The sequence below is a fragment of the Pseudomonas sp. S3_A09 genome, assembly GCF_054668065.1.
The window spans coordinates 5,762,797-5,817,700 of sequence record NZ_CP162752.1 but is presented as its reverse complement, the minus strand read 5'-3'; the positions used below and the strand labels follow the sequence as shown (position 1 = coordinate 5,817,700).

Annotated in this window: 61 protein-coding genes, 1 tRNA gene and 1 pseudogene (2 of these 63 running past the window's edge); 24 read left to right on the top strand and 39 right to left on the bottom strand. The window is 60.0% G+C overall.

What is annotated here, in order from left to right; all coding sequences use genetic code 11:
- Positions 1-1,017 carry the 3' portion of an ATP-dependent nuclease gene (locus AB4N92_RS27050; RefSeq protein WP_236267075.1) on the top strand. Its footprint begins 633 nt before the window's first position, so the window shows 1,017 of its 1,650 coding nt (coding positions 634-1,650); its start codon lies beyond the left edge, outside the window; the stop codon is at positions 1,015-1,017.
- A gap of 323 nt (positions 1,018-1,340) precedes the next feature.
- Here the strand turns inward: AB4N92_RS27050 and AB4N92_RS27045 are convergent, their stop codons facing one another.
- From AB4N92_RS27045 to gcvA, 7 genes are all read right to left on the bottom strand, one after another.
- Positions 1,341-2,414: an NAD(P)/FAD-dependent oxidoreductase gene (locus AB4N92_RS27045; protein WP_236298091.1), complete on the bottom strand. Its 1,074-nt coding sequence runs from the start codon at positions 2,412-2,414 to the stop codon at positions 1,341-1,343.
- Positions 2,415-2,713: 299 nt separating this feature from the next.
- Complete coding sequence (locus tag AB4N92_RS27040; RefSeq protein ID WP_198832003.1) at positions 2,714-2,947, bottom strand: helix-hairpin-helix domain-containing protein; 234 nt, start codon at positions 2,945-2,947, stop codon at positions 2,714-2,716.
- A gap of 38 nt (positions 2,948-2,985) precedes the next feature.
- Positions 2,986-3,240: a hypothetical protein gene (locus AB4N92_RS27035; protein WP_010210256.1), complete on the bottom strand. Its 255-nt coding sequence runs from the start codon at positions 3,238-3,240 to the stop codon at positions 2,986-2,988.
- A gap of 34 nt (positions 3,241-3,274) precedes the next feature.
- Positions 3,275-3,817 carry a hypothetical protein gene (locus AB4N92_RS27030; protein ID WP_010210259.1) on the bottom strand — a complete coding sequence of 181 codons (543 nt, stop codon included), beginning with the start codon at positions 3,815-3,817 and terminating at the stop codon, positions 3,275-3,277.
- Positions 3,818-3,917: 100 nt separating this feature from the next.
- Complete coding sequence (locus AB4N92_RS27025; protein ID WP_010210261.1) at positions 3,918-4,679, bottom strand: SDR family oxidoreductase; 762 nt, start codon at positions 4,677-4,679, stop codon at positions 3,918-3,920.
- A 30-nt stretch (positions 4,680-4,709) separates the two neighbouring features.
- The gene (locus tag AB4N92_RS27020) at positions 4,710-5,537 is read right to left on the bottom strand and encodes a DMT family transporter (protein ID WP_044287241.1); all 828 of its coding nucleotides are present in this window, start codon (positions 5,535-5,537) and stop codon (positions 4,710-4,712) included.
- 75 nt (positions 5,538-5,612) lie between these two features.
- A complete protein-coding gene (gene gcvA / locus AB4N92_RS27015; protein ID WP_460128754.1) occupies positions 5,613-6,545 on the bottom strand; it encodes a transcriptional regulator GcvA in 933 nt (310 codons plus the stop codon).
- 637 nt (positions 6,546-7,182) lie between these two features.
- Here gcvA and AB4N92_RS27010 point away from each other — a divergent pair.
- Complete coding sequence (locus AB4N92_RS27010; RefSeq protein WP_010210272.1) at positions 7,183-7,791, top strand: LysE family translocator; 609 nt, start codon at positions 7,183-7,185, stop codon at positions 7,789-7,791.
- Between the two features lie 314 nt (positions 7,792-8,105).
- On the top strand, positions 8,106-9,113 hold the full coding sequence (locus AB4N92_RS27005) for a GlxA family transcriptional regulator (RefSeq protein ID WP_074900581.1): 1,008 nt from the start codon (positions 8,106-8,108) through the stop codon (positions 9,111-9,113).
- A gap of 20 nt (positions 9,114-9,133) precedes the next feature.
- Here the strand turns inward: AB4N92_RS27005 and AB4N92_RS27000 are convergent, their stop codons facing one another.
- The 5 genes and pseudogenes from AB4N92_RS27000 to AB4N92_RS26980 all read right to left on the bottom strand — a co-directional run bounded on the left by AB4N92_RS27000 (position 9,134) and on the right by AB4N92_RS26980 (position 15,558).
- Complete coding sequence (locus tag AB4N92_RS27000) at positions 9,134-10,372, bottom strand: NAD(P)/FAD-dependent oxidoreductase (RefSeq protein WP_236267329.1); 1,239 nt, start codon at positions 10,370-10,372, stop codon at positions 9,134-9,136.
- A gap of 3 nt (positions 10,373-10,375) precedes the next feature.
- On the bottom strand, positions 10,376-11,947 hold the full coding sequence (locus tag AB4N92_RS26995; RefSeq protein ID WP_021493083.1) for an aldehyde dehydrogenase (NADP(+)): 1,572 nt from the start codon (positions 11,945-11,947) through the stop codon (positions 10,376-10,378).
- Positions 11,948-12,008: 61 nt separating this feature from the next.
- The gene (locus AB4N92_RS26990) at positions 12,009-12,956 is read right to left on the bottom strand and encodes a dihydrodipicolinate synthase family protein (protein ID WP_045792072.1); all 948 of its coding nucleotides are present in this window, start codon (positions 12,954-12,956) and stop codon (positions 12,009-12,011) included.
- A gap of 42 nt (positions 12,957-12,998) precedes the next feature.
- Positions 12,999-13,925, bottom strand: a complete 927-nt coding sequence (locus AB4N92_RS26985) for a 4-hydroxyproline epimerase (protein ID WP_044287237.1) — start codon at positions 13,923-13,925, stop codon at positions 12,999-13,001.
- Positions 13,926-13,939: 14 nt separating this feature from the next.
- Positions 13,940-15,558, bottom strand: a pseudogene (locus tag AB4N92_RS26980) (APC family permease).
- 187 nt (positions 15,559-15,745) lie between these two features.
- Here AB4N92_RS26980 and AB4N92_RS26975 point away from each other — a divergent pair.
- The 4 genes from AB4N92_RS26975 (at position 15,746) to AB4N92_RS26960 (ending at position 20,838) form a co-directional block, all read left to right on the top strand.
- On the top strand, positions 15,746-16,504 hold the full coding sequence (locus AB4N92_RS26975) for an AraC family transcriptional regulator (protein ID WP_010210281.1): 759 nt from the start codon (positions 15,746-15,748) through the stop codon (positions 16,502-16,504).
- 214 nt (positions 16,505-16,718) lie between these two features.
- Complete coding sequence (treS, locus tag AB4N92_RS26970; RefSeq protein ID WP_042572372.1) at positions 16,719-18,782, top strand: maltose alpha-D-glucosyltransferase; 2,064 nt, start codon at positions 16,719-16,721, stop codon at positions 18,780-18,782.
- Positions 18,783-18,930: 148 nt separating this feature from the next.
- Positions 18,931-19,707, top strand: a complete 777-nt coding sequence (locus AB4N92_RS26965; protein WP_021493085.1) for a GNAT family N-acetyltransferase — start codon at positions 18,931-18,933, stop codon at positions 19,705-19,707.
- 63 nt (positions 19,708-19,770) lie between these two features.
- On the top strand, positions 19,771-20,838 hold the full coding sequence (locus AB4N92_RS26960; RefSeq protein WP_152609447.1) for an acyl-CoA dehydrogenase family protein: 1,068 nt from the start codon (positions 19,771-19,773) through the stop codon (positions 20,836-20,838).
- On the opposite strand, the gene ppk2 is transcribed toward AB4N92_RS26960, so the two are convergent.
- Positions 20,835-21,752 (bottom strand): polyphosphate kinase 2, encoded by a 918-nt coding sequence (gene ppk2 / locus AB4N92_RS26955; protein WP_010210290.1) that lies wholly within the window; start codon positions 21,750-21,752, stop codon positions 20,835-20,837. The two genes, AB4N92_RS26960 and ppk2, sit on opposite strands and share 4 nt — an antisense overlap.
- A 186-nt stretch (positions 21,753-21,938) precedes the next feature.
- On the opposite strand from ppk2, the gene pstS reads away from it, so the two are divergent.
- The 6 genes from pstS to AB4N92_RS26925 all read left to right on the top strand — a co-directional run bounded on the left by pstS (position 21,939) and on the right by AB4N92_RS26925 (position 27,052).
- Positions 21,939-22,967, top strand: coding sequence for a phosphate ABC transporter substrate-binding protein PstS (gene pstS, locus AB4N92_RS26950; RefSeq protein ID WP_010210291.1), 1,029 nt, complete (start codon positions 21,939-21,941; stop codon positions 22,965-22,967).
- Positions 22,968-23,039: 72 nt separating this feature from the next.
- The gene (pstC, locus tag AB4N92_RS26945) at positions 23,040-24,005 is read left to right on the top strand and encodes a phosphate ABC transporter permease subunit PstC (protein WP_010210292.1); all 966 of its coding nucleotides are present in this window, start codon (positions 23,040-23,042) and stop codon (positions 24,003-24,005) included.
- Positions 24,005-24,898 (top strand): phosphate ABC transporter permease PstA, encoded by an 894-nt coding sequence (pstA, locus tag AB4N92_RS26940; RefSeq protein WP_010210293.1) that lies wholly within the window; start codon positions 24,005-24,007, stop codon positions 24,896-24,898. The genes pstC and pstA overlap by 1 nt, the downstream gene beginning before the upstream one ends.
- A 76-nt stretch (positions 24,899-24,974) precedes the next feature.
- Entirely contained in the window at positions 24,975-25,736 is a 762-nt protein-coding gene (gene pstB / locus AB4N92_RS26935) for a phosphate ABC transporter ATP-binding protein PstB (protein WP_010210300.1), read from the top strand.
- 27 nt (positions 25,737-25,763) lie between these two features.
- Complete coding sequence (locus AB4N92_RS26930) at positions 25,764-26,462, top strand: hypothetical protein (protein WP_010210302.1); 699 nt, start codon at positions 25,764-25,766, stop codon at positions 26,460-26,462.
- Positions 26,462-27,052, top strand: a complete 591-nt coding sequence (locus tag AB4N92_RS26925; RefSeq protein WP_021493089.1) for a hypothetical protein — start codon at positions 26,462-26,464, stop codon at positions 27,050-27,052. The genes AB4N92_RS26930 and AB4N92_RS26925 overlap by 1 nt, the downstream gene beginning before the upstream one ends.
- A 39-nt stretch (positions 27,053-27,091) precedes the next feature.
- Here the strand turns inward: AB4N92_RS26925 and AB4N92_RS26920 are convergent, their stop codons facing one another.
- Positions 27,092-27,697: a cysteine hydrolase family protein gene (locus AB4N92_RS26920; RefSeq protein ID WP_010210309.1), complete on the bottom strand. Its 606-nt coding sequence runs from the start codon at positions 27,695-27,697 to the stop codon at positions 27,092-27,094.
- A 254-nt stretch (positions 27,698-27,951) separates the two neighbouring features.
- Between AB4N92_RS26920 and AB4N92_RS26915 the strand changes: the two genes are divergently transcribed.
- Positions 27,952-28,149, top strand: coding sequence for a hypothetical protein (locus AB4N92_RS26915; protein WP_021493090.1), 198 nt, complete (start codon positions 27,952-27,954; stop codon positions 28,147-28,149).
- A gap of 248 nt (positions 28,150-28,397) precedes the next feature.
- A tRNA-Leu gene (locus AB4N92_RS26910) sits at positions 28,398-28,484 on the top strand.
- 180 nt (positions 28,485-28,664) lie between these two features.
- Here AB4N92_RS26910 and AB4N92_RS26905 read toward each other — a convergent pair.
- Positions 28,665-28,946 (bottom strand): hypothetical protein, encoded by a 282-nt coding sequence (locus AB4N92_RS26905; RefSeq protein ID WP_010210311.1) that lies wholly within the window; start codon positions 28,944-28,946, stop codon positions 28,665-28,667.
- A gap of 196 nt (positions 28,947-29,142) precedes the next feature.
- Here AB4N92_RS26905 and AB4N92_RS26900 point away from each other — a divergent pair, with 196 nt between their 5' ends.
- A complete protein-coding gene (locus AB4N92_RS26900) occupies positions 29,143-29,616 on the top strand; it encodes a GFA family protein (RefSeq protein WP_044287234.1) in 474 nt (157 codons plus the stop codon).
- Here the strand turns inward: AB4N92_RS26900 and AB4N92_RS26895 are convergent.
- Positions 29,588-30,115 carry a DinB family protein gene (locus AB4N92_RS26895; protein ID WP_047541952.1) on the bottom strand — a complete coding sequence of 176 codons (528 nt, stop codon included), beginning with the start codon at positions 30,113-30,115 and terminating at the stop codon, positions 29,588-29,590. The two genes, AB4N92_RS26900 and AB4N92_RS26895, sit on opposite strands and share 29 nt — an antisense overlap.
- Before the next feature lie 125 nt (positions 30,116-30,240).
- Here AB4N92_RS26895 and AB4N92_RS26890 point away from each other — a divergent pair, with 125 nt between their 5' ends.
- The gene (locus AB4N92_RS26890) at positions 30,241-30,930 is read left to right on the top strand and encodes a tellurite resistance TerB family protein (RefSeq protein ID WP_044287233.1); all 690 of its coding nucleotides are present in this window, start codon (positions 30,241-30,243) and stop codon (positions 30,928-30,930) included.
- On the opposite strand, the gene AB4N92_RS26885 is transcribed toward AB4N92_RS26890, so the two are convergent.
- From AB4N92_RS26885 to AB4N92_RS26840, 10 genes are all read right to left on the bottom strand, one after another.
- Entirely contained in the window at positions 30,927-31,748 is an 822-nt protein-coding gene (locus AB4N92_RS26885; RefSeq protein ID WP_236267325.1) for a hypothetical protein, read from the bottom strand. The genes AB4N92_RS26890 and AB4N92_RS26885 overlap by 4 nt on opposite strands.
- Before the next feature lie 18 nt (positions 31,749-31,766).
- A complete protein-coding gene (locus tag AB4N92_RS26880) occupies positions 31,767-32,114 on the bottom strand; it encodes a DUF2493 domain-containing protein (RefSeq protein WP_047541958.1) in 348 nt (115 codons plus the stop codon).
- Positions 32,115-32,179: 65 nt separating this feature from the next.
- Positions 32,180-34,894 carry a magnesium-translocating P-type ATPase gene (gene mgtA, locus AB4N92_RS26875; protein ID WP_198832008.1) on the bottom strand — a complete coding sequence of 905 codons (2,715 nt, stop codon included), beginning with the start codon at positions 34,892-34,894 and terminating at the stop codon, positions 32,180-32,182.
- A 235-nt stretch (positions 34,895-35,129) separates the two neighbouring features.
- Complete coding sequence (locus AB4N92_RS26870; RefSeq protein ID WP_080923208.1) at positions 35,130-35,423, bottom strand: hypothetical protein; 294 nt, start codon at positions 35,421-35,423, stop codon at positions 35,130-35,132.
- A 317-nt stretch (positions 35,424-35,740) separates the two neighbouring features.
- A complete protein-coding gene (locus AB4N92_RS26865; protein WP_021493096.1) occupies positions 35,741-36,352 on the bottom strand; it encodes a LysE family transporter in 612 nt (203 codons plus the stop codon).
- A 74-nt stretch (positions 36,353-36,426) separates the two neighbouring features.
- Positions 36,427-37,218, bottom strand: coding sequence for an AraC family transcriptional regulator (locus AB4N92_RS26860; RefSeq protein ID WP_010210322.1), 792 nt, complete (start codon positions 37,216-37,218; stop codon positions 36,427-36,429).
- Between the two features lie 50 nt (positions 37,219-37,268).
- A complete protein-coding gene (arsH, locus tag AB4N92_RS26855; protein WP_044287231.1) occupies positions 37,269-37,955 on the bottom strand; it encodes an arsenical resistance protein ArsH in 687 nt (228 codons plus the stop codon).
- Positions 37,952-38,437, bottom strand: coding sequence for an arsenate reductase ArsC (locus tag AB4N92_RS26850; protein WP_010210324.1), 486 nt, complete (start codon positions 38,435-38,437; stop codon positions 37,952-37,954). Before AB4N92_RS26850 ends, arsH begins: the two co-directional genes overlap by 4 nt.
- A gap of 13 nt (positions 38,438-38,450) precedes the next feature.
- On the bottom strand, positions 38,451-39,734 hold the full coding sequence (locus AB4N92_RS26845) for an arsenic transporter (protein ID WP_038453268.1): 1,284 nt from the start codon (positions 39,732-39,734) through the stop codon (positions 38,451-38,453).
- 19 nt (positions 39,735-39,753) lie between these two features.
- Positions 39,754-40,128 carry a metalloregulator ArsR/SmtB family transcription factor gene (locus AB4N92_RS26840; protein WP_205518041.1) on the bottom strand — a complete coding sequence of 125 codons (375 nt, stop codon included), beginning with the start codon at positions 40,126-40,128 and terminating at the stop codon, positions 39,754-39,756.
- 157 nt (positions 40,129-40,285) lie between these two features.
- On the opposite strand from AB4N92_RS26840, the gene AB4N92_RS26835 reads away from it, so the two are divergent.
- The 4 genes from AB4N92_RS26835 (at position 40,286) to AB4N92_RS26820 (ending at position 42,100) form a co-directional block, all read left to right on the top strand.
- Positions 40,286-40,501, top strand: a complete 216-nt coding sequence (locus AB4N92_RS26835; RefSeq protein WP_010210327.1) for a hypothetical protein — start codon at positions 40,286-40,288, stop codon at positions 40,499-40,501.
- A 71-nt stretch (positions 40,502-40,572) separates the two neighbouring features.
- Positions 40,573-41,268, top strand: coding sequence for an AzlC family ABC transporter permease (locus AB4N92_RS26830; protein WP_021493102.1), 696 nt, complete (start codon positions 40,573-40,575; stop codon positions 41,266-41,268).
- Positions 41,265-41,576: an AzlD domain-containing protein gene (locus AB4N92_RS26825; RefSeq protein WP_010210330.1), complete on the top strand. Its 312-nt coding sequence runs from the start codon at positions 41,265-41,267 to the stop codon at positions 41,574-41,576. Before AB4N92_RS26830 ends, AB4N92_RS26825 begins: the two co-directional genes overlap by 4 nt.
- A 170-nt stretch (positions 41,577-41,746) precedes the next feature.
- The gene (locus tag AB4N92_RS26820) at positions 41,747-42,100 is read left to right on the top strand and encodes a hypothetical protein (protein WP_010210332.1); all 354 of its coding nucleotides are present in this window, start codon (positions 41,747-41,749) and stop codon (positions 42,098-42,100) included.
- 146 nt (positions 42,101-42,246) lie between these two features.
- On the opposite strand, the gene AB4N92_RS26815 is transcribed toward AB4N92_RS26820, so the two are convergent.
- From AB4N92_RS26815 to AB4N92_RS26765, 11 genes are all read right to left on the bottom strand, one after another.
- Positions 42,247-42,951: a YoaK family protein gene (locus AB4N92_RS26815; RefSeq protein ID WP_236267324.1), complete on the bottom strand. Its 705-nt coding sequence runs from the start codon at positions 42,949-42,951 to the stop codon at positions 42,247-42,249.
- A 69-nt stretch (positions 42,952-43,020) separates the two neighbouring features.
- Positions 43,021-44,643, bottom strand: a complete 1,623-nt coding sequence (locus AB4N92_RS26810; protein WP_198730209.1) for an ABC-F family ATP-binding cassette domain-containing protein — start codon at positions 44,641-44,643, stop codon at positions 43,021-43,023.
- A 124-nt stretch (positions 44,644-44,767) separates the two neighbouring features.
- Positions 44,768-45,805, bottom strand: coding sequence for a DNA topoisomerase IB (locus AB4N92_RS26805; protein WP_021493104.1), 1,038 nt, complete (start codon positions 45,803-45,805; stop codon positions 44,768-44,770).
- Positions 45,806-45,882: 77 nt separating this feature from the next.
- Positions 45,883-46,962 (bottom strand): molybdenum ABC transporter ATP-binding protein, encoded by a 1,080-nt coding sequence (gene modC / locus AB4N92_RS26800; protein ID WP_032883058.1) that lies wholly within the window; start codon positions 46,960-46,962, stop codon positions 45,883-45,885.
- A 5-nt stretch (positions 46,963-46,967) separates the two neighbouring features.
- The gene (gene modB / locus AB4N92_RS26795; protein WP_044287229.1) at positions 46,968-47,648 is read right to left on the bottom strand and encodes a molybdate ABC transporter permease subunit; all 681 of its coding nucleotides are present in this window, start codon (positions 47,646-47,648) and stop codon (positions 46,968-46,970) included.
- Complete coding sequence (gene modA / locus AB4N92_RS26790) at positions 47,649-48,407, bottom strand: molybdate ABC transporter substrate-binding protein (protein WP_044287228.1); 759 nt, start codon at positions 48,405-48,407, stop codon at positions 47,649-47,651.
- 119 nt (positions 48,408-48,526) lie between these two features.
- Complete coding sequence (locus AB4N92_RS26785) at positions 48,527-49,588, bottom strand: NAD(P)H-dependent flavin oxidoreductase (RefSeq protein ID WP_236267323.1); 1,062 nt, start codon at positions 49,586-49,588, stop codon at positions 48,527-48,529.
- A 189-nt stretch (positions 49,589-49,777) separates the two neighbouring features.
- Positions 49,778-50,830, bottom strand: a complete 1,053-nt coding sequence (gene ada / locus AB4N92_RS26780) for a bifunctional DNA-binding transcriptional regulator/O6-methylguanine-DNA methyltransferase Ada (protein WP_010210342.1) — start codon at positions 50,828-50,830, stop codon at positions 49,778-49,780.
- A 77-nt stretch (positions 50,831-50,907) separates the two neighbouring features.
- Positions 50,908-51,573 carry a DNA oxidative demethylase AlkB gene (gene alkB, locus AB4N92_RS26775; protein ID WP_236267322.1) on the bottom strand — a complete coding sequence of 222 codons (666 nt, stop codon included), beginning with the start codon at positions 51,571-51,573 and terminating at the stop codon, positions 50,908-50,910.
- Positions 51,574-51,577: 4 nt separating this feature from the next.
- Complete coding sequence (locus AB4N92_RS26770; protein WP_010210344.1) at positions 51,578-51,742, bottom strand: hypothetical protein; 165 nt, start codon at positions 51,740-51,742, stop codon at positions 51,578-51,580.
- 25 nt (positions 51,743-51,767) lie between these two features.
- A complete protein-coding gene (locus AB4N92_RS26765) occupies positions 51,768-52,070 on the bottom strand; it encodes a DUF1883 domain-containing protein (protein ID WP_003191319.1) in 303 nt (100 codons plus the stop codon).
- 214 nt (positions 52,071-52,284) lie between these two features.
- Between AB4N92_RS26765 and AB4N92_RS26760 the strand changes: the two genes are divergently transcribed.
- Together AB4N92_RS26760 and AB4N92_RS26755 are read left to right on the top strand one after the other, a co-directional pair.
- Positions 52,285-52,638: a hypothetical protein gene (locus AB4N92_RS26760; protein ID WP_010210349.1), complete on the top strand. Its 354-nt coding sequence runs from the start codon at positions 52,285-52,287 to the stop codon at positions 52,636-52,638.
- Positions 52,639-52,811: 173 nt separating this feature from the next.
- The gene (locus AB4N92_RS26755) at positions 52,812-53,093 is read left to right on the top strand and encodes a hypothetical protein (RefSeq protein ID WP_010210350.1); all 282 of its coding nucleotides are present in this window, start codon (positions 52,812-52,814) and stop codon (positions 53,091-53,093) included.
- A gap of 9 nt (positions 53,094-53,102) precedes the next feature.
- On the opposite strand, the gene AB4N92_RS26750 is transcribed toward AB4N92_RS26755, so the two are convergent.
- On the bottom strand, positions 53,103-53,333 hold the full coding sequence (locus AB4N92_RS26750) for a hypothetical protein (RefSeq protein ID WP_010210351.1): 231 nt from the start codon (positions 53,331-53,333) through the stop codon (positions 53,103-53,105).
- Positions 53,334-54,334: 1,001 nt separating this feature from the next.
- Positions 54,335-54,520 (bottom strand): hypothetical protein, encoded by a 186-nt coding sequence (locus tag AB4N92_RS26745; protein ID WP_010210353.1) that lies wholly within the window; start codon positions 54,518-54,520, stop codon positions 54,335-54,337.
- 310 nt (positions 54,521-54,830) lie between these two features.
- Here AB4N92_RS26745 and galU point away from each other — a divergent pair, with 310 nt between their 5' ends.
- Positions 54,831-54,904 carry the 5' portion of a UTP--glucose-1-phosphate uridylyltransferase GalU gene (gene galU / locus AB4N92_RS26740; protein WP_003173830.1) on the top strand. Its footprint extends 766 nt past the window's final position, so only the first 74 of its 840 coding nucleotides appear in the window; its start codon is at positions 54,831-54,833; its stop codon lies off the right edge, out of view.

Below are 54,904 nucleotides of genomic sequence, written 5' to 3'. Positions count from 1 at the left end.
GACGCTACGCTGGAATGGATGAGGAATGCTCGCACCATCGATCAGTGGAGCGATGGAATGAAGGCCTTTACGGGCATGCTGCTGGAACTACGCGCGGGCGACCCGAAGATCATGATCATCGACGAGCCCGAAGCCTTTCTACACCCCACGCTAGCCTACAAACTTGGTCGCGAAATCGCCCACACAGCGGGCCAAGGCGACAAGCAAATTTTTGTATCGACCCATAGCAGCCAGTTCCTGATGGGCGCGATCCAGTCTGGAGCAAAGGTCAATGTCGTCCGCCTGACCTATCAGCAAGGCAGTGCTACTGCTCGAATGCTTTCGAACGACGACATCCGCGTCATGATGCAGGAGCCACTTTTGCGGTCCGCAAACGCTCTGTCGGGGGTATTTTACGAAGGCGTCGTGGTCACCGAAGCGGACGCGGACCGAGCCTTCTACCAAGAGATCAACGAGCGGCTTCTTGCAGCGGAATCTGGACGAGGCGCGCCGAACACCCTTTTCCTCAACGCCAACGGAAAGGATTCAGTGAACAAGATCGTCGGACCGCTTAGGGGACTCGGGATACCCGTCGCGGTTATTCTTGACATCGACGCACTCAACCCCGAAACCAACTTCCCAGTCCTTTTGGAAGCCACAAATTACCCGAAGCCCCACGATTCTATAAAATTGGAGCGCGCAGGCGTCTGGTCAGACCTTATCTCAGACGACAAGAAACCCAAGTCGGATGGCGGAATTTCCCTGCTTAATGGAGCTGCGAAGGAAAAGGCCGAGAACCTTTTTGACCGCCTTGATCAGTATGGCCTGTTCGTCCTGAGGCATGGCGAAGTTGAGCACTGGCTGCCGGGAGCGGATGTTCCCAGAAGCAAAAGGTGGCTGCGCAACATCTTCGAGGCGCTGGGCAGCGACCCGAAAGCTTCAAACTATATTCATCCCGATGACGGCGATGTCTGGGCATATCTCGACAAGGTTGCCGCCTGGATTAAGGACAAAGCACGACGCGGGATTCCTCTTTGACGCTCAGTTTGCGGACTTGGATCACGCTTTCCTATGGCTGAAGTGCTTCCCGATCGACTATCCACGCCGTTACCAATCGGGGAGCGCAAAGCCGTCGATCCCCTTGCTGATCTAAGCACTGATGGTAGGTCGTGAGAGTATCTGAAGGCTCGTCAGGCGAACGAAAAACGAGCGTTTCGCCGACTTCGCCTGAAATCTCGGAATGGCAGGATTTGTGGCTCTACCTCATCAAAGGGGGACGAGATGATTGGCCGTAAAGAGTCGAAAGCAGCCTTAACGTGAACGACTGCTCCTGGCCGATTGCTGCCCCACAAGAGGATCCCCTACGCTTGCAAAAATCGGTCGGGCCGGCATGAGCAAAGGGCACTGGACGGCTTGTCATCGATGATCTCCTCGCTGGCCAGGCGTCCTACTATCGCCGCCAAAGTAACTCCAGGGTGCATTGCACAAACGTAGACGCCATCCACTTTTGGTAGATAACCAATGATGGGGATGCCATCGGCAGGCATGGGCCTGAGTCCGACACAAGCCTGTTCCGGATGTATGGAAACAACACCATGGAGTTCATCCTGGATTGTCTTGGCAGTTCTAAGCGCTATCGCTGCCGGCTGATTTTCCATAGCGTCGCCCAGGTAATCTTCTGCCGCCAGCAACGCACCATCCGAACTTTGCCTGACTTCCATTTCAGGGCTGGAGATGAGGGTATGCACGAGGTTGGGTTGTGACTTGTAACGGATGAAAATAGCAGGCGAGGCCTCTATTGGCAGGGACACTCCAAGCATGTCTGTCAGCTTCGGGATGCCTGTTCCGGCTGCCAGTACGACAATATCGGCATCGATGATGCCTATTGTTGTTTTGACTCCGGTCACCGTTGCACTCTGGGTTACAAAACCGAGCACTCGCGTCTGAGTGAGAATCTGCGCCCCATACGCCTGGGCACCTGCGATCAACGCATACGTAGCCGCTACTGCGTCCAGCGCTCCTTCTTCAGACGTATATATAGCAGACTGGGGAGGTTTTTTGAGATTTGGTTCCAGATCGAGAATCTGCGATCGAGACACCAGGTTTGCCAAAGCTTGATGACCTGAGATCGGCAGCGCTCCAATCGCCATCACGCTGTAAGACAAGGCACCTGTCCATCGTATCTCCAGATCAGGCAGCTGCGTTTCGAGTCGGCGGTACTCCTTGATGGCAGAACCGCGAAGTTGCGCAATTGGGTCAGGTTCGGGGTGTGAGGTATTGAGCCAAGCGAATGAGCCGCCAGTCACTCCCGAAGCTATATCTTCAGCCTCTACCAAGGTGACATTCGCGCCTTTACCTGCCAAGTGATACGCCAATGATGCGCCAACGATGCCTGCACCAATGACAACGACTCGTTTGCCCTGACCATTTCCCATATCAACCTCCGTTCTGTCGACGTGCGGATGGTACGACAGCTGGATGATTTCATTACATGACAAACTGATCGTTCAGCACGCTTTTTGAGTGTCTGCTCCTGGCCGATTGCTGCCCGTCACAAACGGCAAAAATCGGCCGACTGCAGCTATTGGCGACAGGCAGCAGTCGGCCAGAGGCAGACACTCGTGATGACTCTAGGAATCCTAGGGCGATTCAGCTCGTCGGAACCCGCTCATCAAGTCCCGCGTTAACAATAAGCACTGCACTCTCCGTTATCTGCGCCACGCCGAACGTGCTCTCACGACTTTTTCGCTAGCTCCACCGCCGACGTTATCGCCGCTCGCGCCTGCGGACTGTTTTTCCAACATGTCGACCCTAATGCCGCCGATGCCTGCGCCAGGATGTCACTGACATCCGCTTTCCGCAGGACATCCATCGAATCGATCCCCATCTGCTCCAAACGAGTCACAACGGTGGGGCCTACGCCCTTGAGGGCAAGCAGCGCTGTTCTTTCTTCCAATGAAAATGGCATTCGCACATTCCTTTTTTTAACGCTGTTAATCAGCGTATTTAACCGACCTCGGCCCTGACGATCCTCTGGTCTTTAACCTCTGCTGCATACGCCCCAATTTTCTCCTGCTGCGCCGCCAGCAACGCGCAGACTTTCATCAATGCTGCCGCCTCATCCGGCGTCTTGCCGCTGGCGGCCAAGGTGGTCAGCTCAACCACCGACCACCCAATCACCGCCGCTGCATCCTCCAGGTCGTAAAACAATTCCTGCTGAGCAGTCCTGGGCCCGTCGAGGCCTTTTATCAATTCATCCATTTATGCTGCCTGCCGTTTCAGTTCAAGCGCCCGCTTACGGAACGAGATTGTCGTCGAAGTCTTCACGCTCTAGGGTTGTGTAAGCCTGCTGGCGAATCCCGCCTTCGGAAGAGGTACAGAGTCGACGTGTGGCTTTCTTTCCCTGCGGACGCACGACTATTCCCTCGCTCATCTCGGGGTCGTTGGGTTCTCCGGGGGTAAAGTTTGTGCGCACCATACGGTCGAAAACCGCGTAGGTTACCCCATGATTGGTAAAGCGCAGATGTGCCTCGCCGCCACCTGAGTAGCTCGTGGAGCTGAGCCAGAAGTGACCCTTCGGTGGGCTGGGTGTTTCGGGGTAGGTCAATTCGATTTTGCCGGGCGTGCCAAAGCGGTATTGCACATAGCCGGTTGTCGCTGAGAACCCTTGCGATGCGCAAATCGAGATCATCTTCGGCCCGGAGTCGCATCCGAATAATAGTGTTTCTTGCGCCTTACACAGATAGCGCTGTTCCGACGTTCCGGCAAGCGCGTCGAATCCTGTGGCTGCCATCGTCAGCAAGCAAATTCCCTTTAGCGTCGCGACTTTAATTCCCATCAGGGTTCCCGTTTTTTTACTTGGAAAATTGATCAGCAGTTATTCTGGCTGGCTGCTTGGCGAGGCAGTGTGGCTTCCCGGTCACGCGTGTGTAAATGCCTTACTTGCCCCCAGTTACATCCAGAAAAGTCCCGGTAATAAACGACGCCTCCGCGCCCGCCAACCACAGCACAGCCCGCGCGACTTCTTCGGGCTCGCCGCCGCGGCCCATTGGGATGCTGTCCTTGACGCGGTCCACGCGACCCGGTTCTCCGCCGCTGGCGTGCATTTCGGTGTAGATATGCCCTGGGCGAACGCAATTGACGCGGATGCCTTCGCGCGCGACTTCCTTGGACAGCCCGATGGTGAAGGTTTCCAGTGCTCCCTTCGACGCTGCATAGTCGACGTACTCGTTGGGGCTGCCCAACCGCGCGGCGCCTGAGGAGACGTTAATCACGCTGCCGCCGTTGCCGCTGTGTCGAAACGACATGCGCTTCACGGCTTGCTGCGCGCAGAGCATCGGGCCGATGGCATTGATCGCGAAGATGCGTTGCATGCGCGCAACGTCGAGGTCTTCAAAACGCGATTGAAGCGCGATGATTGCGGCGTTGTTGACCAGAACGTCGATGCGGCCGAACGTCTCGTCGATGGCTCGGAACAGATGCGCGACCTGTTCCGGGTCGGCACTGTCGGCGCGTATGGCCAAGGCGCGTCGTCCGAGCGCTTGCACGTCAGCCACCACGCCGAGTGCGGCGGCCTCATTGTTGATGTAGCTGATGGCGACGTCGTAGCCTTGCGCCGCCGCGAGCCGCGCCGTTGCCGCGCCTACACCCCGGCTTCCGCCGGTGATCAGAATCAGGGGAGCTGAAGAGCCGGTAGCCATGTCTTGAACCTTTTTGTGAGGGAGGTGAATCTAGCCGATGAGCATCGTGCCGGCGGCAATTACCGCGCACGCCAGGACTTTGCGGACAGTCAGTGCCTCGCCCAGGAAGAAATAACCGATTAATGCCGCAAACAGTACGCTGGTCTCGCGCAAGGCGGAAACCGAGCCCATCGGCGATTCAGACATGGCGTAGATCACAATGCCGTAGGCCAGCAGTGAGACCAGCCCACCCATCAAGGCGGGGATGAGCCCCGGGCGCGGGGCAAACAGGCTGCGGGCACCGCGCAGGCCCATATAAACCAGTGGCATCAGTACGCCCCAGAGGGCGCACATCCACGCGGTATAGGCCATCGGTGCACCGGAGAGTCGTGCGCCTATGCCGTCGGTCACGCTGTAGGCTGCGATAAAAAACCCCGTGCCCAAGGCGTAAGGCAAGCTGGGGACCGCGAGCCTGCGCTGCCTGAAGGCCAGTGAAATAATGCCGCCCGACACCAGCGCAATGCCGAACAGGGCGCTGGTGCTGAGGGTTTCGCCAGCAAATGCCAAGGCGAACAATGTGATCAAAATGGGCGAGGAGCCACGTGCGATCGGGTAGGTTTGCCCGAGATCACCCACTTTGTAGCTGCGCACCAGGAACAGGTTATAACCGACGTGCAAGACACCCGAGAGTGCGGCGTAAGGCCAACTGGCGGCGGCGGGCGCTGGAAGGTACAGCGCAACGCCAATGCTGACGAGGGCAACCGACAGACACATCACGGTCATCGACCACAGCCTGTCGGCGCCGACACGCAACAGCGCGTTCCAGCTGGCGTGCAAGAGGGCGGCGAAGAGGACGAGTATTACGATAGGAAAGGGCATGCGTCATGTTAAGCAAGCTGGCGGTTGGACAACAGCGAAGTCCCTTCATCCTGGCATGAGTCATTGCTCATGCTGTCAACGATAGTGTTGTTGGGCCTGAGTCGACTCCGCCAGCAGCCAGTTGCGAAAGCTGACGATGTGAGGCTGGGTTTCGATCCCTTTGGGGCAGACAAAGAAATAGGCGACCGGTGAGGCAAACGGCACATTGAACAACCTCACGAGGCTGCCATCGTTGATTTCGGCCTCCACGTGGCCGCTACGCGCCAAGGCGATGCCCTGACCCAGCAAGGCGGCTTCTATGGTCATGTTGGTGTCAGCAAACCTGACGCTTTCCTTGAGTGCCGCAACGCCCACGCCGACGTGCTCGAACCAGGCTTCCCACTTGGGCACCAGGTCTGCGCCGTCACGCATCAGTAGCGGGTAACGCAACAATTCGGCGGGCTCGTGCGGGGCGCCAAAACGGTTAAGCAGGTCAGGGCTGGCCACCGGGAAAATTTGCTCCCTGAGCATGAACTCCGAATGCAAGGCCGGGTAATGACCGTTGCCCAGACGAATTGCCACGTCTGAATCCGCGCTGGAAAAGTTGATCGCTTTGTCACTGGTTTCCAGCGTGATCAGAATTTCCGGGTGCTGCTGCGACAGGCCTGGCAACCGGGGCAGCAACCATTTCAGAGCGAAAGAATAGGTGGTGCTGACCTTGAGCCGAACCCGGCCTTTTTGTTCTCTAAGGTCCGTCAATGTGGTTTCCAGGTTCACGAAAAACTCGCGCACGATGGGCGCCAGTGCGGCGCCGGCTGGGGTCAACCGCAAAGATTTGCCGCGCTGGAAGAGTTGTAACCCCCAGAGGTCCTCAAGGTGTTTGAGTTGATGGCTGACGGCGCTCTGGGTCACATGCAACTCTTCTGAGGCTGAAGTGAACGTCGCATGTCGGGTCGCGACTTCGAACGCGCGAAGCGTGGCAGTGGGGGGAGATCTCTCATTGGTGGGTCCCGGCGAGCCTTCTGGCAATCAGTTTTTCCATGAGTGGACGCTCATGCTAATTGAAAGGTGTGCTCTCATTAAAGCCGGACAGCCTGGCAGCGGCCGCAGAACTGACGGCACCTTGTACCGCCGGGCTTACAAACCCTACCATCAGGTTACACGATAGCCATGACGCACTTGAGTTGGCGCTGTCTTACCCAGCGAGAAGTCAATCTCGTCACGTAAGAGAGTGTGGTTATGAAGTTGAGTTATCTAACCAAAGCGGCGGTCGTGGTCGCGCTATTGTCGACCCTGTCAGGCTGCTGGATATTCATGCCACCGGGGGGTGGCGGCGGGCATGGTGGCGGACATGGTCAGGGCGGTGGCCCTGGCCCAGGAGGCGGTCCGCGCTAAGGAACCGAAGCCGGAGGCAAGCCATGCGCAATGGCTTGCCTCTTTTTTTTTGCCGTGAGAAATCCCAGGCAAAGAAAAGCCCGCGTGGGGAGCGCGGGCTAAAAGGATGTTTGTTAGGAGCTGGGTTCACCATAGGCCCCCGTCTGTGAAAGGTTTGTGAAAGCTTTGGCAAAAAAAAGTGTATGCCTCAATCGTGAGGTGGCTGTACGGGGCAGGGCAGGCCATAACCCTCTACTGTCGCTGGCATACCCCTGCGTTTGGATGCCGCGTTATGTTCATGTCTACCAGCCTGTTATCAGCCTTTGTGCTGTTTGCCTTCGTGTCCTCGATCACACCGGGGCCCAATAACACCATGTTACTTGCGTCGGGCGTGAACTTTGGGTTTCGCCGATCGATGCCCCATGCCCTGGGGATCAGCATTGGTTTCATGCTGCTGGTGATTTCGGTGGGCCTGGGGCTGGGCGAAGTGTTCAAGGTATTTCCGTGGGCCTACAGTGTGTTGCGCTACGTGGGCGCGGCCTATCTGTTGTACCTGGCGTGGAAGATTGCGACGGCGGGCGGCATGTCCGACAGTTCTGATGAGCAGGGCAAGCCGATGACGTTCCTCGGTGCAGCGGCGTTCCAGTGGGTGAACCCCAAGGCCTGGATCATGGCGCTGGGGGCAATCACGACCTATACGCCGGCCGAAGGTTATGTGACCAATGTGCTGGTGATCGCCCTGGTGTTCGCCGTCGTCAACCTACCCAGCGTCTGTGTGTGGGTCGGGTGCGGCAGCGGCTTGCGCAATGTGTTGCGTGAGCCGCGCTGGTTGCGGATGTTCAATGGGGCGATGGCGGGGTTGCTGGTGCTGTCGTTGTACCCGATGCTGTTTGCCGGCTGAATGTCAGACCGGCGAGATGGTCGCCAGCAGGCCGATGCCGATGGTCAACACCAAAAAGCCGAACAGGAAAAGTGCCATCTTGGTCATAAGGCCTCCAGAGGGAAGGGAGTTGGGATGGCGCTATTGTCCGCCCAGGTGGCGTTTCGATACAGATGCAGATAGTAAAGAAAAAACCGTATCAGATACCTCTGGCCCCGTTAAGCCGGGGGCTTTGATCGTTTGGGTTATTTTCAAGATCAGTGCCTGAGACAGCCAACGCATTTGCCCCTAAGATGGCGCCCATTGCATCAACAATAAGAGTGGGCCAACCCTCGATGGAAAGACGTCAATTCAGCGGTGGCATGAAAGGCAAGAACCTGCGCTACCTCAACGAAACCTCACAGCCCGCGTCGGTTGCCCGCGTTGGCTTCCTGTTGCTCGAACATTTTTCCCTGCCCGCATTCACCCAGACCCTCGACACCTTTGTCACCGCCAACCTGCTGCGTCCCGACCTGTTTGCCTCGCGTACCTTCGGCTGTGACGATGGCGAAGTCATCAGCGACCTTGGCCTGGTGATCCGCCCCGATGCGCGTATCGACGTGGCGGCCCTGCAAGACCTTGAGCTGCTGGTGATCTGCGGCGGCTTTCGCACGGAACTCAAGGCCAGCGAAGACTTCATCCATCTGCTGCGCGGCGCCGCCGAGCAGGGCATCAGCCTCGCCGGCCTGTGGAACGGTGCCTGGTTCCTCGGGCGTGCCGGGTTGTTGCAAGGCTACCGCTGCGCCATCCACCCGGAACATCGCCCGGCGCTGGCTGAAGTGTCCAAGGCGACCCACGTCACCAGCGAACCCTACGTGATTGACCGCGACCGCCTCACCGCCTCAAGCCCGTCCGGTGCCTTCCATATGGCGCTGGATTGGATCAAAGGTTTGCATGGCAAGGCATTGGTCGAAGGCATCGAAGACATCCTGGCCTTTGAAGAATCCCGCTACCGGCGCATCAAACCCACGGAAAACGTCAGCGTCAGCGCGCCCCTGCGTGAAGTGGTGAAACTGATGGACGCCAACCTGGAAGAACCCCTGGAACTGGATCAGCTCGCCGTCTACGCGGGCCGGTCCCGGCGCCAGTTGGAGCGGTTGTTCAAGGAACAACTGGGCACCACGCCGCAGCGCTACTACATGGAACTGCGCGTGACCGAAGCGCGGCGCCTGTTGCAGCACACCGAGCTGTCACAGGTTGAAGTGCTGGTGGCCTGTGGATTTGTCTCGCCGAGTCATTTCAGCAAGTGCTATAGCTCATACTTCGGCTATCGCCCCTCGAAGGAGAAACGGTTGGTCAAGTAGCCTGCTCGCTACAAGCGATGTCAGAACCGATCCAGGCGATAGGGCGCCACTGACGGTGCTTGGCCCGTCCTCGCCAACGCCCCAACCCACTCGGCCGTCACCGCCGCCTGGGTCAAACCCAAATGCTGATGCCCAAACGCAAGCAGCACCTTGCCGTCACACACCCGGTCAATCACCGGCAGTGAATCCGGCAGCGACGGCCGAAACCCCATCCATGGCGTTGCACCTTCTGCACTCAACTCCTCGCGAAACAACCCCTTGCTCAACCGGTGCAACTGCCAGGCGCGCGCCATATTCGCCGGGCGATCAAGGCCGGCGAATTCCACCGTGCCGGCCAGGCGCAGCCCGTGGGTCATGGGCGTCATGATGAATTTGCGCTCCAGGGAGGTGACGGCAAACGGCAGGCGATTGTGTTCATGGGGCAGCATCAGGTGGTAGCCGCGCTCGGTGTCCAGTGGGACTTTTTTGCCGGTCAGGGCGGCAGTCAGTCTGGCCGAGTGGGCGCCACAGGCGATCAGCACCTGGCGTGCGGTCAGCGGTCCCTGGTCGGTGCTGAGTGAGACGCCGTGCGCGTCGACGCGGCCATCCAGCACCTGGCGTTTAAGAAATTGCACACCACTGGCCTTGGCCGCGTGCACCAGTTCGCAGACCACGTGGTAGGGATCTAGAAAGTGCCCGGTACCTGGGAAAAACAGCCCGCCCTGGAGGTTGTCGCTCAACTGCGGTGCGGCTTGGCGAATGGCGTCGCCAGACCAGAAGTCCCCCGGCACCTGCTGCTGTTGCATGCGCTGCTGCAAGGCATTGAGGGTGTCCCGTGAATCCGCGCGCTCAAACACCAGCAGCGAGCCGTCCTCACGCAGCAACTGCGGATGCCCGATGCTGTGCAGCAGGCGCTGCCACGCCCCCAGGCTGCCTTCATTGAGCGTGCGAATTCCCGCCACGGTGCGCTGATAGCTCGCCGGGCGCAGGTTCAACAGCAGGCGCAAGAACCAGGGCAGGGCGTGCGGCAGGTATTTCCAATCCAGGCGCAGCGGGCCCATGGGGTCCAGCAGCATGCCGGGCAACCGCTTGAGGATCGACAGGTCGGCGATGGGGAACACCTGTTCGGTCGCCAGGTGCCCGGCGTTGCCATACGACGCGCCCATGCCGGGTTCCTGTTGGTCGACCACCCACACTTGCTGGCCTTGGCGCGCCAGTTGCAGGGCGCAGGCGACGCCGATGATACCGGCGCCGACCACTACGATATCGGGATCGGACATGGCCTACGCCTCCCTCTGGCCATCAAGCAGGCGCCGCAGCAGCAAAGGGTTACCGTGCTGGAGCGCGTCAGGCAGCAGTGCATCGGGGAAGTCCTGATAACACACCGGTCGCAAAAACCGCTGGATCGCCGCCGTGCCCACCGACGTGCTACGTGAGTCCGACGTGGCGGGGAAGGGGCCGCCATGAACCATGGCATCACAGACTTCCACACCCGTCGGCCAGCCGTTGACCAACAGGCGGCCGGCCTTGCGCTCAAGCACCGGCAGCAGGGCTTTGGCGCTTGGCAAATCGTCGTCGTCCAGATGCAGGGTGGCGGTGAGTTGACCTTCCAGGTGTTCGGAAACCTGATGCATCTCTTCGTTGCTGGCGCAAACGACTATCAATGAGGCTGCGCCGAACACTTCAGCCTGCAACTGTTCATTGGCTAAAAAATCCTTCGCCGGGGTCACGAAAAGGTGAGCCTGGCCCTGGTTGGGACCTTCTGCTGCCAACCCCTTCGCCGCCACCCTGGCGTGTTCAGTCAGTGCTGTCACGCCTGAATCGTAGGCCTTGAAAATATCGGGGGTCAGCATGGTCTGCGCTGCACAGGTGGGCAGCAGCTCACTGGCCGTGCTGATGAAGCGATCCAGCGCAGGCCCTTGTACGCCAATCACCAGGCCTGGGTTGGTGCAGAACTGCCCGGCACCCTGGGTCAACGACCCCACGAAGCCTTTCGCCAACCCTTCGCCGCGCGCCGCCAACGCGGCTGGAAACAGGTACACCGGGTTGATCGAGCTCATTTCTGCATACACCGGAATCGGTTCGGGCCGTGCCTGCGCCGCCTGTGTCAACGCCACGCCACCGCTGCGCGAGCCGGTAAAGCCAACCGCCTTGATCCGCGGATCGGTGACCAGTGCAATCCCCACTTCGCGGCCCGAACCGTAAAGCAACGAAAACACACCCTCGGGTAAACCACAGGCCTGGATGGCCTGCGCCACCGCCCGGCCCACCAGTTCACTGGTGCCCGGATGCGCGCCATGGGCCTTGACCACCACCGGGCAACCGGCGGCGAGTGCGGAGGCGGTATCGCCCCCCGCTACGGAAAAGGCCAGGGGGAAGTTGCTCGCACCAAACACGGCCACCGGGCCCAGTGCAATATGGCGCTGGCGCAGGTCTGGACGAGGCAGAGGCTGGCGCTGCGGCTGTGCAGGATCCACCCGCACATCCAGCCATTCCCCGGCGCGTACGGTGCGGGCGAAGGTGCGAAGTTGGCCGCAAGTGCGCCCGCGCTCGCCTTGGATACGCGCACGTGGCAGGCCGGTTTCGGCGACGGCGCGCTCGATCAGTTCATCACCCAGGGCTTCAATGTGCGCGGCGATGGCTTCAAGGAAGGCGGCCCGAGCTTCCAGCGAGGTTTCGCGGTACCCATCAAACGCCGCCCACGCCAAGGCGCAAGCCTGGGCGACATGTTCGCGGTCGCCGCCCGGATAGGCCGGTTCCATGGGGGTATCGGTTGCGGGGTTAACCGCCCGGATCGCCTCGCGATTGCCGGTAGTGGCGTGCTGACCGATCAGCATCTTGCCCGTCAGAGTCATGGGATCGTCCTGGTAGAAATGAGGGTGGCCGCTGCGAGAACCGCAGCGGCGCGCAAGGGAATCAGGCGACGTTCTGTTCCGCCGACCAGTTGGCGTACCACTGGCGGAACAGCGCGTACTGGTGTTCGGCGTAACGGCGTTGCGCCTCGCTGAGTACGTCGGTCTCGTTGAAGTGCAGGGCATAGCCCTGGTCGCCGTTCAGCACCATCAAATGCTTGTAATACAGCACCAGGTCGCAGCCTTCATCGAAGGACGACAGCACCGCCAGCGCAGCCTCCAGCTCACGGGCCTGGCGACGGGCCTTGGCATCGCCCTTGGCGGCCTTTTTGCTCAATGCCACCAGTTGCAGCACTTCCCGTGGCAAGGCGTTACCGATGCCGGTGATGGCGCCGGTGGCGTTGCAGTTGACGAAACCGTGTACCACCTGGGTGTCTACGCCGACCATCAAGGTCACATTATCGTCCTGGGAGGTGATGTGTTCGGCGGCGTAGCGCAGGTCGGCACCGCCGCCGAACTCCTTGAAACCGATCAGGTTCGGGTGTTCGCGGCGCAGTTCGAAGAACAGGTCGGCGCGGGTGGCGAAGCCGTAGTAGGGGCTGTTGTAGATCACTGCCGGCAGGTCTGGCGCGGCCTTGAGGATCGCCGAGAAGTGCGCCTTTTGTGCGGTAGCGGATGCACCACGGGACAGCACGCGCGGAATCACCATCAGGCCATGGGCGCCGACCTTGGCGGCGTGGGCGGCATGGGCCACGGCTTCGCGGCTGTTGACTGCACCGGTGCCGACGATGGTCGGTACACCCGCGGCCACCAGACGTGCCACGCCTTCCTGACGTTCGGCCTCGGTGAGCAACGGCCAGTCGCCCATGGAACCGCAGTACACCACGGCGCTCATGCCGATATCGATCAACTCGCGGCCCTTGGTGACCAGGGCGTCGAAGTCCGGCTTGCGCTCAGCGGTGCACGGGGTCATCAGGGCGGGGATGCAGCCGGTGAAGATGTTGTCGCTCATTGTTCTAGCTCCTTGGAACGTTCAGTACAAACAGGGGAGGGCTCAGATGCCCCAGGCAAAAGGGTCGCGCTCGTCGATCAGCAAGGTGCTGTCGGCGGTCATGTAGGCGTTGCCGGTGATGAAGGGGCGTACGCGCTCGCCGTCCCATTCATAGTGGCCGTCGAATTGGCTGCCGGTGATGCTGGCTTGGGTCCAGGTTTCGCCGGGCTTGAGTGTGCCATCGGCGGCCAGGCAGGCCAGTTTGGCGCTGGTACCGGTGCCACAAGGCGAGCGGTCGTAGGCCTTGCCGGGGCACATGACGAAGTTGCGGCTGTCGGCCCGGTCGTCATCGGCGAACAACTCGATGTGGTCGATCAGTGCGCCGTCTGCACCGTGAATGCCTTGAGCTTCCAGGGCCTTGAGCATCGCCCAGGTGTAGTCGGTGAGCGCATCCACGTTGTCCATCTGCAGGCGTTGACCATGGTCCGACACCAGGAAAAACCAGTTGCCGCCCCAGGCGATATCGCCGTAGACCACGCCGTGGCCGGGCACCTCCACCGGCACCTGTTGGTGCAAGCGATAGGCGGGCACATTGCGCAGGGTCACGGCGCCGTCTTCGTGCAGCGTTGCGGCAACCGGGCCGACGGGTGTGTCGATGGTGTGCACGCCGGGCTGGATGCGTCCCAAGTGGTGCAGCGACGCGACCAGGCCGATGGTGCCGTGGCCGCACATGCCGAGGTAACCGGCGTTGTTGAAGAAGATCACACCGCAGATCGCGCCCGGCGTGACGGGTTCGCAATACAGCGCGCCGACCAGTACGTCATTGCCACGCGGCTCAAGCAGGCAGGCGCGGCGCCATTGATCATGCTCGGTGCGCAGGCTGTGCAATTGATCGGCAATCGTGGCGCCGCTCAGCGCCGGGAAACCGCTCATGACCAGGCGCGTCGGTTCGCCGCCGGTGTGGGAGTCGATCACATGCAGTCGCTTCATAAAATGCTCCTGAATCAGTAGGTCGCGGGCGTCAGCGGGGCGTGAGGCTCGTCAACCGCTTCGCTTTCATCGGCTTCGTGTTCCAGCCGTACCAGGTGAGCCGGTACGCCCGTCGCGGCGCCCCAGTAGTAAATGCCCAGTGCGCAAGCCGCGACGACTATTGTGTCGAGCGGATGGCCGATCACGCCGATGCCGCCGAAACTGCCGAGCTTGGAGAGCAGGATGGTCACCGCGTAGAAGCCGATCAGCCAGGCAGACGAGCGCACTTGTTGCTTGATGTTGAGGTGTGCGGTTGGCACCCAGCGGGCACACAGCAGGTACACCACGAACATCAGGATCTGCAGGCCGAGCAGCCAGGAAACCGTGTTCCAGCCGGACCAGTACACAATCAGCGCGGCGATGATGAACGACAGCGGACCCAGCACCGCCATGCCCTTGACCCGGAACGGCCGCGCCATCTGTGGCGCATTGCGACGCAGTGCAGCGACGGTGACCGGCGCCACGGCGTAGCTGAGGATCAAGGCTGCGGACACCACGTTGATCAGCGCTTCCCAGGACGGAAACGGCAGGGTCCAGAACACTGACAAGGCGAAGGTGAGCCATAGCGCCGGGCGGGGAATGCCGGATTTCTCATCGATACGCGTGAAAATCTTGAAGAACGTCCCGGTCTGCGCCCAGCCATACACCACACGGGGGTCGCGTTCATGTAGATATTGCCGCAGCCGCTGGGGGAGATCACCGCGTCGGCCACCACCAGGTAGGCCAGCCAACCGACGCCCAACGCCAGGGCAATGTCCCGATAAGGCAGCGCCAGTTCCTTGCTGATCCCGGCCCAGCCGTTGGCGAGCATTTCCGTGGGCACGCCACCAAGGAAGGCGGTTTGCAACAACAGGTAGATCGCTGTCGACAGCAGCACGGAAAGGATCAAAGCAATCGGAATCGTGCGTTGTGGGTTCTTCACTTCACTGGCCACTGAGATGATCGGCGTCAGCCCCAAGTAGGCAAAAATCACCCCGCCGGCCGACACCGCCATCTCGATGCCCGACAGCCCAAACGGCGCGAAACCCTGGACCTGGAAGTTCGCCGGTTTGAAGAAGGTGAACAGCACACCAATCACCAGCAACGGCACGATGAATTTGAATACGCTTACCAGATTGTTGGCGATGGCGAAGGTCTTCACGCTGCGGTAGTTGAGCACGAAGAACAGGCACAGCAGGGCGAATTGCACCAGCCAGCCAAGGGTCGTCGGGTCGCTGGATCCGGCCTTGGTCAGTTCTGGAAACCACGCCGCGGCGTATTGGCGCGAGGCGACGACTTCGATGGCCACCAGGCTGGAAAACGCGATCAGGGTGATGAAGCCCATCAGATAGCCCAGCAGCGGGCCGTGTGAATAAACCGGGTAGCGCACAACGCCGCCGGCGCGCGGTAATGCCGCGCCCAACTCACAGTACACAATGCCCAGCAGCAGCACCGCGAACCCGCCGATGAGCCAGGAAATGATGCCCGCAGGACCCGCAATTGCAGACACGTGACTGGCTGCGAACAACCAGCCCGAACCAAAGATGGCACCCAACCCGATAAAGGTCAGGTCCATCAGGGAAAGCTGTTTCTTGAACTTGCCTTGAGCTGACATAGCGTCGCCTTCTTGTGAGTTATTGGATAGGCATGCAGTGGCCATACAGTGAACTTCCAGACGGCGGCGCGATTGATGTTTTTTGCCGGCATCGATGACGAAATCAGCACAGTTTTGCTTTCTCGACAGGGGGGCGAGCATCGGGCAATCTGCTACCCGTGAAGGCAACCAGTGGGGATCAACCGTCATGATGCAGAGCGCGTTTGCGACCCTTTGCCAAGGGAGCAGCCCCCAAGACATCGAACAGTTATTGGGCAGTGTCGCGCAGCTATTGCCGATGCTGGACGTGATCCCCAATGCCGCGATTTTCATCAAGGACACCCACGCCCGATACGTGCTCGCCAACCGCACCCTGGTGCAGCGCTGTGGCCTCAAGCAGTTGCAACCGCTGTTGGGCAAGACCAGTGCCGAAGTCTTTCCCGCGCAATTGGGGCCGGGCTACACCGAGCAGGACCGACGCGTGCTGGAGCAGGGTTTTGTGCTGGAAGATCAGCTGGAACTGCACCTGTACGGCACCCGCGAACCCGGCTGGTGCCTGACCCACAAGTGGCCGCTGTACAACCACACGGGCGCGATCATTGGCCTGGCCGGTATCTCGGTCGACCTGCAAACCGCCAGCGAAAGTCACCCGGCGTACCAGCGCCTGGCCGCCGTGGACGCGCACATCCGCGCGCACTTCAACCGTCGCGTGACCCTGGGTGAATTGACGCGGATCGCCGGCATTTCAGTGGCGCAGTTGGAGCGCTACTGCAAGCGCGTGTTCCACCTCACGCCTCGGCAGATGATCCAGAAAGTGCGGCTCGAGCACGCGCACCGGCTGTTGCACACCGACCTGCCGATCACGGAAGTCGCGTTGCAGTGCGGGTATACCGACCACAGCGCCTTTACCCGCCAGTTCAAGGCGTCGACGGGGTTTACGCCGAGGCAGTATCGGGATACCCGTTAAGTATCCGGTGGGCGCTTTGCTGTGGGAGCTGGCTTGCCTGCGATGCAGACGCCCAGAGGGATCAGGTAGATCCGGTAGACGCCTTCGCAGGCAAGCCAGCGCCCACATTTGATTGCGCCCAGTCTGTGAAGGGGGCTCATTCCAATGCAACGAATGGCCCACACCACCCTCATATGTTCACGAGCAATGCTTTACGACAACAGGTACCAGACTTATGACGGCGGCTGAAAACAACCATGTGAACTGGCTGGTGGAACAATCGATGCTGCACGCGGCACGCCAGCGCGCCAGGCTCTATTCGGGCCAGGGCCGGTTGTGGCAGCAGCCATACGCGCAGACTCGGCCCCGTGATGCCACGGCCCTGTCGTCAGTGTGGTTTACGGCGTACCCGGCGTCGATCGTGACCCGCGAGGGCGGCACGGTGTTGGAGGCGCTGGGGGACGAGGCGCTGTGGCATGCCTTGTCGAAGATCGGTATCCAGGGTATTCACAATGGCCCGCTGAAGAAGTCTGGTGGCCTGAAGGGCACGCAGCACACGCCGACCATCGATGGCAACTTCGACCGCATCAGCTTCGAGATCGACCCCGAGTTGGGCACCGAGGCCCAGTTGCAGGCGTTGACGCGCATGGCCGCGGCGCACAATGCGGTGATCATCGACGATGTGATTCCTTCGCACACCGGCAAGGGCGCAGACTTTCGACTGGCCGAGATGGCGTATGAGGACTATCCCGGCCTGTACCACATGGTGGAAATTCGCGAAGAAGACTGGGCGTTGCTGCCGGACGTCGTCGAAGGCCGTGATGCGCAGAACCTCAGCCCCGCCCAGGTCGACGCGTTGCGTGACAAACACTACATCGTCGGCCAGTTGCAGCGGGTGATCTTCTTTGAGCCCGGCGTCAAGGAAACCGACTGGAGCGCGACAGACGTGGTGCAGGGCGTGGATGGCAAGCCGCGCCGCTGGGTGTACCTGCATTATTTCAAGGAGGGCCAACCGTCGCTGAACTGGCTGGACCCGACCTTCGCCGCACAGCAGATGATCATCGGTGATGCGCTGCACGCCATCGACGTGATGGGCGCGAAGATCCTGCGCCTGGACGCCAATGGTTTCCTGGGGGTGGAACGCAAGCTTGACGGTACGGCCTGGTCCGAGAGCCATCCGCTGTCGATTACCGGCAACCAGTTACTCGGCGGCGCAATCCGCAAGGCCGGCGGCTTTAGCTTTCAGGAGCTGAACCTCACCGTGGATGACATTGCGTCCATGTCCCATGGCGGTGCCGACCTGTCCTATGACTTCATCACCCGACCGGCGTACCAGCATGCGCTGCTGATGGGCGATGCCGAGTTCCTGCGCCTGATGCTGCGTGAAATGCACCGCCAGGGCATCGACCCAGGCTCGCTGATACATGCGCTGCAGAACCACGATGAATTGACCCTGGAACTGGTGCACTTCTGGACGCTGCATGCCCATGACACCTTTCTGTACCAGGGCCAGACGTTTCCCGGCAACATCCTGCGCGAGCACATCCGCGAGCAGATGTACGAGCGCCTGGCCGGCGAGCATGCGCCGTACAACCTCAAGTTCGTGACCAATGGCGTGTCGTGCACTACGGCAAGCATCATCACGGCGGCGCTGGGCATTCGTGATCTGGAGGCGATCACAGCGGCGGATATCCAGCAGATCCGTCAGATCCATTTGCTGCTGGTGATGTACAACGCCATGCAGCCTGGGGTGTTTGCCTTGTCGGGGTGGGACTTGGTGGGCGCGCTGCCGCTGGCGGCTGAAGAGGTCGAACACCTGATGCAGGATGGCGACACCCGCTGGATTCACCGTGGTGCCTATGACCTGGTGGATCTGAACCCGGATGCGCAGCTTTCGGCGGGCCATATGCCGCGTTCGAATAGCCTGTATGGCAGCTTGAACACCCAGTTGCAGGACCCCGAATCCTTTGCCTCGCAACTGCAGAAAATCCTCGCGGTACGCCGTGCCTATGACATCGCCGCCAGCCGCCAGATCCTGGTGCCAGAGGTGGAAAACTCGGCGCTGCTGGTGATGGTCCACGAATTGCCGGCCGGCAAAGGCACACAAATCACTGCGTTGAATTTCGGTGCCACGGCGATCACCGAAACCCTGCACTTGCCGGATATTGCTGCCGGAATGGTGGTGGACATCATCAACGAGCGGGTGGAGGGCGACCTGACGGCGGAGGGGGCATTTACCATTACCCTGGATGCGTATGAAGGGTTGGCGCTGCGGGTGGTCAGCAGCTCGCCCCTCTAACGTTGACGCACCCTTTTGTGGTGAGCGTGCTCACCACAAAAGATCGCAAGTTGTTTCGGAGTTTCCTTACGTTGCCTGAATAAAGTCGCATGTTAGTGTCCTGTTCATTACGTGCCTCTTATTAGTATGGCGACTCAAAGGAACAGGAATGCGATCTCTGTCGGTATCCAGTGAAGAACAGTTAACTGCACAACTTCCGCGTGCAGCATTAGTGGTCAGTCTCGCCACTCGGCAAGAAGAAATACGTGAGGTGCAACGCCTGCGTTATCGAGTATTCACCGAAACGTTCCAGTTGTCTGAACTCGAAAATCCAGAGGCGTTGAATACCGATGAGTTTGATGACTACTGCGACCACTTGCTGGTCCGCGACGCCAGCACTTCAGCCGTGGTCGGCACCTACCGCTTGATGGGCCCGGCCGCTGCACAGCGCATGGGGCACTACTATTCGGAAAGGGAGTTCGATCTCAGTGGGTTGGCGTCGTTGCGCGCCAGGACAGTCGAAGCCGGGCATGCCTGTGTTCACCCCGAGTACCGCAGCGGCAGCGTGATCATGATGTTGTGGTCGGGCCTGGCGAAGTACATGGAACGCGAGGGTTGTGATCATTTGATGGGCTGCGCAAGCGTTAGCCTGTCCGACGGCGGCCACGATGCAGCAGCGTTGTATCGCGGCTTTACCGCGCAGAATCTGGCGCCCGCCGACTATCGCGTAACGCCCCACCTGCCTTTCCCCCTTGATACGTTCGAGCCCGGACATGTGCCGCGCGTCCCCCCGTTACTCAAAGGTTATTTACGCAGCGGGGGTTGGGTCTGTGGTGCGCCGGCCTGGGATAAGGAATTCAATGTGGCGGACTTCTTTATGTTATTGCCGCTGTCGAAGTTGGACAGTCGTTATGCGCGACATTACTTGAAGCCTAAACAATCATAAGGGTTGATCAATATGTTCCTGAGTGAAGAAAGAGATGCGGCTTTAGCCTGTATTCCGGACGTGGTGGCTGTTCTAGAAAAGACCTCGCTTATTGAACTTGAACGCGGTGAGTCGAAACAACTGGCCACGTTATTTAGAACTGTCGGCGCTCCAGGGCTTTCCATCGCCAAGGCACTTGGCGGTGGAGGGCTTAGTGCCGTCAACTTGGCCCAGGTGCATACCTGGGTCGGCGCCCATTGCCCTTCATTGGCGGTGATGATGACCATGCACCATCACACGGTGGCCGGCATGATGGCAGCCAGTCGTTTCTTTCCCGATATTCAGGGGCTGCTAGGCCTGGTCGCCCGCAACAACCTGTTGGTTGCCTCGGGTTTTGCCGAGGGCCGGGCGCACGCCAATATCCTTGAGTCCACGCTGTCCGTTGAAAAGACCGCCGCGGGTTATCTGGTGAGCGGCAGCAAGAAGCCGTGCACGATGACCCATCACTTTGACGCGATCACCTTTGGCGTCAACTACGTCGACCCGCAAGGCCAGACGCATATCGGTATCGGCCTGGGGTTGGCGGGTGATCCGAACATCCAGCGCAACAAGTTCTGGTCGGTGCCGCATTTGCAGGCAGCCGATAGCCATGAAGTGATCTTCAACAAGCTCTTGGTGCCAGAGGCGATGATGTATTTCAGTAAAGCCGTGGATCACCAACTGGACGATGTGCAGCAGGGCACCGGTGAGCACTTGTTTGCGATCTGGTTCCAGCTGCTCGCCTCGGCGTCCTACCTGGGCATGGCGTCTGCGCTGGCGTCGAAGGCATTGGCGTGCAACAAAGGTTCGCAGGATGATCGCGCAATGCTGCTGATCGATCTGCAGGGCGCGACGATGGCGATACGTGGGCTGGCGGACGCGATCGACCAGAACCGGTTCCTGCGCGCTGACCTGGCGCGCGCGCAAGCCACGCGGTTTGCCGTGCAGGAGGCGATCAACCGTATCAGTACGCGGGCGTTCGAAATCCTCGGAGGCATGGCGTTCATGTCCTCCGAGGAAGTCGCTTACCTGTTGGTGGCAACACGGGTACTGGCGTTTCATCCGACTTCACGGCTCGCCAGTGTGCCGTTCCTGTGTGAACAGCTGAGTTAGTAACGTTGCGGCACGATGAGTTCCGGTGGCGTCGGGCTGCGGGAGTAATCCTCCTGCCGCACGCGCTGCGGCAGTTCGATCACCGGTAACTCGACCTCTTCATATGGCATCTGCCCGAGCAAGTGGTGGATGCAGTTGAGGCGAGCCTTCTTCTTGTCATCCGCCTGCACCACCCACCACGGCGCTTCGGCGATGTGGGTGCGTTCGAGCATGATTTCCTTGGCCTTGGTGTAGGCCTCCCAGCGCCGACGCGACTCCAAGTCCATGGGGCTGAGCTTCCATTGCTTGAGCGGGTCGTGAATGCGGCTGAGAAAGCGCAGGTGTTGTTCCTGATCGGAAATCGAAAACCAGTACTTGATCAACTGAATACCGGAGCGGGCAAGCATGCGCTCGAACTCCGGCACGGTGCGGAAGAACTCTTCATACTGGTCCGCGTTGCAAAACCCCATGACTTGCTCGACGCCGGCACGGTTGTACCAGCTGCGATCGAACAGCACGATTTCGCCTGCGGCCGGCAGGTGTGAAACGTAGCGCTGGAAGTACCATTGGGTCTGTTCGCGGTCATTCGGCGCGGGCAGGGCGGCGACCCGGCAGACCCTGGGGTTCAGGCGCTGAGTGATGCGCTTGATGACACCTCCTTTGCCGGCGGCATCGCGTCCTTCGAACAGGATCACCACCTTGTGGCCGGTCTTGACCACCCAGCTTTGCAATTTCACCAGTTCGCCCTGCAGGCGGAACAGTTCGCTGAAATAAATCCTGCGCGCGGCTTTTTCACTGCTTTCACCCTCGTGCTCGTCAAACAGCGCGTTGAGGTCGTGCCCATCTTCGGACAATTCCAGTTCCAGCTCTTCGTCACTGTGATCCAGCAGCTCACGGTGGATGCGCTGCATCAAGGCGTCTTCTATGGAGGACATGGGGCGGAACTCGCGTGGGGGGGGATGGCAAAGTCTTAGTCGCATTTTGTTACTAACCAATGACATCAAATCCCGTCATTGCGGGGGGAGAGGGGGACAAACAGGCGTTTTGCCACTTCACGTTCATAAAACCGTAACAAGATTGTTGCAGAGTTGCCGGGCCCGAAATCACAAGGATTTTCCTTAATGAAACGTCTGATGAAGTCTGCTGCACTCGCCGTTGCGGTTTCTCTCAGTGCCACCTCGGTGTTTGCTGCCGAGAGCATCCGCCTGACCGGTTCCGGTGCGAGTTTCCCGGCACCGATCTACCTCACTTGGTTCAAGGATTTCAGCAAGAAAACCGAGGGCGTCACCGTTGACTACCAATCCAAGGGTAGCGGTGCGGGTGTACAAGACTTCCTGAACAAAACCGTCGACTTCGCCGCCAGCGACTCGGCCATGAAAGACGAAGACATCGCCAAGGTGGCCGAAGGCGCGCAACTGCTGCCGATGACGGCCGGTGAAATCGTGCTGGCCTTCAACCTGCCGGGCAATCCTAAAGAGCTCAAATTGCCTCGCGATGTGTACTCCAACATCTTCCTGGGCAAGATCACCCAGTGGAACGATCCTAAGATCGTCGCCGCCAACCCAGGCGTGAAACTGCCTGACATGCCGATCACCGTGGTCGTGCGCGCCGACTCCAGCGGCACCACCGCTGTGTTCACCAAGCACTTGGCCGCGATCAACCCTGAGTTCCAGAAAGACCTGGGCGAAGGCAACACCGTCAATTGGCCAGCCAGCGACAAATTCATCAAATCGCCGAAGAACGACGGTGTGACCGCCACTGTGCGTCAGACCCCAGGCGCGATTGGCTACATCGAATACGGCTTCGCCAAACTGGCCAAGGTTGACTTTGCCCAGTTGCAGAACAAGGCCGGCAAGTACGTCGTACCGAACGCCGAAAGCGGCGCAGAAGCCCTGGCTGCGGTGAAAATGCCGGAAAGCCTGGTGGCCTGGCTGCCGGATCCGGATGGCGCCAAGTCCTACCCGATCACTTCCTACACCTGGATGATCTTCCGCAAGGACAACGGCAACCCGGCCAAAGCCAAGGCCATGCGTGAAATGGTTGAGTACAGCCTGACCGAAGGCCAGAAAATCGCCGACTCGATGGGCTACATCCCACTGCCGCCATCGGTTGTCGATCAAGTTCGTAAAGCTTCCGCCAACATCCAGTAAGGCCGCCAGGCGGTTCCCGGCATGGGCTTTCAGCCATGCCGGGAGCGTTCCCCCTTGTTCCGGAATTAGCCAATGAACACACCTTTTGTCGTACCGGTTAACCCGGATTCTGCGTGCCAGCCACCCTCTACGAAGGATTTCCTGGTTGACCGCACCTTCCGTGCACTTGCACGCATAGGCGTAGTGCTGGTGCTGGCGCTGGTTTTTGCGCTGGTCTTCGAAGTAGGGCGCAAGGCACTTCCCGGCATGGAAAAGCACGGTTTTGATGTGCTGTTCGGCAGTGTCTGGGACGTTAACCAAGGTAAATACGGCATTCTGCCAGCTATTTGGGGCACGCTTTACAGCGCCTTTATCGCTTTGCTGATCGCAGGTTTTTTCGGCGTCAGCATGGCGATTTTTCTCACCCAGGATTTCCTGCCGGCAAAACTCGCGGCGGTGTTTCGCACCATCGTTGAATTGCTCGCCGCCATCCCCAGCGTGGTCTATGGCCTCTGGGGCATTTATGTGGTCATCCCGGCCATCCGCCCGCTTACCGCGTGGCTGAACACCGAACTGGGATGGATCCCTTTTTTCGGCACGTCCCTCAGCGGGCCGGGCCTGCTGCCGGCGGCGCTGGTACTGGCGATCATGATTCTGCCCACCATCGCCGCCGTTTCCCAGGACGCCCTCACCGGTGTGCCGATGAAAACCAAGCAAGCTGCCTACGGCATGGGGACCACGCACTGGGAAGCGATTCTCAAGGTGATGGTGCCATCCGCCGCCACCGGCATCTTCGGTTCCCTGGTGCTCGGCCTCGGTCGCGCCTTGGGTGAAACCATGGCCCTGGCCATGTTGGTAGGTAACGCGAACAACATTTCCCTCTCGCTGTTTGCACCGGCCAACACGCTGGCGGCCTTGTTGGCACTGAACTTCCCCGAAGCCGGCCCGAATGAGATTGAAGTGTTGATGTATGCCGCACTGGTCCTGATGTTTATCACGCTGCTGGTAAACATCATCGGTTCGATGATCATGGTCTACGCCCAGCGGGGTACCAAATAATGACTGATCTCTCTACGCCCATCGTCGCCATGCCGAGCCTGCAGCGGCGGTTCGAAGGCCGTGCCTTGCGCAGCCTGGTGCTGACCACGCTGGTGTGGTTCGGCGCGCTGCTGGCCGCCGTCCCGCTGATTTCCGTGCTCTACATGCTGATCACCCGTGGCGGCGCGCGCCTGAGCCTGGAAGTGTTCACCGAGCTGCCGCCCACCGGCTTCGAGACCGGCGGCGGCTTCGGCAATGCCATGGCTGGTACGTTCGTGATGGTCGGTATCGCTGCCGCCATTGCCGTGCCGGTCGGCATCCTGGCCGCGATTTTCCTCGCGGAGCTGGGGCCGGACAGCAAACTGGCGAACGCCTCGCGCTTCGCCGCGAAGATGCTCACTGGCTTGCCGTCGATTCTGGCGGGTGTTTTCGCCTACGCCCTGGTGGTGATGACCACTGGGACTTATTCGGCACCGGCCGGTGGCGTGGCGCTGGCCGTGCTGATGCTGCCTATCGTGGTGCTGACGGCTGAAGAGTCGATGAAGATGGTGCCCAAGATCATGAAGGATGCCGCCTACGGTATGGGTTGCACCCGTTCGCAGGTGATCTGGAAAATCGTCTTGCCCACCGGCATGCCGGCGATCCTGACCGGTGTGATGCTCGCCGTTGCACGTGCTGCCGGCGAAACCGCACCGCTGTTGTTCACCGCGCTGTTCAGCAACTACTGGATCTACCACGACGGCAGCCTGGCAGTCATGAATCCGACGGCATCCCTTGCCGTGTTGATTTACAACTTCTCCGGCATGCCTTTCGATAACCAGCTCGAGCTCGCATGGGCGGCCTCGTTGGTGCTGGTAATGATCGTGCTGGTCGTGAATATCGTGAGCCGTATCTTCGGCAAGCCCAAGTACTAAGAACGGGAGCACCTGAATTTTGAACGTATCAACTGCGCAAAAAGCCGCTCCGTTTGTCACCCAGGCGCCTGTGGTCATGGACTGCAAGCTGGACAAGATTTTCTACGGCAACTTCATGGCGGTGCGTGATAGTCATGTGCCGATCGAGAAGAACAAGATTACCGGCTTCATCGGCCCGTCCGGCTGCGGCAAGTCCACCGTGCTGCGTAGCCTCAACCGCATGAATGACCTGGTAAAGGGCTTCCGTTTCGAAGGCCATGTGCATTTCCTTGGCCAAGACGTTTACGGCAAGGGCGTGGACCCTGTGGTCGTGCGCCGTTATATCGGCATGGTGTTCCAACAGCCCAACCCGTTCTCGATGAGCATCTTCGACAACGTGGCCTTCGGCTTGCGCCTGAACCGCTACAAAGGCGACCTGGGCGACCGCGTCAAACACGCGTTGCAAGGCGCGGCGCTGTGGGATGAGGTCAAGGACAAGCTCAAGGTCAGCGGCCTGTCGCTCTCCGGCGGCCAGCAACAACGCCTGTGCATCGCCCGTGCCATCGCAACCGAACCGGAAGTGCTGTTACTGGATGAACCGTGTTCGGCACTGGACCCGATTGCCACGCGCCGTGTCGAAGAGCTGATGGTCGAGTTGAAAAAGGATTACACCATCGCGCTGGTCACCCACAACATGCAGCAAGCGATCCGTGTGGCGGATACCACCGCGTTTTTCTCGGTGGACATTTCCCAGGGCACCCGTACCGGTTACCTGGTGGAAATGGGCCCGACCGCGCAGATCTTCGAGAACCCGCGTGAGCAAATGACAGGGGACTACATCAGCGGCAAGTTCAGCTGACCCATGCGGCGTTTTTCAGGATTGCCAATGCCTGCAACACATCGTCTTGACCTGGCCGCGATTGAACGCGCACTGCGTGAGGTCCAGTCGCGTTTTGCCCAGCTCAGCCAGGACTTCACCGAGCCACGCGACCCATTCACAAACGAAGTGCTGCAGAATGTGCTTGAAGGTTATGCCCTGATTGACGACTATGTTGCGCGCGGTGTCGACCTGTTTGACCTCCAGCAACTGAACCTGATGCTGGAGATCAATGCCACGGTACTGTGTGGCAGCGACCCGGTACGCCGGCAGGAATACGCGCAGCACCTGGCGGCGACCGAAGTGCACTTTTTCAACAATGTCGAAGGTGGCATCAAGGATCTGTACAACTGGTATTGCAAGCACCATAACGAATCCGTATGGAAGCGAGCCGCCGGTGTCTACGTCCGGGTCCTGAGCAAGCCGCAGTTGTTCATTGAAGGCAATCACCGCAGCGGGTCGCTGATCGTCAGCTACCTGCTGATGCGCGAGGGGTTGCCGCCTTTCGTGCTGACGCTGGACAACGCCGAAGGCTATTTCAACCCGTCCTCGGTGATACGCAACTCCGCCAAGCATGGCGTGATGGCTTTGTACGAATTGCCCAAGATCAAGAAAAAATACGCAGCGTTCCTGGAAGATAATGCTCCGGATCCAACAGAATTTTTCCTGAGCGACACACCCGCGCCCGCCCATCAGGGGGGCCGTTGATGGGAAGGTACCCAGTGCTCGACACGATCAAGCGTGTGTTCAAGCGTCAGCGAATCCGTATTTCGTTCGACATCGACGACACACTGGCCTGCCAGCTCCACCACAGTGCGACCGAACACAGCCGCTTGCCGGCGTGTGTGCACCGTTGGTTGGGCGAACCCCTGCGCAGCGGCACCCGTTCCCTGACCCGCGAGCTACGTCGCCAGGGCTGCAGTGTCTGGGTCTACACCTCATCCGGCCGCACCCCGTCCTACATCCGCCGCTGGTTGTTGCTGTACGGCATCCACGTCGACGGCGTGGTCAACAGCGTGCGCCATAACCAGGCACTCACGGAGCGCGGGTTGACGAGCACCCCGTCGAAATTTCCGCCGGCCTTCGACATCGACTTGCACGTCGATGATTCTGAAGGCGTTCAGCTTGAAGGTTTCGACCACGGGTTTCGTGTGGTGGTGGTTGATCCGCAAGACGAGCAATGGGCGCAACGGGTGTTGGAGGCTGTTGCACAGGTCCAGGCACAATTGGCTCGCCAACAGCCGCTGAGGCACAAGGTGCCGGTGCGGGCTTATCCAGGCCTGACGGTGAACGGTTGAAGCAAAAAGGGCAACTGAAAGATCAGTTGCCCTTTTTGCTTACTTGGCGTTCAACGCCCCAAGAAACTCGGTATGCCGTAACACCTTCGAAAACATCGGCAGTGTGAAGTTTTCCGCCGCTTTTTGCTGTTCGTCGGTGAACGTCGCTGTACAGTCGGCCAGAGTCACCACGTTATAACCCTTTTCATAACCTGATCGAACCGTGCCTTCGACGCAGCAGTTGGTCAGGAATCCTGCCACCACCAGGTTGTGGATGCCATTGTTGCGCAACACCAAGTCCAGTCCAGTGGTAGCAAAACCATCCAGGCCGCGCTTGCCTTCCACAAGAATATCGCCAGGTTCACGGCTGATCGCATCGGTGATGTCTGCGCCCCAACTGCCGGTGCGGAACGCGCTGCCATCGGCAACGCCCTTTAAAATCCCGTAGTCGCGTGTCGTCAGCTCCGGATAGCCCTCCGCGAACTGAATCGGCAGGTGAATGATCTTCACGCCCAGTTGGCGCGCCTGTTGCACCGTGGTTGCGGTATTGGCCAGCATGTCGGTCGCGTGCATGACGTCTTTGACGGCGTCATGGAAGACGCCACCGGGAGTGGTGAAATCGTTCTGGAATTCGATCAGGACAAGGGCGGTGGCGTGGGGATTCATGGTGCGTCTCCGATAGGTGGGTTCAAGCACTGGGTTCGGGTGTCAAGCATAGAGCCGGGATCGCAGTCTGGCCGATTTTGTAACGCGCATACCACCGGTTATACACCGGATTGATCACCCGCAACGGCACCCGGTGGTGGTGACGAGGCCACAGGCGCAGCGTTCACCATTCGTCTAATGCCCGGCACTCTGAAGAATGTACTGTCTCTGAATGATAAGCACGGATACCCCGAGCGTAAGAAAGGAGAGCCCGTATGGAAATCAATGAAAACGCCCCAGGGAATATTTCACAGCAAGCAGTAACCCGCGGCACAGATAATGAAACAGGGCACGATCCAAAGCGCGATGACGACAATATCCCGCTGCCACCGGACGACGAGGCACCGCTTGAAGAGGATATGTCTGACGTGGACGCTGCCGATTCGGTAGCGAGCGAGCATCCCGACCACTGATTGGCCTCCCAGCACAACAATTCCGACGTGTGCGTCGGGATTGTTGTTTATGCCCGTGGGGAGGGCATCAGGATCGCCGAGCAAGGGCTCAAGTGACGCCCATGAGCCGGGTTTATTCCTCTGGATGCTACCTAGATCACTGATCTACCGAGCTTTTTCGCCAGCCTCGCAGCGCGAGAAAGCTGTCGTTCGACCTTGCGTCAAAGCGACTGGATCTATATATTCCCAACCCTGCAACACGCGCTGCCGCCCGAATGGCGAAACTGGTAGACGCATGGGACTTAAAATCCCCCGCTCGTAAGGGCGTCCCGGTTCGATTCCGGGTTCGGGCACCATCATTTGGTTTCACGACCTCTCAGGACGTCGCTGCAGCCCGCATAGAACCTGCCTTGTGCAGGTTTTTTTGTGGCCCGGTTTTTTGCCGGATGTACGCCCTGTTCGCGGGGCGCTGTAGCGCTGCAACAGGCGATTGCAAACCTTGCGGGCAAATGGCAGGTGGCCCCGTGGCGCCATGATTACACGAACGGCTGACCACTGAACCCGCGCGGCAAACGCTGCAAGCCTGGCAAGTCGGTAAGGCGCTGCGTCCAGGCACTGCGCCAGTCGATATTGGTGTGGGTCTTGGCTTTGCGATTAACGCGTCGGGCCGCATTGCGCTGGGTGCGGCGGGCATCCTTGTAGGCGTCAGTGTTGCGGCAGGTACGACATTTGACTCGGTTCAGCTCGGTGCTGGAAGGGAGGTTGGTGCCGTGGTGACCACAGGCCAAGTGACCTGCAACCTTGAAGTGAATGACCATGTAAGCGTCTCCTTCTCGGGGGTACGCACATCGCTAGACCCTCAATGCGCGCGGGGAGGGCGGGGCGGTAAAAACCTCGACACCTAGGGTTAGGACCCCAACAACCAGGCAGCGTTCGGTTTGGGCGACAGGCCTGTTCAAGTCTGGCACCTGAGGCTAACCTGAGACGCTACCCATCAATAATAAGGAAGCAATGATGAGCGTCGACACCCTGCCATATGAGGGCAGCTGCCGTTGTGAGCGTGTGCGTTTCACCGTGAGTGCCGCCCCGGTGATCACCATGGCCTGTCATTGCACGGGCTGCCAGAAGATGTCTTCCAGTGCGTTCTCACTGAGCGCGTTGATTCCCGCCAGCGGTTTCACGGTCACCCAGGGCTGCCCTGTGATCGGCGGCCTGCAGGGCGTGGATCGCCATTATTTCTGCCCCCATTGCATGAGCTGGCTGTTCACACGGCCCCATGGCATCGATGAATTCGTCAATGTCCGCGCCGCGTTGCTGGATAACGCCAGCGGTTACGTGCCTTTCATGGAGACTTGGACCCGCGAGAAGCTGCCCTGGGCATCCACCCCGGCCGTGGAAAGCTTTGCACAGTTGCCCGAGCCGCACGAGTTTGCGCGCTTGATGCAGGCCTATGCCGAGTTCAGTCGATCAGCGCCAGCAAGTCCGTAGTGCCCACCTCCAGCCCCGCCTGGGTCAGCAACGTCGTGGCCTGGCCCCGGTGGTGGGTCTGGTGATTGAAAAAGTGCACCAGCAGGCTGAAGAAATCCTTGTCGGCGCTCACGCCGCGCATATTGCGGTAATGCAGGCGATGGTCCAGGTCGGGCTCCTGCACGCTGTGGCTCCAATCGACAATCAACTGATCCAGCCAGGTGCGATGGGCTGCCAGCTCACGTATATCAGCAAAAGCCAATTGTTTGAGATCGGCAGGCGTAGCAATAACGTGCAGCGGAGCCAGCGCTGTGAAGCCTGCTGGATGCTGCGCAAAACGCTTGAGCCAGACGGTGTCGCCCAGGACCAGGTGGTTCAGCGTGCCGAGGATCGAGCCGAAAAACGCCTGTCGATCCATCGCCAGTTCCGCGTCCGTCAGTGTCTGGGCCGCGTCATAGAGCTTGCGGTTCATCCACTGGTTGTAATTCGCCATCAGCGCGATGTGCTCAGTCCGGTTCACTTGGGTGTTCTCTCGAAGTCGCGGTAACGCCATGATAGGCCGTGCCCGCCCGGCGGTCATGGTGTTCCGGCAGTGTCGGGCTATGGTTGTTAGACGCCAACACTGCGCCCTAGGAGGGTGACACCATGAACACCAGTGATTTACTTGAACAACTTTTGCGCGCAGGGCAAGGCGGCAGTGCATCATCCGGCGGACTGGGTGGGCTGCTCGGTGGGTTATTGAAAGGCACCCGCACTGGCAATGCATCGGCCGGTGGCGGTCTGGGTGATTTGTTGGGAGGCCTGGGTGGGATGTTGGGCGGCACAACCGCTACTCGTCCCGCTCAAGGGCGTTCCGGTGGGATGAACTACGCGGCGTTGGCCTCGCTGGGAATGGCCGCGTTTCAGGCCTATCAAGCCTGGCAGCGCCAGCAAGCCAATGCGCCGCAGCAAGCCTTGCAGACAGTCGACCAGCTCGACGGCCCCGCAGCCGAGGCCCACAGCCATGCGGTATTGCGTGCCTTGATCGCCGCTGCCAAAGCCGACGGCCGTATCGATGAAAATGAGCGGCAACTGATTTCCAATGAGCTGGGCCGGCATACCGAGGACCCGCAACTGCAGCAGTGGCTCGACGCTGAAGTCGCCAAACCGCTGGATGCTGCGGATTTCGCTGAGCTCGCCGGCGACCCAGCTGTGGCGGCCGAGGTGTACCTGGCCAGTGTGATGATGGTGGACGATCAGCAGGACGCCGAACGCAATTACCTGGATGAGCTGGCCGGGCAGTTGCAAATCGACCCGCAATTGCAACTGCACCTGGAGCAACAAGCCAAGGCCTAGAACCGCAGCGTGGCGCCGGTGGTAAGCCATTGCGTGTGGTCACCGACCAGGCTGCGTCCAACCACCAGGTCCACGTCGACCCGCTCGCCGAAATGAAACCTGGGCCCAGCCTGCCACGCCTGGTCGCCGCCATCCTGGCCGTAGCGCTCGGCGACCAGCGTCAATGAATGCGCCACCTGGTACTCAAGGCCGGTGCCCCAGGTCAGTCGGTGTTTTTGGTCTCCGTCGTTGTAGGTGTGGGACCAACCGGCATTCAAATTCAGGCGCACGGGTGCCAACGGCTGCCACGTCAACGGGATGTTGAAGTCGGTGCCTTCAAAGCCGTGCCGACGGCCTTGTGCAAAGTGCGCGCCGGCCGACACGGCCATTTCCAGTCCCAGGTCTTCCCGCGACCAGACGTGTGCCTTGAGCTGTGGGTTCACCTGGGTTTCACCCTTGCCTGCGCTGGTAGCGCGGGAGAGGGCTGCGTCCCATTGCACCGAAGGCAGCGCGGCAAAGGTGCAGGCAGGCGACAGCGTTTCAGTGTGAGTGCTGCCATCGTGTCGGTTGGCGGTGTGCCAGGCATCAACGTTGCATTCGCCTGGCGCATTGATCGCGCCGTCGTCGACCACATAAGAACCGCCGGCCGCGTGGGCCTTTGACAACAAGGCAATTGTCAACAGGATGCCCAGGGTCAGCCCGATAAAGATCAGGTTGCGCCGCAACGCGCGACGCTTGGCCGGTGGTAGTAACAACAGGGTGGGGCGTGCACCGTGGTAGCGACGCGCTCGGTATTTGGCAAACCCGTACTGGCGGGCTGGGGTGTGTTTTTTGTGCATGATGCACCTCGCATGAATTCAGCTTTCTACGCTCAGCACCGAAATGCCGCTGGCTTTGGCCTGGCAGACCAACTCGCAGGTGTCGTCCCCGCCGGGTAGGGCGATGACCACGTCTGGGCAGCTGTCGGCCAGCATGAAATGGTTGCGCTGGCGTTCCGCCTGCTTGCCGTGGCGTTGCCAGTTGGGCGGGTAACGCACCACGTCGATACCCAATTCCCGGGCCCAGTCCTCAACGTCACTGCCGAGGAATTGGTTGCCGCCGTGGATCAGTACCTGCACCGGACGCAGGCGGTGGTAAGCGTCCAGCACTTGGCGGGACATTTTGGTGTCGGCGTAATGACGACCTGCACAGATCAAGACGCGCATAAGGTGATTCCTTGTGTTGCACGGTGGCGGCCGGGCGACCGCCACCGTTTAAACGGCGGGGGAGATCAGTACCACTGCTTGAAGCGGCGGATGTAGATCGTCTTCATCAGTTGGGCCACGCAGCAGTAGCTGATCAGGGTGCCTACCAGCCATGGGAAATACGCCATTGGCAGCGGTTGCAGGCCCACCAGGGTGCCCAGTGGCGAGAACGGCACGTAGATCCCCAGCACGATCACCACGCAGGTCATCATCAACACCGGCCAGGCGGCGGTGCTCTGGAAGAACGGGATCTTGCGGGTCCGCAGCATGTGCACGACCAGGGTTTGCGAGAGCAATCCCTCGATGAACCAGCCGGATTGGAACAGGGTCTGCACTTCCACACTGTTGGCCGCGAACACGAACCACATCAGCGCAAAGGTGGTGATGTCGAAGATCGACGAGGTCGGCCCGATCCAGATCATGAACCGACCGATGTTCTTCGCATCCCACTTGCGCGGCTTGGCCAGGTACTCCTTGTCCATCTTGTCCCACGGCAAGGCCAGCTGGGAGATGTCGTACATTAAGTTTTGCAGCAGCAAGTGGATCGACAGCATCGGCAGGAACGGAATGAACGCACTGGCCACCAGCACCGAAAACACGTTGCCGAAGTTGGAGCTGGCGGTCATGTTCAGGTACTTCATGATATTGCCGAAGGTTTCGCGGCCCTTGAGCACGCCTTCTTCCAGCACCATCAGGCTCTTTTCCAGCAGGATGATGTCGGCCGATTCCTTGGCGATATCGGTCGCTGTGTCGACCGAGATACCCACGTCGGCATCGCGCAAAGCCGGTGCATCGTTGATCCCATCACCCAGGAAACCCACAGTGTGGCCGTTGGCTTGCAGCGCCTTGAGCACGCGAGACTTCTGCAGCGGCGTCAGCTTGGCGAACACGGTGCGTTCTTCTACGCGGCGCAGCAGCGTCGCGTCGTCCATGGCTTCGATTTCGGCACCGAGCAGCGGCTGGCCTGGCTCGAGACCGACCTGACGGCAGATCTTGCTGGTGACCACGGCGTTGTCGCCGGTCAGCACCTTGATCGCCACGCCGATCTGTTGCAGTGCAGCAATCGCAGGGCCGGCGGTTTCTTTCGGTGGATCGAGGAAGGTGAGGAAACCCTGGATCACCAGGTTGCGCTCATCGGCGGTGGTGTACTGCTGGCGCGCCATCGATTTAGGGATGTGGCGGGTGGCGACCACCAGCACACGGAACCCGTCTTCGTTGTAGTCGTTGGCAATCGCCAGCAGTTCTTCACGGCGACGCTCGTCCAGCGGCACGGCGGCGCCCGCTTCCATGACATGGCTGGCAATGCTCAGCATCTCTTCCACGGCGCCTTTGCACACCAGCAGTTGGTCGTCGGCGGCATCCTTGACCACGATCGACAGGCGACGGCGGACGAAGTCGAACGGCAACTCGTCGATCTTACTGTAGGCGAACGGCACCTTGAACTTCGGGTTCTGCTCCGAAAATTCCACCACCGCCTGATCCATCAGGTTCTTCATGCCACTTTGATGATGGCTGTTGAGCCAGGCCAGGGACAGTACGGCATCATCACGCTGGCCAAAGGCGTTGACGTGATGTTCGAGGATGATCTTGTCCTGGGTCAGGGTACCGGTCTTGTCGGTGCACAGTACGTCCATCGAACCGAAGTTCTGGATCGCGTTGAGGCGTTTGACCACCACCTTGCGCTTGGCCATGGCGGTGGCGCCCTTGGCCAGGTTGGCACTGACGATCATCGGCAGCATTTCCGGGGTGAGGCCGACGGCCACCGCCAGGGCAAACAGGAAGGCGTCGCCCCAGTCGCCCTTGGAGAAGCCATTGAGCAGGAACACGATCGGCACCATCACCAGCATGAAGCGGATCAGCAACCAGCTGACGCTGTTCACCCCACGGTCGAACGCAGTTTGCACCCGGGAACCGACAATCGCCTTGGCCAGGGAGCCAAAGTAGGTGCGTGGTCCGGTGGCGACCACCACGGCTTTTGCACGTCCGCTGACCACGTTGGTGCCCATGAAGCAGATGTTCGGCAGGTCCAGCAGGTTGCCTTGGTCAGCGGTCACCGGTCCGGCTGATTTTTGCGTGACGTTACCCAGGGTGTCGTACTTTTCCACCGGCAAGGCTTCACCGGTCAGCACGGCCTGGCTGATGAACAGATCGCGGGATTCGATCAGACGGATGTCCGCCGGAATCATGTCGCCGGCCGACAGCTGCACGATATCGCCAGCCACCAACTCGCGCATCGGTACTTCGCGCAGGGTGGGTGGCGAGCCCACTTGTTCACGACGCAACACGGTGGCCGTGGTGCGTACCATGGCTTTCAAGGCTTCGGCGGATTTGGCCGAGCGGTGTTCCTGCCAGAACCGCAGCAGGCTGCTGAGCAGCACCATGGTCATGATGATGATGACTTTGGTCGGGTCAGCCTCTTCGCCTTCCTGCATCGGCAGCCAGCAATCGGTGAAGAAACTGATGCCCCCCAGGGTCAATAGCACATAAATGAACGGGTTGTTCAGTGCCTGCAGGAACTGGACGATGGCGTGAGGTGGCTTGTCGTGGGCGACTTCGTTATAGCCTTCGCGTTGCAGGCGGCCGCAAGCGTCCAGTTCGGTCAAGCCGTCCTGGGTGGCACGCACGTTCGCCAGGGTGGCCGACAGGCCGTTGTGGGCTTCGCGGGCGGCACGCATCGACAGTTTGGTGTCGGCGTCAGTGCCATTCTTTTTGTGCAGAGGCGTGTTTTTTACGGCGCTCATTGTCTGTACTCCTGTCGCCAATTTTCGACAAAACATACCCGGTACTTACCTGAGGACAGGCGAGCGAAAGCATGCCGAGTCGCTAACTTCGCGATCGGTTTAAATAAGGTGTTCATCTAACTTCTACAGGGCCCGCTAACAGTGCGTTAGTTAACTAGCGCGCAGCGGGCTACTACTGGACGTGTTCATAAAGAACTCCAGGAAATTGATCAGGAAGTTGCTGTTTCCAGCCGGGTCAGGCGGCGCGAGCGCTCACATAAAGACCGAGCATCAAGCTGGCTTGTGCCAGGCTGGAAACCTTGGGTCTCTGCGGGTCTTGAGGGTCGGCGTGATCCCAGTGCTGCACCCGTTGGCCGCTGTCCGGGCAGATACGCCAGTGCGCCAGCGGGTAAGCCGGGCGTACTTGAGGGGAAGGTGCTGCAAAAGCGGAGCGGGCAGGAGAAAAGCCTACGGGCTCACGGCACAGCTTGGCGCGCAGGGCGGCCGCTAGTGCGCGTACATCAGGCAAAACAAGGGCTTTGAAGGTCATAACACACCTCGGGACCGGACGGGCGACCGGCGAGGCAGTTACGGTGGAGCATCGAGCTCTAGCGCAGCTTACCGGACCGGTGTGGCGAGTCCTGTCATATTCTGGGTTTGGCGCCCGATGCCCGCAGAGGCGGTGCTCGGACAGCGACTAGATACTGTGTCCATTGGCTTCTTTTGTGAGGTTTAAAAAAGGCCCCAGTTGCGGGCACGGGCAATCTACTCAGACGCTTACAAAATGTCAACGCATGATTAATTAAATTGTCCGGTGTTCAGAGTTCGTTCAGACAATTGGCATTCGAAAGTTAGTGGATATATAACTTATATACCCTGTGCGGCGAGAACGGCCAGATAGATCAATACCACGCCACAGGTGCCATAACTGATACGTTGCCACAACGGTGATGCGTTCTGGCGCAACACATTGACCAGCGCCGCGATCAGAAAGCACGACAGCACCGACGCCAACATGAACCCGGCAAAGAACATCAGCGTCTGCCCGTGGCTGGGCGTGGTGCCGACGATGCCTGACAACGCGCTGCCCAACGCGCCCCAGTAGACGATGTTTTTCGGGTTGGCCAGTGAGATCGCTGCGCCAACTGCCAGCGCATTTTGCCGGGTGCTGGCGGGTGCAGCGTCTGACTCAGGCAGCTTCCAGGCGTCGATCAGGCTGCGGATGCCGAGCCACGCCAGGTACAGCGCACACACCACTGTCAGCGGCACGCGCACGGCATCATGCTGGATCAGCAGGGCGATGCCGGTCAGGCCGATCACCGCCCACACCGCATCGCCCACCAGTGAGCCAAACTGCACCAGCAAGGCCGGTGTGAAGCCATGCAGCAAGCCACGGCGCAGGGTCTCTGCCAGCACCGCGCCGGGCGAGAGGCAGAACACAAAACCAAATACCAGTGCGTAGAAAAAGATCGTCAGCATGCCCACATTCCTTCAAGCGATGGCGGGCAGTGTGAGGGCGCGCCGAAGCGCTGTCTTGGATCAGATTGCGCTGTTCAGCGCGTCACCGCGCGTTGATAAACGCCCGGCGTAATGCCGTAGGCCGCGCGAAAATGCCGGTTAAGGTGACTTTGGTCGGCAAAGCCCAGGGTATGTGCGGCCGCGCTGGCGGGCACCCCATTGCGCAGGAGACCTTTGGCGCGACGGGTGCGCAACTGCATGGCCCACTCACGGGGCGTCAGCCCGGTTTCTTTCTGGAAGGCGCGCAGCAGATGGAATTTGGACAGCCCCAGTTCGACGCCAAGATGATCGAGGGTCAGCGGCTGATGCAATTGTGCGGCGAGCAGCTCCTGGGCGCGGTTGATCAGCGGCTTGCCGGTGTTGGCGCTGCCTGGCAGGCGCACACCGCTGGTGTTCACCACTTGGCCCAACAGCAGCACCAACGCCTCTTCATTCAGTTCGCGAACCAGTGTGTCGGTACTCAGTGCCCCCTTGATCGCCGCCGCCAGTCGCTGCGCGAGGTCGGGCTGGAAGCACAGCGACCGATCAAACTCCAGGTGCGCCAGCCCAAGGTCCGCCGCCAGTTGATCTGCGGTGGCATACAGGCTCACAAAGTGCCAGGGCGCGCCCTCTGCTGCGCCGCCGCCCTGAATCTGGCCGGGGTTGTACAGGGTGATGGAGCCGGGCCCTGCGTCGAACTCCCGACGGTCGAGCCAGACTTTTTCTTCGCCCAGCAGGTTCACGCCGATCACGCATTCATCATGGCTGTGGCGGGCAAAGGTCAGGCCGGTGCAGGCGGTACTGCTGATTTCATAGTTGCCCAGCCAGGCGTGTCGCACGGCGCTCATCGATTCAACTCAGTCAGGGGGCAGGTACGAGCATACGCTGGCAGGCGGGCTCAGATCGACCGTTGATTGACGCGGTGCGAGAGTTCTTCGGCGCTTTCCTTGCGCTCCGAATAGCGGTCCACCAGATCCGGACGTTCGCGCAGCAGCAGGGTGAACTTCATCAGTTCTTCCATCACGTCCACCACGCGGTCATACAGGGCGGAAGGCTTCATGCGGTCCTGATCATCGAACTCCATGAATGCCTTGGGCACCGAGGATTGATTGGGGATGGTGAACATGCGCATCCAGCGCCCCAGCACTCGCAACTGGTTAACCGTATTGAACGACTGGGAGCCGCCGGACACCTGCATCACCGCCAGGGTTTTGCCTTGGGTCGGGCGCACCGCGCCAAGGGCCAGCGGCACCCAGTCGATCTGTGCCTTGAACACCGCTGACATTGAACCGTGGCGCTCGGGCGAACACCACACCTGGCCTTCGGACCACTGCATCAGTTCCAGCAGCTCTTGGACTTTTGGGTGGTCACGCGGTGCATCGTCGGGCAGTGGCAAACCGCTGGGGTTGAAGATGCGTGTTTGCGCACCGAAGTGCTGCAGCAGGCGTGCGGCTTCCTCCACCAGCAGGCGGCTGAACGAGCGCTCCCGGGTCGATCCGTAGAGCAGCAGGATGCGCGGTGGCTGGGCCACACCGTCCGGTTTTGGCGGGATCAGTGACGGGTCCAGGTTGGGCAGGGTGGTCATGGGGCCTCCGACTGCAACTGTGCAATGCGAGCGAGTTCTGTCTTGAGTTCGGCAGGGCTGAGCTCGGCAAAAGGCAGGATGAAAAACGCCCGGCAGCGCGTGGCAATGATCTTTAACGTGGCGTCGAATGCCGCCTGCACACTCGCGTCGTCACCCTGCACGTCCGAAGGGTCTTCCAGCCCCCAGTGCGCCTTCACCGCCGGCCCGAAATACACCGGGCAAGCCTCGCCGGCGGCCTTGTCACATACGGTGATCACCACGTCCGGCGGGCTGCTTTCGAACGCGTCGTTGCCTTTGCTGTACAAACCTTCGGTGCTGATGCCGGCGGCCTGCAACGTGCTCAGGCTGCGCGGCAGGACCTGGCCCTTGGGAAAGCTGCCGGAGCTGATCGCCTCGAAACCTTGTGGCGCCAGGTGATTGAACATCGCTTCGGACAAAATGCTGCGGCAGCTGTTGGCGGTACACATGAACAGGACTTTCATCGAGGTGACTCCGTTAGAAACTCAGGCGTAAAGCAAGGGCGGCGAGGGTGATCAACAGCACTGGCAGGGTCAGTACAATCCCGACCTTGAAGTAGTAGCCCCAGGTGATGGTGATGCCCTTGCGTGCCAGGATATGCAGCCACAGCAAGGTGGCGAGGCTGCCAATCGGGGTGATTTTCGGGCCCAGGTCGCTGCCGATCACGTTGGCGTAGATCATGGCCTCCTTGATCACGCCCACGGCATGGCTGGACTCGATGGACAGCGCGCCGATCAACACCGTCGGCAAGTTGTTCATCGCCGAGGACAGCAGCGCCGTCAGCACACCGGTGCCCATGGCTGCGCCCCACACGCCATAAGTGGCGAAGGTATCGAGCCAGGTCGCCAGGTAGGTGGTGAGGCCGGCGTTACGCAAGCCGTAGACCACCAGGTACATGCCGAGGGAAAAGATCACGATCTGCCAGGGTGCTTCCTTCAGTACTTTGCGCGTGGAGATCTTGTGGCCCTTGGCGGCGATCACCAGCAGGAGCAAGGCGCACACGGCGGAAATCGCGCTGATCGGAATGCCCAACGGTTCCAGGGCAAAGCAGCCCACCAGCAGGATGCCCAGCACCCACCAGCCGGCGCGGAAGGTGGCGCGGTCGTGGACCGCACTGGCAGGGTCGTCAAGGTCGGCGGGGTCGTAGGTCTGCGGAATGTCGCGGCGGAAGAACCACAACAGCACCGCCAGCGTGGCCGCGACGCTGACGAAGTTAACCGGCACCATCACGGCGGCGTATTCGTTGAAGCCAATCTTGAAGTAGTCGGCCGAGACAATGTTCACCAGGTTCGACACCACCAGCGGCAGGCTTGCCGTATCGGCGATAAAGCCGGCGCCCATGACGAACGCCAGCGTGGCCGCCGGAGAAAAACGCAGCGCCAGCAGCATCGACATCACGATCGGCGTCAGGATCAGCGCCGCACCGTCGTTGGCGAACAGCGCCGACACCAGTGCGCCGAGCAACACCATATAGGCAAACAACCGTCGGCCGCGCCCTCGTCCCCAGCGCGCTACATGCAGGGCGGTCCAGGCAAAGAAGCCGGCCTCGTCCAGCAACAGGCTGATGATGATCAGCGCGACAAAGGTCCCGGTGGCATTCCAGATGATGTGCCACACCACGGGAATGTCCGCCAGGCTGATCACGCCGCAGGCCAAGGCCAGGATCGCGCCCATGGTGGCGCTCCAGCCAACGCCCAAACCTTTGGGCTGCCAGATGACCAGGACGATGGTGAAGATAAAAATGGCAATTGCGACAAGCATGAATAAAGGCTCCGGTGGCTCAGCAGCAGGTGCTGGCCCGTTGTGGTCTGTCGCCCATTGCATCCAGACGCTGTGCGTCGCTGTGCAACCATGGCTGGTTGGCTTGCTGGGTGATGTGCAGCACCTGTGTCACCCACTCGGGCAGCGCAGGGTTGATCCGGTAGTAGATCCATTGACCCTGACGGCGGTCCAGCAGTAACCCGCAACTGCGCAGTTGCGCGAGGTGACGGGAGATTTTGGGCTGGCTGTCGTCCAAGGCATGGATCAGTTCGCACACGCAAAGTTCGCCTTCGCGCAGGATCAATAACGTCAGGCGTGCACGGGTGGCATCGGCCAGGCATTTGAACAGGGTGGGGGGGAGATGGCGTCCGACATGGCCAAGGCCTTTGCATATTGAGTTATTCGAATATACGAATATCCATATATACAGTCAAATCCTGTTTCAATTGACATGGATCAAATGCCTTGAAATCCGCCACAAGTGTTTGAAATTAAAATGAAACACGAATGTCCTAAAGTGCCTGCCCATTGCTGAAGAAGGATAAATCCGCGTGACCCGTGCCACTCGCAACCTGCGCAAGACCCTCGATTCCGTCGCGGACAATAACGAAACCGCCGCGTTCGACCTGATGCGCGCCGTTGAAAAACTCGGCGATGAAGTGCTGCGCCAGCGTTTGCTCAACACGATTCACCGGCTCAACCAGGATGCCTATGAGCTGCGTGAGGCGCGCGACTCGGTGGAGCAGGTGTCGGTGAGGCTGGCCTGAGCAAGATCGTTCAAGACAAGCCCGTTGTTGCGCTGGCATGCTTGTCGACTGTTTGTCGATGAGCCGTTTCCATGCCCACTGCCTTACCTCATTACGCCTTCGCTCGCGGCGCCATCGCCGTCATTCCCCTGTCCCTGGCCTGTGCGCCCTGGGGGCTGCTGGCCGGTTCCATGGCCATCGATGCGCAATTCAGCCCTTTGCAAGCCCAGGGTTTGTCCGCCATCGTGTTTGCCGGTGCTGCGCAACTGGTCGCCATCGGTATGGTCAAGAGTGGCGCCAGCCTGATTTCCATCGTGTTGACGACCTTGCTGCTGACCTCTCAGCATTTGCTCTACGGCATGCACCTGCGCCCGGTCCTGTCACCCCTCAAGACGCGCTGGCGCATGAGCCTGGGCTTTTTGTTGACCGACGAATTCTTTGCACTGGTCAGTCACTATGACCGCGAGACGTTCAACCGCTGGTATGCCCTGGGCGTTGGGCTGACGTTCTATATCATCTGGAACCTGTTCACCCTGGCCGGCATCGTGCTCGGCAAAAGCATTCCCGGCCTTGATCAACTGGGCCTGGAATTTTCCATCGCCGCCACGTTTATCGCGCTGATCACGCCGGTGGTGCGCGACATACCCACGGTGGTCTGCGTGGCCGTGTCGCTGCTGTTTTCGGTGTGGTTGAGTTTCCTGCACTGGGAGTCGGCGGTGGTGGTGTCCGGCTTGCTGGGCATGAGCGCGGGTTATGCCTGCAAGCGACTGGGAGTAGGGCAGCAATGATCTACATCATGATTGTGGCCATGGGCCTGGTGGTATTTTTCAACCGTTACCTGTTTATCGAACCGCGCCTGCCGGTGCGCCTCAACCGTGGCGCGCGGGAGTTTCTCGGGTTTGCAGTGCCGGGCATGCTCACGGCAATTTGCGGGCCGATCATTTTCCTGGCGGACCATCACCTGAACCTGAGCCCGGCCAACCCCTACCTGCTGGCGGGTATCAGCGCCGTGGGGCTGATGTTCTGGACGCGCAATGTGCTGGTCACCGTGCTGCTGAGCATGGCGCTGTTTTACCTGTTCCGCTGGTTGCTCTGAGCCCAGGCGAAAAAAAGCCCGCGGGAGAGCGGGCCGAAGGGAGACTACTAAAAATGAGCGTGGTCAATATAGACCGCGCCTTCTCCCTTTACAGTGAAACAAAGTTCATGCGGCCGTCAGTCCAGCCCGCGGCAATGGTACAGTCGCGTTTTTTCCAACGGAGCAATGGCATGCACAAGGTGGTAATTGGCGCACTGGTACTGGCGGCCCTGGCCGGTTGCGCAGGTTCGAAGATGAAAGAGGCGCGCGCAGGCACGCCCTACAAGACGCTGGCTTCGGACAAGGCCACCCTGGTCGTTGCCGAATGCGTGCAATTCGGCTGGCAGGACGAAGGCGTGTTCGGCGTTGATGCCGGCGGCTTCAAGGAGCCAATCGAGGCGGGCGGTTACACCGTCTACACCACCGCTGGCGATTACTTCGTCGACGTGCAAAGCGCGGGTGCCGGCTCCACGATCAAGTACTATGCCGCAGAAGACAATATGCCGGCCAAGCGCCGTTTGGCCGCACTCGCGACCTGCCTGTAATCCATTGCCTTAGTCGAATTAGGAAATGCCTGGCACGACAGCCGTCGGGCATTCGCTTATGATTCACCCGCTTGCCCGACATGATGGCTCTTTACCAGTACACGGACGTCGAGGCCTAAACGTCGGGCGAGCACCTCTTCCTATCTTCAGCGCGGCATGTAACCCAAGTGCCAGCGACGGGGAATCTTCAGCGACACCAACCCCAGCAACCCTGCCAGCACGCCGCTGACCAGCAGCGCTTTCAAGCCCATCTGGTGTTCCAGCAGCGCGCCAATCACCGCCCCAACGAACATGCCAGCCCACGGGATCAACTGCACGCGCCAACCCATGCGGCGCTCCCCGAGCAGCCAGCGTCCCAGCCCGCGGCCAAAGCGTGAGAGCGCTCCGGTGACGTAAGTCAGCCCGACCGGCAATCCGTTGACCTCTTCCACTGCAGCATTGAGCATGCCCATGGCGATGATCGCCGCCAGCAGCGCGGGCAACGTATCGCTGGAAGGCAGCCATGCCGCACCGCACAACAAGGTCGCAATGCACAACAGCAAAGGCAACGCATGACGGCGGCTCATCCGGCTGACCACCACACCCAGCGCGTTACCGACCACGAATGTTACGACCAGCAACAGCAGGCGCCCGGTCAGTCCAAGATCCCCCTCGCTGATCGCTACCGCCAGGCGCGTGGTGTTGCCGCTCATGAACGAAACGAAGTCGCCGCTCGCCATGAAGCCGATGGCATCGGTCATGCCTGCCAACACTGAAAGGCTGGCCACCAGCATCAGCCCGACCCGACCACGCCAGCGCTGTCGATGGGCGAGTGCAGCATTGACGTAACGTTTGCGGGGCGAAGGCAGCATAGGGCCGGGTTCCTCGATGAGATTATCCGGCCACTACCGTAGGACGCTTTACGCGCGCATGCAATGACCTCAGGCAGGCGTCAATGACCAACCTGTGTGATGCCAATCCAGGAAATGGGTTGGCTTGATCGATTGGATGAACGTGGCGTCATGGGATACCACCAGCATCGCCCCGTTGAAACCCTGCAGCGCCTGTTCAAAAGCCATCACCGACTCGAGGTCCAAATGGTTGGTCGGTTCGTCCAGCAACAGCAGTTGCGCCGGTTTGTCACCCCATAAGGCAATCGCCATCGCGGCCTTCAAGCGTTCACCGCCGCTGAGTTGCCCGGTGGGTTGGGTGACGCGCGAGGCATCCAGGTGCAGCAACGCCAGGCGCGTGCGCAACTCGGCTTCGGCCAGTGGGGTGTCGAGCAGGTTGAGGTGTTCGACGATGGAGCGTCGATCGTCCAGCAGCGCAAGGTGTTGGTCGATGTAGGCGCAGGGCAGAGGCACACTGCATTCACCCGCGACAGCCTGCCACTCACCGGCCAGTACCTTGAGTAACGTGGACTTGCCGCATCCGTTGGGCCCACGCACGGCGACGCGCACCGGACCTGCGAGATGCACAGTGAGGCCGCTTGACGGTAACCACGGCAATTGTACGTCGATCAAGGACAGCACCTGCCGTCCGTTGGGCACCGCTGATGCAGGCAATGCCAACAGCGTCGGCGTTTCCTCTTCGACCCGTTCATAAGCCTGGCGCACCTGCGCATCCAATTCGTGCTTGTGCTGCCAATGCGCACTGCGCACGCTGCTGACGATCTGCGTGGCGGCGCCTTTCCAGCGCGCCTTGGTGAAACGGTCGACGTTGGCGGTTTCCGCATGTTTGCGTGATCGCGCGGCGTTGCGTTGCAGGTTGTCGTGGTCTTTTTGCAGGCGCCGCCGCTCGCGGCTGCGCTCCAGGCGTGCATGGTCCAGCGCGGCGATGGCGGCCTGTTGTTCCGCATCACGCTGCCGACGGTAGGCATCGTAGTTGCCGCCATACACGCTGACACCAAGGGGCGACAGTTCTACGATGCGCGCCATGGCGTTGAGCAATGACCGATCATGACTGACCACCACCAGGCCGCCACGCCAATCGCCAAGTACACGCAGCAGCCAGGCGCGGCCATCGTTGTCGAGGTGGTTGGTGGGTTCATCGAGGACCAGCAACGGCGGAGCGGCGAGCAGCGCGCCGATGATCGCGACCCTGGCCAACTGGCCGCCACTGAGTTGATCGGCTGGGGTATCAAAAGCCAGCTGCGATAACCCCGCAGCATCCAAGGCATTGCGCAAGCGTTCGGCCAAGCCCCAGCGGTCGTCGATCAATTCCAGGTCATCGGGCTGTGCGGCGCCTCGGGCCATGCGGTCAAGGGCGGCCAGTATCGCAGCGGTGCCGGTGAGGTCGGCGACGGTTTCCCCCGGCGCAACCACGACATTCTGCGCAACGTAGATAGTACCGGGCGGGCCACTCAGCGTGCCGGAGGAGGGCGACAGCAGCCCGGCGATCAGCTTGGCGAGGACGCTTTTGCCCCGTCCGTTACGGCCGACTATACCGGTAGGGGTGTGATCGATGGACAGGCACAGGTCATCCAGCAGGGTTTCGCCATTGGCGAACTGGACACTCAGGTGTTGCAGGGAAACAAGCGTGGGCAGCCGGTTGACGTCAGTCATCAGCACCTCCAAAAAAATGTCGGACAGGCCAACAAGCGCGCCAGGCGGCTCGTTGCAGATACATTTTGGAAGGCTTAGTTGTTCACGTCGGCGGTCGTCCTGCGGATCAGAAGGGAGGCCAAGCCTAACCCGTCTTGGCTTTTTTCGGCAAGTCCGCCGCAAGTTGCTCAAGGAACATCGCCAAGGCCACTTCTTCAGCCTTGAGCCCTTTGCGCAACCGCGGCTTGGGCAGTTTGGAGAGTTCGCCGAGGCTGAAATGCTCCAGCACCGCAGGGTGGATGTAACACTTGCGGCACACCGCCGGGGTGTTGCCCAGCTGCTTGGCGACATCCTTGACCATCGCCACCACGTGCCTTTTGGCATCGGACTCGGGCTGCCACTCCAATTCCCGCAACACGGCCAGCGCCATGGCGGTGCCGGCCCAGGTGCGGTAGTCCTTGGCGGTAAAGTCGGCGCCAGTGAGGCTGTGCAGGTAGTCATTCACGTCGTGGGAGCTGACGGTGTGGCGCTCGCCATCCTCGTCCAGGTACTGGAACAGGTTCTGCCCTGGCAATTCCAGGCAGCGCTTGACCACCGTGGCCAAGCGGCGGTCCTTGACGCTGATCTGGTGCTCCACGCCACTCTTGCCGCGAAACTGGAACTGGATTTCGCTGCCTTTCACATCCACATGGCGGGTGCGCAGGGTGGTCAGCCCGTAGGATTTGTTGTCCCGCGCATACTGGGTATTGCCGACGCGGATCAGTGTGGCGTCGAGCAGCATCACCACCGTGGCCAAGACTTTTTCACGGGTGAAGCCGGGTTCGGCGATTTTTGCCTCCAACTGCTTGCGCAATTTCGGCAGGGCGTTGCCGAACTCCTGCAACCGGGAGTACTTGTCACTGTCGCGCACCTCGCGCCAGCGTGGGTGATAACGGTATTGCTTACGGCCACGGGCGTCGCGGCCGGTGGCTTGCAGATGCCCGCGCGGGTCGGCGCAGATCCATACGTCGGTGTACGCAGGCGGGACCGCCAGGGCGTTCAGGCGCTTGATCTCCTCGGCATCGGTAATGCGCACGCCCTGGGGGTCGAAGTATTGGAACCTGCCCCGTACTGTCTTACGGCGGATGCCGGGCTGGGTGTCGTCAACGTAATGCAGGTCGCGGGGCAGTGCAGAGTCAGACATGGGGCAGGTTCCTTGGCAAAAATCAGGCCGGTATGTCTGATGGACCGCAGCGGTGTGCGGTCGTGCCAAAAGGTTGCTTACGCCAAGACTGCGACGGCCTTGATCTGTGCCCACAGCCTCTGGCCAGGGTGCAGTTGCAGCTGGTCGCGGGAGAAGCGCGTGATGCGCGCCAGCAACGGCGTGCCACAGGCGTCCAGGCGCACCAGCACGTGCGCGCTGTTGTCCGCGGAGATCTCCTGGGTGACCGTTACCGGCAGGCGGTTGAGGATGCTGCTGTGTTCCTCGGCTTGCAGGCTGAGGCTGACATCACGCGCCTGCACCTTGATACGCAGCGCTTTGCCCACCGCCAACGGCGCATGGGCCACGCGCATGTGCAAGGCGCTGGCGGGCAGTTGCAGGGTGAGCAACTGATAGTGAGGGTCATAGGCACTGACCGCGCCGTCGATCACTACACCCGCGTCGTCGCCCCGCGCCAGGGGCAGGTCAAGCCGCGCCAGGGTTTCGCCGATGGGCCCGCTGGCCAGGGCCTTGCCGTCGCTGAGCAAGACGATGTGATCGGCCAGGCGTGCCACCTCATCCTGGGCATGGCTGACGTACAGCACCGGGATGTCCAGCTCATCGTGCAGGCGTTCGAGGTACGGCAGGATTTCGCCTTTGCGCTGGCTGTCGAGGGCGGCCAGGGGTTCGTCCATCAATAACAAGCTGGGGCTGGTGAGCAACGCGCGGGCGATGCCAATGCGTTGGCGCTCACCGCCGGAAAGGTGCTGGGGATGCCGATCAAGCAGGTGGCCGATGCCGAGTAACTCGGTGGCCTGGGCCATATCGACACGGCGCTGCTGGCGGGGAATACGTTTGAGACCGAATTCCAGGTTGGCCCGCACCGACAGATGCACAAACAGGCTGGCTTCCTGAAAGACGTAACCCAGCGCGCGTTTATGGGGAGGCACGAACACCCCGTTACGGCTGTCTTGCCAGACGTCATCATTGATCTGGATAAACCCGTCTTCGGCACGCTCCAGCCCGGCGATGCAACGCAGGCAGGTGGTCTTGCCGGAACCGGAATGCCCGTACAGCGCAGTCACACCGCGACCAGGCAAATGCAGATCCACATCCAGGGCAAAGGCCGAATACTTGAGGTACAGGCGTACATCGATCATCGACATCAACTCCAGCCCATCTTGGTTTTACGGCTGGAATAGAGCGCCAGCAACACCAGGAACGCGAACACCACCATGGAACCGGCCAACCAGTGAGCCTGGGCATATTCCATGGCTTCAACATGGTCATAGATCTGCACGGACACCACCCGGGTCTTGTCCGGAATATTGCCGCCGATCATCAGCACCACGCCGAATTCACCGACGGTGTGCGCGAAACCCAGGATGGAGGCGGTGATAAACCCTGGTCGCGCCAAGGGCAAAATCACCGTGAAAAACGTGTCCCACGGATTGGCGCGCAAGGTCGCGGCCACTTCCAGCGGGCGTGTGCCGATGGCGGAGAACGCGTTCTGCAAGGGTTGCACCACGAACGGCATGGAATAGATCACCGAGCCGACGACCAGCCCGGCGAAGCTGAAGGTGAGGGTGCCCAGGCCCAGCCATTGGGTGAACTGGCCGACGTAGCCATTCGGGCCCATGGTCAGCAGCAGGTAGAAGCCGATCACCGTCGGTGGCAACACCAACGGCAGGGCAACGACAGCGCCGATGGGACCGCGCCACCAGGAGCGGGTGCGCGACAGCCACAGGGCGATCGGAGTGCCGATGACCAGCAGGATCAGCGTGGTCAGGGAGGCCAGTTGGACAGTCAACCAGATGGCGGAAAAATCGGCACTCGATAACGGCATTTACTTGGCCAGCTCGTAACCATAGGACTGGATGACAGCAGCGGCTTTAGGCCCCTTCAGGTAGTCGACCAACGCCTTGGCAGCGGCGCTGTCCTTGCCCTTGTTGAGGATCACCGCGTCTTGTTTGATCGGGTCGTGCAGGGCGGCTGGAACGATCCACGCCGAACCGCTGCTGACTTTGCCGTCTTTATAGATCTGCGACAAGGCGACAAAGCCCAGCTCGGCGTTGCCGGTGGACACGAATTGGTAGGCCTGGGTGATGTTCTGGCCTTCGACGATCTTGTCTTTGACCTTCTCGGTCAGACCTTCCTTGGCCAGCACTTGGGTGGCAGCGAGGCCGTAGGGCGCGGCTTTGGGGTTGGCAATCGACAGGTGCTTGAACTCGTTTTTCTTCAGCACGTCGCCTTTGGCGTCGACGTAACCTTCCTTGGCCGACCACAGCGCCAGGGTGCCGACGGCGTAGGTAAAGCGTGAGCCTTTGACGGCGTCACCTTCGGCTTCAAGCTTTTGAGGCGTAGTGTCGTCAGCGCTCAGGAATACTTCGAACGGCGCGCCATTCTTGATTTGGGTGTAGAACTGGCCGGTGGCACCGTAGGCGGCGACCAGTGTGTGACCGGTGTCTTTTTCGAAGTCGGCGGCAATCGCTTGGATCGGTGCGGTGAAGTTGGCGGCCACGGCCACCTGCACTTCATCGGCATGCGCCGAACCGAAGGCGAGGGCAGCGACCAGGACCGCCAGGCGTGAGGCGTGAATCTTCATGAAGCAGCTCCTCTGAGGGTGTACGGCGCGTTATGGGTCGAAGGTGTAACCGCTATGTATGGGAATATATAGCGGTTGGCCATTGCCGGTACAGTGCAAAGTTGCCGCGGGAGCAGGTTCTATGGGGTGATTTTGGCCAGCGCCTGCTCCGCCAGTTCGCGCGTCAGCGCGTAGGTGGTGGTGTCTCTGCCCAGGCGCAGCGCCTGGCCGGACCAGAGGTTGCTGAAGCCTGCTTCGTCCTTGGCTTTGAGCGGAATCAGTGCACCACCGGCGGTAGGGAATGCGGGAGCCGCGGGGTTGATTGGGCCCAGCTCACGCATGACCCGGTTGACGATGCCTCGTGCCGGTCGACCGGTGAACAGGTTGGTCAGTGCGGTCTCGCTGGCCTGGGCATGGCGCAATGCGTGGTGGTGCGAAGGGGTGACATTGGCTTCAGGGGTAAACAGGTAAGCCGTGCCGATTTGCACCGCCGAAGCACCCAGGGCAAAGGCCGCCACAATCCCGCGCGCATCACCGATACCCCCGGCGGCAATCACCGGCACGCTTACGGCGTCAACGACTTGTGGCAGCAAGGCGAACAGGCCGATCTGGGTGTTGAGATCATCGCTGAGAAACAAGCCACGATGCCCGCCCGCTTCACTGCCCATGGCGATAATTGCATCGCAGCCGTGCTGCTCCAGCCAGATCGCTTCTTCCACGGTGGTGGCCGAGGACAGCACTTTCGCGCCCGTGGCTTTTACCCGGTCGAGCAAAGCTTTTTCCGGTAGGCCGAAGTGAAAACTGACGACCTCGGGTCGCAATTCTTCGATGAACTGGCAAGCCGCTTCGTTGAACGGCTCGCGGTTGGACACGGGTGTTGGCGCCTGAAAATCGGCACCCAGTTCGCGGTAGTAGGGTTCCAGCAGGTCCTTCCAGTGGCGGTCACGCGCGGCGTCGGGTGCTGGCGGTTGGTGGCAGAAGAAATTCACATTGATCGGACGTGGGCTGGCCTCACGGACCGTGACCAACGCTTCGCGCAGTTGCGCGAGACTCAGTGCTGCAGCCGGTAATGAGCCCAGCGCCCCGGCTTTACTGGCCTCGATGACCATGGCGGTGGTAGTGCCCACGGCCATGGGCGCCTGGATGATGGGCAGTTCGATCCCCAGCAGGTCGATAATGCGGGTGTCGGGCCAGGTGCTCATGGGATGTCTCTCCAGCGTTAATGAGGCTTTTGGCTGTTTTAACAGGGCTCACAACACCCGGCCACTCTGTTTTATTCACTGGACGAACGGAACGTTTCGTGGTGTGCCACCCGTTGAGAGCGTCACCCCGCACCGCATGAATCCGCTTATCAATGTGGGTTGCGTGGGTTTCCAAAGAGAAAGCACTCGCTAGGCCTTCGGCAACTGCTCCCGAGCGAGCAACTGCTGCTTGCGTTCCACACCCCAGCGGTATCCCGACAGATCGCCATTACTGCGTACCACGCGGTGGCAAGGAATGGCGACCGCAAGGCTGTTCGCGCCGCATGCCTGAGCGACTGCGCGGAAAGACTTCGGCGCGCCGATTCGTGCGGCGACTTGCGCGTAGCTGGCCGTGCTTCCCGGTGGAATGTCGCGCAAGGCTTGCCACACCCGTTCCTGAAAGGCCGTGCCGCGCAGATCCAGGGGCAGGTCCAGGCCGAGCGCAGGTGCTTCGATAAACCCCACGACCTGTGCCACACACTGTTCGAAGCGCTGGTCGGCGCCTACCAGTTCGGCCTTGGGAAACTGGTCCTGCAGATCGCGTACCAATTGGTCGGGATCGTCCCCCAGCAGAATTGCGCACACACCACGGGCACTTTGCGCCACCAGGATCGCCCCCAGCGTGCATTGACCGACCGCAAACAGAATCGCAGTGTTGGTACCGCCAGCCTTGTAATCACTGGGCTTCATACCGAGAAGCTGGTCAGCCGATTCATAAAAGCGGCTGTTGGAGTTGAAACCCGCGTCATACAAAGCCTCCGTCACCGAGTGCGAGGCTTTGAGCCCATCGCGCACCTTGCGTGAGCGATGGGCGCTGGCGTAGCCCTTGGGCGTCAATCCCGTGACGGCTTTGAACACGCGGTGGAAGTGGAAGGGACTGAGGTTGGCTTGCATGGCCAGCGCGTTCAGGCTGGGCGGGGTGTCAGCCTGTTCGATACGTCGGCAAGCGTCGGCTACCAGTTGCGCGTGGTGCGCAACCAACTGCGTCTGGTCCCCGGCTGCGCGTTTGCTGGCGCGATAACCTGCAGCTTCGGCCTGCGCCGCGGTGTCGAAAAATTCGATGTTTTCCGGGCGCGGCAAACGTGAGGCACTGCTGGGGCGACAGTACACACCGGTGGTCTTCACGCCGTAGACAAACAGCGCATCGGCCTTGGGATCGCGGGCCAGGATCGCTGCCCAGCGCGGGTCTTGTTCAGTCATCATGGTCGGCACTCTTGACGGATCGTTGGCCAGATTAATCGCGCCGTGCGCATCTGGACACTCCGAAGCTTGCGGTCAAATCAACCGGCAGTGCGAAACGTGAGGTTGATGCGTTGCGGCCCCATGATCGGATGCACACCGTCCTTGATCGGCATCACCCCGTGGAAGTGCAGGCGATCCACGCCACCCCAGACCACCACATCACCATGGAACAGCGAGACTTTCCGGGGTTTGTCACTGCGCTCATGTCCGCCAAACAGGAAGATCGCCGGTAGGCCAAGCGATATTGATACAACCGGTTCGCTATAGCGACGCTCGTTTTTGTCCTGGTGCAGGGACATTTTTGCGCCGGGCACATAGCGGTTGATCAGGCAGGCGTCGGGAGCAAAGTCGAAAAAACCGGCCTGTGCCGCCGCCTGCACCGCCAATTGACGCAACACCTCTGGCATTTGTGGCCACGGCTGTTGGCTGCGCGGGTCGACTGGCGAGTAGCGGTAACCGGACGTGTCGGTGGTCCAGCCCAGATCGCCGCAACTGCTCAATGCCGCCGACATGGTAAAACCGCCAGGTGTCACCATTTGCCGAAACGGTGACTGAGCCAGCACCCGTCGCAATTCCGGCAGAATGCGTTCAATCCAGGGTAGGGCTAGGCCCCGTAATACGTAGGACTGTTCGCCAATTTGCTCACGCCCTGCGGGTTGCTGCAGGACGTCGTCGGCGAACAGGTCGGCGGTGGGGCCGGGCATTGGCTTACAGCGCCTTGCTCACATTGATGTCGGTGATTTCATCACTGGCATCGTGAATTTTCTCCAGGGCTTGCTTGGCTTCTTCCACGCTGTTGGTCTGCAGTTGGGCGAACTCAAAGCGGCGTTCGCCGTTGAGCTTGTACTTGATTACGTATTTTGTGGTGGTCACGGCTATTTCCTGTGAAGTGTGCGGATCAGCTCAGCTTGGAGCTGGTGCGCCGCACAATGCGGATCTTGTGGGACAACGCGGGTTTGCGGGTCACGCTGATTGCGCGGCGCGTGACCACGTCCAGGGTGATGTTCCAGAACCCGGTGCTCGGGGCGGTTATTTTGGCCGGGAACTTGTCGAAGGCGCCGCCGTGATAGGTGTGACGGCCGCCATTCTTGAAACTGCGAAAATTCGCATCGCTCATCAGACGGATATTACAAGTTTGCGAGCATTCGATGACGACAATGTCGCCCTCGTTGAGGTGCTCACGCTGATGGATGAATTTCATGGGTAAGGGCTCCAGAAGGGCTTTTTCTGAAAAATCAGAACGATACGTAGGTTAAGATGGAGTTTATCAGCCCCAGCACGTTTATTATCGGCCCGTCTTCAACGACGTCGACAATTTAAAACAGTTATTTACCGAGTTATCACGGATAAATCCTACGTGGGCGGGAGAAAATTACCATTCCCGCTGTCGTAGGATCTTTATCGGAGGTTTTAGTATGAAGTGGAGTGTGTTGGTTCTGGCCCTGGCGATTGGTGGGTGTGCTTCGGTTGCAGATATCAAGCAGACCCCTCCGACCTTGGCGGTTATTTCCGGGAAGAAGCCACAGGAATACGCCGCATGTGTGGTGCAGAAACTGTCGGCAACCCGTCGGCCACCGCAGATCGAACCGCATAAGGAAGGTGGTGTGCAGGTGATTGTGCCGCAAAAGTTTTCGGCCGATCCATCAGCGATTTTCGAAATTGATGAACGCTCCAGTGGTAGCAGTATCAAGCTCTACGAGAGCATGTCTAACGTGCCGATCCGTCCGGGTGACGTGAAGAAGGCTGGCGAGGACTGCATTTCCGGCTGATAACGCCCGTTTCACCCTGCGACTTCGAATCCGATAAAAAGCCTGGTCCCATGATTGCGGGGCCGGGCTTTTTTCATGGCTGTGTGTACGTAGATGGCAGTTCGCTATAATCTCGACCAAACGCCCCACGACAGTGTCTGCGCTCTTTCCAATTCCTACGACGATGAACCTATATGAACAAGATTCTTGCACTGATTGCGGTAATGGCACTCGGCGGCTGCACGACCACCTCTGACGTCTACCTGAAAAACGGCGAACAAGGGCTGACTATTGATTGTTCCGGCGAGGCCAATTCCTGGGCCAGTTGCTATGAAAAGGCCGACGCCTCCTGTGCAGGCACCGGTTACCGTATCGTCGGCACCGAAGGCACGCCTGCACTCAAGGAAAGTGAAAAGACCTTGGGCCAAGACGTAGGCAACTTCAAAGGTCGCAGTGTAGTCGTGGTCTGCAAGTAAGCATTACGCCTACATTTGAATATCGGCAAACTTGATGCCTAATCCACGGATAGTCTCCACCAGATCATCCAGGCGAGGGAAAGACTCAACCTCGTCCTGATCGTCCACCAGGAAAAAACTGCGGCCACCGCTTTTCTTGAAGAATACGATCCACTCCCCAAGATCGGCCGGGCTCTGGATGATGTGAGTGGCCGTTATCTGGCCTTCGGCCTGGCGAGCCATGACGTGTTCGCGTTTCATGAAAGACTTCCCCAAAAAGACGAATGCCGAGTAAACCTAGGGTTTGCGCGGCATTTTTGCATTGATTCGGTCGAAAGTTTAACGGATGTGAGCGGGCGAGTCGTGTTGGACGGTGTTTTTGTCTCAGCGGCAAATAGAGACTGAGAGTTACGCTGCGTTTGTAGATTCCGAATGGGTCTAAAAAACTAGTATTTCTCACAGTACTCAGTCAATTCCCGGTTAATTCACAATGGCGCTCACTGGTCGGAACGTTATTCCTGACGCTTAGCGGTGCAGGTGAGCAACGTCTGACGACCAGCGGACAACGTAACGATGCGGGCAAACGAACCAGGCAGAAAGCGCGGGCATTCAAGGGAAGCGAGTAGAACGTTTACGCGCGTGACGTGCGGTATCGGTCGGATGCTTGAGACGATGGGAATGAGCCGGGAGGCGCTATCATGAGCGAAATGGATACAGTTAAAGTGTCGTACATCCCAGAGGAATTTTGCGAGGGAAATGCTAGTGAAGTGACGCGTGTAGTGAAATATAGCGCCGGAGAAGCGTACGAACTTGTGTCATTAGTAGGTGGAGTGGCAACGTACGAAGCGCCGACAAACGAAAATAACGTTGATAGCAGAGTTGTTCGCAACTCGATGATCGCGATGTTAGGCGCCTCAAACTATAGATCTAAGTACCCATCCTCTCTAAAGCACTTGTTCGTCGTTGACGTCACTAAATGGCAGCCGCCCGTAGTTGCTCCCGAGCCACCGAGGACCGAATGCCCAGCTCGGCCCGCAGAGTGGCCCCACCAATTGGACTGGCCCCCAGTTCGGCCCCCAGCATGGCCCCCTGGCATACAGTGGCCCCCAGAAGGCATGCCAGTCGAGCAGCTTATAGAGGTATCAATAAAAAATAATTCAATTCGGTGGGAAGAGTTTTACCGAGATCGGTATCAATGAGGTTACGGTTCCGAGCACGAAAAAGCCCCGTTAATCGGGGCTTTTTCGCGCAGCCTGCAAGGTTTACTTGCCTTTCGGCCGTTTGCTCGATGCATGCCCCGCTTCATCCACGAACACTTCAGCTACGGCGATAGCCTGGCTTTCGCTCGGAAATGCGCCGGCGACGCTGTCGCCGTGGAAGTTGATCAAATGCCAACCGTCCGCTCGCTGTGTGATCAGGTAGCCGTTCACGCCTTTTGGTTCTGACATCTATCAAATATCTCGTGGTGTGGTTCAAGGCCCTTATGATAGCGCCAAATACCGCAATCCAGCGCACGTTATTCCAAGTCAGTGTTCCGGTTGCAAAAGCGTGCTAAAAAGGGTGCAGCCCTTTGATACATTGAGGGGCAAGCGTCTTTCGCCGAGGCGGTGAGCATGCGCCTCGTAAGATCAGCGGAACTTACGCTGAGATTTTTTCTCTATGATGACATCGCAACGCCAGCAGGACCCATTGTAAGGTGACTGCGGCCTGATTAGACTGCGCCGAATTCCGTACGCACAGCCCTTTGTAAGGACTTATATGATCAAGAAATGCTTGTTCCCAGCAGCCGGTTACGGCACTCGCTTCCTGCCAGCGACCAAAGCCATGCCCAA

Excerpts from the sequence above, each read along its gene's own strand:
- AB4N92_RS26785 (WP_236267323.1), bottom strand. The coding sequence starts at position 49,588 with ATGAGCACCTGGCCCGACACCCGCATTATCGACCTGCTGGGGATCGAA.
- arsH (WP_044287231.1), bottom strand. The coding sequence starts at position 37,955 with ATGACCACCCTGCCCAACCTGGACCCGTCACTGATCCCGCCAAAACCG.
- AB4N92_RS27035 (WP_010210256.1), bottom strand. The coding sequence starts at position 3,240 with ATGGATGAATTGATAAAAGGCCTCGACGGGCCCAGGACTGCTCAGCAG.
- AB4N92_RS27045 (WP_236298091.1), bottom strand. The coding sequence starts at position 2,414 with ATGGGAAATGGTCAGGGCAAACGAGTCGTTGTCATTGGTGCAGGCATC.
- AB4N92_RS27020 (WP_044287241.1), bottom strand. The coding sequence starts at position 5,537 with ATGCCCTTTCCTATCGTAATACTCGTCCTCTTCGCCGCCCTCTTGCAC.
- alkB (WP_236267322.1), bottom strand. The coding sequence starts at position 51,573 with ATGCCCGGCCCCACCGCCGACCTGTTCGCCGACGACGTCCTGCAGCAA.
- AB4N92_RS26930 (WP_010210302.1), top strand. The coding sequence starts at position 25,764 with ATGCCTGCAACACATCGTCTTGACCTGGCCGCGATTGAACGCGCACTG.
- ppk2 (WP_010210290.1), bottom strand. The coding sequence starts at position 21,752 with ATGTCCTCCATAGAAGACGCCTTGATGCAGCGCATCCACCGTGAGCTG.
- AB4N92_RS26830 (WP_021493102.1), top strand. The coding sequence starts at position 40,573 with ATGCCCACTGCCTTACCTCATTACGCCTTCGCTCGCGGCGCCATCGCC.
- AB4N92_RS26890 (WP_044287233.1), top strand. The coding sequence starts at position 30,241 with ATGAACACCAGTGATTTACTTGAACAACTTTTGCGCGCAGGGCAAGGC.
- AB4N92_RS26825 (WP_010210330.1), top strand. The coding sequence starts at position 41,265 with ATGATCTACATCATGATTGTGGCCATGGGCCTGGTGGTATTTTTCAAC.
- AB4N92_RS26905 (WP_010210311.1), bottom strand. The coding sequence starts at position 28,946 with ATGGTCATTCACTTCAAGGTTGCAGGTCACTTGGCCTGTGGTCACCAC.
- AB4N92_RS26925 (WP_021493089.1), top strand. The coding sequence starts at position 26,462 with ATGGGAAGGTACCCAGTGCTCGACACGATCAAGCGTGTGTTCAAGCGT.
- AB4N92_RS26965 (WP_021493085.1), top strand. The coding sequence starts at position 18,931 with ATGCGATCTCTGTCGGTATCCAGTGAAGAACAGTTAACTGCACAACTT.
- modC (WP_032883058.1), bottom strand. The coding sequence starts at position 46,962 with ATGATCGATGTACGCCTGTACCTCAAGTATTCGGCCTTTGCCCTGGAT.
- modB (WP_044287229.1), bottom strand. The coding sequence starts at position 47,648 with ATGCCGTTATCGAGTGCCGATTTTTCCGCCATCTGGTTGACTGTCCAA.
- AB4N92_RS27040 (WP_198832003.1), bottom strand. The coding sequence starts at position 2,947 with ATGCCATTTTCATTGGAAGAAAGAACAGCGCTGCTTGCCCTCAAGGGC.
- AB4N92_RS26750 (WP_010210351.1), bottom strand. The coding sequence starts at position 53,333 with ATGAAACGCGAACACGTCATGGCTCGCCAGGCCGAAGGCCAGATAACG.
- AB4N92_RS26880 (WP_047541958.1), bottom strand. The coding sequence starts at position 32,114 with ATGCGCGTCTTGATCTGTGCAGGTCGTCATTACGCCGACACCAAAATG.
- AB4N92_RS27000 (WP_236267329.1), bottom strand. The coding sequence starts at position 10,372 with ATGTCCGATCCCGATATCGTAGTGGTCGGCGCCGGTATCATCGGCGTC.
- AB4N92_RS27005 (WP_074900581.1), top strand. The coding sequence starts at position 8,106 with ATGGAAAGACGTCAATTCAGCGGTGGCATGAAAGGCAAGAACCTGCGC.
- AB4N92_RS26915 (WP_021493090.1), top strand. The coding sequence starts at position 27,952 with ATGGAAATCAATGAAAACGCCCCAGGGAATATTTCACAGCAAGCAGTA.
- AB4N92_RS26870 (WP_080923208.1), bottom strand. The coding sequence starts at position 35,423 with ATGACCTTCAAAGCCCTTGTTTTGCCTGATGTACGCGCACTAGCGGCC.
- AB4N92_RS26810 (WP_198730209.1), bottom strand. The coding sequence starts at position 44,643 with ATGACTGACGTCAACCGGCTGCCCACGCTTGTTTCCCTGCAACACCTG.
- mgtA (WP_198832008.1), bottom strand. The coding sequence starts at position 34,894 with ATGAGCGCCGTAAAAAACACGCCTCTGCACAAAAAGAATGGCACTGAC.
- AB4N92_RS27010 (WP_010210272.1), top strand. The coding sequence starts at position 7,183 with ATGTTCATGTCTACCAGCCTGTTATCAGCCTTTGTGCTGTTTGCCTTC.
- modA (WP_044287228.1), bottom strand. The coding sequence starts at position 48,407 with ATGAAGATTCACGCCTCACGCCTGGCGGTCCTGGTCGCTGCCCTCGCC.
- AB4N92_RS27025 (WP_010210261.1), bottom strand. The coding sequence starts at position 4,679 with ATGGCTACCGGCTCTTCAGCTCCCCTGATTCTGATCACCGGCGGAAGC.
- pstC (WP_010210292.1), top strand. The coding sequence starts at position 23,040 with ATGAACACACCTTTTGTCGTACCGGTTAACCCGGATTCTGCGTGCCAG.
- AB4N92_RS26885 (WP_236267325.1), bottom strand. The coding sequence starts at position 31,748 with ATGCACAAAAAACACACCCCAGCCCGCCAGTACGGGTTTGCCAAATAC.
- pstA (WP_010210293.1), top strand. The coding sequence starts at position 24,005 with ATGACTGATCTCTCTACGCCCATCGTCGCCATGCCGAGCCTGCAGCGG.
- AB4N92_RS26745 (WP_010210353.1), bottom strand. The coding sequence starts at position 54,520 with ATGTCAGAACCAAAAGGCGTGAACGGCTACCTGATCACACAGCGAGCG.
- AB4N92_RS26850 (WP_010210324.1), bottom strand. The coding sequence starts at position 38,437 with ATGAAAGTCCTGTTCATGTGTACCGCCAACAGCTGCCGCAGCATTTTG.
- AB4N92_RS26860 (WP_010210322.1), bottom strand. The coding sequence starts at position 37,218 with ATGAGCGCCGTGCGACACGCCTGGCTGGGCAACTATGAAATCAGCAGT.
- pstB (WP_010210300.1), top strand. The coding sequence starts at position 24,975 with ATGGACTGCAAGCTGGACAAGATTTTCTACGGCAACTTCATGGCGGTG.
- AB4N92_RS27030 (WP_010210259.1), bottom strand. The coding sequence starts at position 3,817 with ATGGGAATTAAAGTCGCGACGCTAAAGGGAATTTGCTTGCTGACGATG.
- AB4N92_RS26975 (WP_010210281.1), top strand. The coding sequence starts at position 15,746 with ATGATGCAGAGCGCGTTTGCGACCCTTTGCCAAGGGAGCAGCCCCCAA.
- AB4N92_RS26990 (WP_045792072.1), bottom strand. The coding sequence starts at position 12,956 with ATGAGCGACAACATCTTCACCGGCTGCATCCCCGCCCTGATGACCCCG.
- AB4N92_RS26765 (WP_003191319.1), bottom strand. The coding sequence starts at position 52,070 with ATGAAATTCATCCATCAGCGTGAGCACCTCAACGAGGGCGACATTGTC.
- AB4N92_RS26985 (WP_044287237.1), bottom strand. The coding sequence starts at position 13,925 with ATGAAGCGACTGCATGTGATCGACTCCCACACCGGCGGCGAACCGACG.
- treS (WP_042572372.1), top strand. The coding sequence starts at position 16,719 with ATGACGGCGGCTGAAAACAACCATGTGAACTGGCTGGTGGAACAATCG.
- AB4N92_RS26820 (WP_010210332.1), top strand. The coding sequence starts at position 41,747 with ATGCACAAGGTGGTAATTGGCGCACTGGTACTGGCGGCCCTGGCCGGT.
- AB4N92_RS26805 (WP_021493104.1), bottom strand. The coding sequence starts at position 45,805 with ATGTCTGACTCTGCACTGCCCCGCGACCTGCATTACGTTGACGACACC.
- AB4N92_RS26755 (WP_010210350.1), top strand. The coding sequence starts at position 52,812 with ATGAACAAGATTCTTGCACTGATTGCGGTAATGGCACTCGGCGGCTGC.
- pstS (WP_010210291.1), top strand. The coding sequence starts at position 21,939 with ATGAAACGTCTGATGAAGTCTGCTGCACTCGCCGTTGCGGTTTCTCTC.
- AB4N92_RS26900 (WP_044287234.1), top strand. The coding sequence starts at position 29,143 with ATGAGCGTCGACACCCTGCCATATGAGGGCAGCTGCCGTTGTGAGCGT.
- AB4N92_RS26760 (WP_010210349.1), top strand. The coding sequence starts at position 52,285 with ATGAAGTGGAGTGTGTTGGTTCTGGCCCTGGCGATTGGTGGGTGTGCT.
- AB4N92_RS26865 (WP_021493096.1), bottom strand. The coding sequence starts at position 36,352 with ATGCTGACGATCTTTTTCTACGCACTGGTATTTGGTTTTGTGTTCTGC.
- AB4N92_RS26815 (WP_236267324.1), bottom strand. The coding sequence starts at position 42,951 with ATGCTGCCTTCGCCCCGCAAACGTTACGTCAATGCTGCACTCGCCCAT.
- AB4N92_RS26920 (WP_010210309.1), bottom strand. The coding sequence starts at position 27,697 with ATGAATCCCCACGCCACCGCCCTTGTCCTGATCGAATTCCAGAACGAT.
- ada (WP_010210342.1), bottom strand. The coding sequence starts at position 50,830 with ATGATGACTGAACAAGACCCGCGCTGGGCAGCGATCCTGGCCCGCGAT.
- AB4N92_RS26995 (WP_021493083.1), bottom strand. The coding sequence starts at position 11,947 with ATGACTCTGACGGGCAAGATGCTGATCGGTCAGCACGCCACTACCGGC.
- AB4N92_RS26845 (WP_038453268.1), bottom strand. The coding sequence starts at position 39,734 with ATGCTTGTCGCAATTGCCATTTTTATCTTCACCATCGTCCTGGTCATC.